Annotated in this window: 46 protein-coding genes and 2 pseudogenes (1 of these 48 only partly in view); 11 read left to right on the top strand and 37 right to left on the bottom strand. The window is 43.6% G+C overall.

Annotated features, from left to right (window positions below):
• Positions 1-38 precede the first annotated feature (38 nt).
• Positions 39-866: an AmmeMemoRadiSam system protein B gene (gene amrB, locus ACYVRH_RS16565; RefSeq protein ID WP_461257948.1), complete on the top strand. Its 828-nt coding sequence runs from the start codon at positions 39-41 to the stop codon at positions 864-866.
• A 246-nt stretch (positions 867-1,112) separates the two neighbouring features.
• A complete protein-coding gene (locus tag ACYVRH_RS16560; protein WP_461257947.1) occupies positions 1,113-1,571 on the top strand; it encodes a helix-turn-helix domain-containing protein in 459 nt (152 codons plus the stop codon).
• 159 nt (positions 1,572-1,730) lie between these two features.
• Here ACYVRH_RS16560 and ACYVRH_RS16555 read toward each other — a convergent pair whose 3' ends face one another.
• The gene (locus ACYVRH_RS16555) at positions 1,731-2,045 is read right to left on the bottom strand and encodes a hypothetical protein (RefSeq protein WP_461257946.1); all 315 of its coding nucleotides are present in this window, start codon (positions 2,043-2,045) and stop codon (positions 1,731-1,733) included.
• Positions 2,046-2,335: 290 nt separating this feature from the next.
• Here ACYVRH_RS16555 and ACYVRH_RS16550 point away from each other — a divergent pair, with 290 nt between their 5' ends.
• Positions 2,336-4,411 (top strand): tetratricopeptide repeat protein, encoded by a 2,076-nt coding sequence (locus ACYVRH_RS16550; RefSeq protein ID WP_461257945.1) that lies wholly within the window; start codon positions 2,336-2,338, stop codon positions 4,409-4,411.
• A gap of 145 nt (positions 4,412-4,556) precedes the next feature.
• Here the strand turns inward: ACYVRH_RS16550 and ACYVRH_RS16545 are convergent, their stop codons facing one another.
• On the bottom strand, positions 4,557-5,855 hold the full coding sequence (locus tag ACYVRH_RS16545) for a hypothetical protein (protein ID WP_461257944.1): 1,299 nt from the start codon (positions 5,853-5,855) through the stop codon (positions 4,557-4,559).
• 144 nt (positions 5,856-5,999) lie between these two features.
• On the opposite strand from ACYVRH_RS16545, the gene ACYVRH_RS16540 reads away from it, so the two are divergent.
• Positions 6,000-7,514, top strand: a complete 1,515-nt coding sequence (locus tag ACYVRH_RS16540; protein WP_461257943.1) for a tetratricopeptide repeat protein — start codon at positions 6,000-6,002, stop codon at positions 7,512-7,514.
• A 167-nt stretch (positions 7,515-7,681) separates the two neighbouring features.
• Here ACYVRH_RS16540 and ACYVRH_RS16535 read toward each other — a convergent pair whose 3' ends face one another.
• The 8 genes and pseudogenes from ACYVRH_RS16535 to ACYVRH_RS16500 form a co-directional block, all read right to left on the bottom strand.
• Positions 7,682-9,865, bottom strand: a complete 2,184-nt coding sequence (locus ACYVRH_RS16535; protein ID WP_461257942.1) for a dipeptide/oligopeptide/nickel ABC transporter permease/ATP-binding protein — start codon at positions 9,863-9,865, stop codon at positions 7,682-7,684.
• Between the two features lie 3 nt (positions 9,866-9,868).
• On the bottom strand, positions 9,869-10,954 hold the full coding sequence (locus tag ACYVRH_RS16530; RefSeq protein ID WP_461257941.1) for an ABC transporter permease: 1,086 nt from the start codon (positions 10,952-10,954) through the stop codon (positions 9,869-9,871).
• Between the two features lie 70 nt (positions 10,955-11,024).
• The gene (locus tag ACYVRH_RS16525) at positions 11,025-13,592 is read right to left on the bottom strand and encodes a methyl-accepting chemotaxis protein (RefSeq protein WP_461257940.1); all 2,568 of its coding nucleotides are present in this window, start codon (positions 13,590-13,592) and stop codon (positions 11,025-11,027) included.
• Between the two features lie 132 nt (positions 13,593-13,724).
• Positions 13,725-16,286: a methyl-accepting chemotaxis protein gene (locus ACYVRH_RS16520; protein ID WP_461257939.1), complete on the bottom strand. Its 2,562-nt coding sequence runs from the start codon at positions 16,284-16,286 to the stop codon at positions 13,725-13,727.
• A gap of 169 nt (positions 16,287-16,455) precedes the next feature.
• Complete coding sequence (locus ACYVRH_RS16515) at positions 16,456-18,654, bottom strand: methyl-accepting chemotaxis protein (protein ID WP_461257938.1); 2,199 nt, start codon at positions 18,652-18,654, stop codon at positions 16,456-16,458.
• Between the two features lie 28 nt (positions 18,655-18,682).
• A pseudogene (locus ACYVRH_RS16510) lies at positions 18,683-19,909 on the bottom strand (methyl-accepting chemotaxis protein); the annotation flags it as partial.
• A gap of 202 nt (positions 19,910-20,111) precedes the next feature.
• On the bottom strand, positions 20,112-20,786 hold the full coding sequence (locus tag ACYVRH_RS16505) for a PDC sensor domain-containing protein (protein ID WP_461257937.1): 675 nt from the start codon (positions 20,784-20,786) through the stop codon (positions 20,112-20,114).
• A gap of 199 nt (positions 20,787-20,985) precedes the next feature.
• The gene (locus ACYVRH_RS16500) at positions 20,986-22,467 is read right to left on the bottom strand and encodes a diguanylate cyclase (RefSeq protein ID WP_461257936.1); all 1,482 of its coding nucleotides are present in this window, start codon (positions 22,465-22,467) and stop codon (positions 20,986-20,988) included.
• Positions 22,468-22,471: 4 nt separating this feature from the next.
• On the opposite strand from ACYVRH_RS16500, the gene ACYVRH_RS16495 reads away from it, so the two are divergent.
• Positions 22,472-22,597 carry a hypothetical protein gene (locus ACYVRH_RS16495; RefSeq protein ID WP_461257935.1) on the top strand — a complete coding sequence of 42 codons (126 nt, stop codon included), beginning with the start codon at positions 22,472-22,474 and terminating at the stop codon, positions 22,595-22,597.
• Positions 22,598-23,081: 484 nt separating this feature from the next.
• Here ACYVRH_RS16495 and ACYVRH_RS16490 read toward each other — a convergent pair whose 3' ends face one another.
• The 11 genes from ACYVRH_RS16490 to ACYVRH_RS16440 all read right to left on the bottom strand — a co-directional run bounded on the left by ACYVRH_RS16490 (position 23,082) and on the right by ACYVRH_RS16440 (position 37,060).
• On the bottom strand, positions 23,082-23,306 hold the full coding sequence (locus tag ACYVRH_RS16490; protein ID WP_461257934.1) for a DUF6722 family protein: 225 nt from the start codon (positions 23,304-23,306) through the stop codon (positions 23,082-23,084).
• Between the two features lie 160 nt (positions 23,307-23,466).
• A complete protein-coding gene (locus ACYVRH_RS16485; RefSeq protein WP_461257933.1) occupies positions 23,467-24,975 on the bottom strand; it encodes a leucine-rich repeat domain-containing protein in 1,509 nt (502 codons plus the stop codon).
• Between the two features lie 12 nt (positions 24,976-24,987).
• Entirely contained in the window at positions 24,988-25,452 is a 465-nt protein-coding gene (locus ACYVRH_RS16480; protein WP_461257932.1) for a hypothetical protein, read from the bottom strand.
• 221 nt (positions 25,453-25,673) lie between these two features.
• A complete protein-coding gene (locus ACYVRH_RS16475) occupies positions 25,674-28,106 on the bottom strand; it encodes a YDG domain-containing protein (RefSeq protein ID WP_461257931.1) in 2,433 nt (810 codons plus the stop codon).
• A gap of 35 nt (positions 28,107-28,141) precedes the next feature.
• Positions 28,142-29,095, bottom strand: coding sequence for a hypothetical protein (locus ACYVRH_RS16470; RefSeq protein WP_461257930.1), 954 nt, complete (start codon positions 29,093-29,095; stop codon positions 28,142-28,144).
• Positions 29,092-30,729, bottom strand: coding sequence for a hypothetical protein (locus tag ACYVRH_RS16465; RefSeq protein ID WP_461257929.1), 1,638 nt, complete (start codon positions 30,727-30,729; stop codon positions 29,092-29,094). The genes ACYVRH_RS16470 and ACYVRH_RS16465 overlap by 4 nt, the downstream gene beginning before the upstream one ends.
• A gap of 2 nt (positions 30,730-30,731) precedes the next feature.
• Positions 30,732-32,705 carry an adenylate/guanylate cyclase domain-containing protein gene (locus ACYVRH_RS16460; RefSeq protein ID WP_461257928.1) on the bottom strand — a complete coding sequence of 658 codons (1,974 nt, stop codon included), beginning with the start codon at positions 32,703-32,705 and terminating at the stop codon, positions 30,732-30,734.
• Between the two features lie 111 nt (positions 32,706-32,816).
• Positions 32,817-34,028, bottom strand: coding sequence for a Crp/Fnr family transcriptional regulator (locus ACYVRH_RS16455; RefSeq protein WP_461257927.1), 1,212 nt, complete (start codon positions 34,026-34,028; stop codon positions 32,817-32,819).
• A gap of 62 nt (positions 34,029-34,090) precedes the next feature.
• Positions 34,091-34,885: a response regulator gene (locus ACYVRH_RS16450; protein ID WP_461257926.1), complete on the bottom strand. Its 795-nt coding sequence runs from the start codon at positions 34,883-34,885 to the stop codon at positions 34,091-34,093.
• Between the two features lie 43 nt (positions 34,886-34,928).
• Positions 34,929-35,336: a LytR/AlgR family response regulator transcription factor gene (locus ACYVRH_RS16445; protein WP_461257925.1), complete on the bottom strand. Its 408-nt coding sequence runs from the start codon at positions 35,334-35,336 to the stop codon at positions 34,929-34,931.
• Positions 35,333-37,060, bottom strand: coding sequence for a sensor histidine kinase (locus ACYVRH_RS16440; RefSeq protein ID WP_461257924.1), 1,728 nt, complete (start codon positions 37,058-37,060; stop codon positions 35,333-35,335). Before ACYVRH_RS16440 ends, ACYVRH_RS16445 begins: the two co-directional genes overlap by 4 nt.
• A 112-nt stretch (positions 37,061-37,172) precedes the next feature.
• On the opposite strand from ACYVRH_RS16440, the gene ACYVRH_RS16435 reads away from it, so the two are divergent.
• The gene (locus tag ACYVRH_RS16435; RefSeq protein WP_461257923.1) at positions 37,173-37,451 is read left to right on the top strand and encodes a helix-turn-helix domain-containing protein; all 279 of its coding nucleotides are present in this window, start codon (positions 37,173-37,175) and stop codon (positions 37,449-37,451) included.
• 13 nt (positions 37,452-37,464) lie between these two features.
• On the opposite strand, the gene ACYVRH_RS16430 is transcribed toward ACYVRH_RS16435, so the two are convergent.
• The 12 genes from ACYVRH_RS16430 to ACYVRH_RS16375 all read right to left on the bottom strand — a co-directional run bounded on the left by ACYVRH_RS16430 (position 37,465) and on the right by ACYVRH_RS16375 (position 49,108).
• Complete coding sequence (locus tag ACYVRH_RS16430; RefSeq protein ID WP_461257922.1) at positions 37,465-39,696, bottom strand: methyl-accepting chemotaxis protein; 2,232 nt, start codon at positions 39,694-39,696, stop codon at positions 37,465-37,467.
• Between the two features lie 208 nt (positions 39,697-39,904).
• Entirely contained in the window at positions 39,905-40,660 is a 756-nt protein-coding gene (udp, locus tag ACYVRH_RS16425; RefSeq protein ID WP_461257921.1) for a uridine phosphorylase, read from the bottom strand.
• Positions 40,660-41,613 carry an ABC transporter permease gene (locus ACYVRH_RS16420; RefSeq protein WP_461257920.1) on the bottom strand — a complete coding sequence of 318 codons (954 nt, stop codon included), beginning with the start codon at positions 41,611-41,613 and terminating at the stop codon, positions 40,660-40,662. Before ACYVRH_RS16420 ends, udp begins: the two co-directional genes overlap by 1 nt.
• Entirely contained in the window at positions 41,610-42,743 is a 1,134-nt protein-coding gene (locus tag ACYVRH_RS16415) for an ABC transporter permease (protein ID WP_461257919.1), read from the bottom strand. Before ACYVRH_RS16415 ends, ACYVRH_RS16420 begins: the two co-directional genes overlap by 4 nt.
• The gene (locus ACYVRH_RS16410) at positions 42,740-44,236 is read right to left on the bottom strand and encodes an ABC transporter ATP-binding protein (protein ID WP_461257918.1); all 1,497 of its coding nucleotides are present in this window, start codon (positions 44,234-44,236) and stop codon (positions 42,740-42,742) included. Before ACYVRH_RS16410 ends, ACYVRH_RS16415 begins: the two co-directional genes overlap by 4 nt.
• Before the next feature lie 26 nt (positions 44,237-44,262).
• The gene (locus tag ACYVRH_RS16405; RefSeq protein ID WP_461257917.1) at positions 44,263-45,348 is read right to left on the bottom strand and encodes a BMP family lipoprotein; all 1,086 of its coding nucleotides are present in this window, start codon (positions 45,346-45,348) and stop codon (positions 44,263-44,265) included.
• Positions 45,349-45,420: 72 nt separating this feature from the next.
• Positions 45,421-45,837, bottom strand: a complete 417-nt coding sequence (locus tag ACYVRH_RS16400; protein WP_461257916.1) for a bacteriohemerythrin — start codon at positions 45,835-45,837, stop codon at positions 45,421-45,423.
• Positions 45,838-45,892: 55 nt separating this feature from the next.
• On the bottom strand, positions 45,893-46,714 hold the full coding sequence (gene pssA, locus ACYVRH_RS16395; protein ID WP_461257915.1) for a CDP-diacylglycerol--serine O-phosphatidyltransferase: 822 nt from the start codon (positions 46,712-46,714) through the stop codon (positions 45,893-45,895).
• Position 46,715: 1 nt separating this feature from the next.
• Positions 46,716-47,351, bottom strand: coding sequence for a phosphatidylserine decarboxylase (locus tag ACYVRH_RS16390; protein WP_461257914.1), 636 nt, complete (start codon positions 47,349-47,351; stop codon positions 46,716-46,718).
• Positions 47,338-47,991 (bottom strand): COG4648 family protein, encoded by a 654-nt coding sequence (locus ACYVRH_RS16385; protein WP_461257913.1) that lies wholly within the window; start codon positions 47,989-47,991, stop codon positions 47,338-47,340. Before ACYVRH_RS16385 ends, ACYVRH_RS16390 begins: the two co-directional genes overlap by 14 nt.
• An 82-nt stretch (positions 47,992-48,073) precedes the next feature.
• Positions 48,074-48,577, bottom strand: coding sequence for a hypothetical protein (locus ACYVRH_RS16380; RefSeq protein ID WP_461257912.1), 504 nt, complete (start codon positions 48,575-48,577; stop codon positions 48,074-48,076).
• Between the two features lie 24 nt (positions 48,578-48,601).
• On the bottom strand, positions 48,602-49,108 hold the full coding sequence (locus tag ACYVRH_RS16375; protein WP_461257911.1) for a DUF2147 domain-containing protein: 507 nt from the start codon (positions 49,106-49,108) through the stop codon (positions 48,602-48,604).
• Between the two features lie 67 nt (positions 49,109-49,175).
• Between ACYVRH_RS16375 and ACYVRH_RS16370 the strand changes: the two genes are divergently transcribed.
• Complete coding sequence (locus ACYVRH_RS16370; RefSeq protein WP_461257910.1) at positions 49,176-50,216, top strand: aldose epimerase family protein; 1,041 nt, start codon at positions 49,176-49,178, stop codon at positions 50,214-50,216.
• Here the strand turns inward: ACYVRH_RS16370 and ACYVRH_RS16365 are convergent.
• From ACYVRH_RS16365 to ACYVRH_RS16350, 4 genes are all read right to left on the bottom strand, one after another.
• Positions 50,213-51,079, bottom strand: a complete 867-nt coding sequence (locus ACYVRH_RS16365) for a hypothetical protein (RefSeq protein ID WP_461257909.1) — start codon at positions 51,077-51,079, stop codon at positions 50,213-50,215. The genes ACYVRH_RS16370 and ACYVRH_RS16365 overlap by 4 nt on opposite strands.
• 102 nt (positions 51,080-51,181) lie before the next feature.
• Positions 51,182-52,180 carry a DHH family phosphoesterase gene (locus tag ACYVRH_RS16360; protein WP_461257993.1) on the bottom strand — a complete coding sequence of 333 codons (999 nt, stop codon included), beginning with the start codon at positions 52,178-52,180 and terminating at the stop codon, positions 51,182-51,184.
• The gene (locus ACYVRH_RS16355) at positions 52,180-52,644 is read right to left on the bottom strand and encodes a hypothetical protein (protein WP_461257908.1); all 465 of its coding nucleotides are present in this window, start codon (positions 52,642-52,644) and stop codon (positions 52,180-52,182) included. The genes ACYVRH_RS16360 and ACYVRH_RS16355 overlap by 1 nt, the downstream gene beginning before the upstream one ends.
• Before the next feature lie 23 nt (positions 52,645-52,667).
• Complete coding sequence (locus ACYVRH_RS16350; RefSeq protein ID WP_461257907.1) at positions 52,668-54,272, bottom strand: mannitol dehydrogenase family protein; 1,605 nt, start codon at positions 54,270-54,272, stop codon at positions 52,668-52,670.
• A gap of 272 nt (positions 54,273-54,544) precedes the next feature.
• Here ACYVRH_RS16350 and ACYVRH_RS16345 point away from each other — a divergent pair.
• The 4 genes and pseudogenes from ACYVRH_RS16345 to ACYVRH_RS16330 all read left to right on the top strand — a co-directional run.
• Positions 54,545-55,288: pseudogene (locus ACYVRH_RS16345) on the top strand (RsmE family RNA methyltransferase).
• Positions 55,285-56,085 (top strand): hypothetical protein, encoded by an 801-nt coding sequence (locus ACYVRH_RS16340; protein ID WP_461257906.1) that lies wholly within the window; start codon positions 55,285-55,287, stop codon positions 56,083-56,085. The pseudogene ACYVRH_RS16345 and the gene ACYVRH_RS16340 overlap by 4 nt, the downstream one beginning before the upstream one ends.
• The gene (locus ACYVRH_RS16335; RefSeq protein WP_461257905.1) at positions 56,082-57,251 is read left to right on the top strand and encodes a cysteine desulfurase family protein; all 1,170 of its coding nucleotides are present in this window, start codon (positions 56,082-56,084) and stop codon (positions 57,249-57,251) included. Before ACYVRH_RS16340 ends, ACYVRH_RS16335 begins: the two co-directional genes overlap by 4 nt.
• Positions 57,252-57,264: 13 nt before the next feature.
• Positions 57,265-57,671 carry the 5' portion of an iron-sulfur cluster assembly scaffold protein gene (locus tag ACYVRH_RS16330; RefSeq protein ID WP_461257904.1) on the top strand. 187 nt of this gene lie beyond the right edge of the window, so 407 of the gene's 594 nt are visible here — the first part of the coding sequence; its start codon is at positions 57,265-57,267; its stop codon lies beyond the right edge, outside the window.

The following is a 57,671-nucleotide window of genomic DNA, read 5'->3' as shown; positions in this document are numbered from 1 at the left end:
TTTATTATTTCTCTGATATAATTATCGGAAGTTTTTATATGCAAATAAGAGATTATTCATTGCCTGCGGGGTGGTATCCCCGTGACGGAGAGGCGGTTTCCGCGTTTTTATCAGAGTTTGATAATGTAAAACGCTCCTGCCGCGCCGCAATTATGCCCCATGCCGGCTGGTATTACAGCGGCAGGACAGCGGCTCTTGGGGCGGCAAGCCTTCAACGTGACGCGGAAACCGTCGTTATTTTTGGCGGTCATTTGGGCGCGGAAAGCCCGCCTCTTTTCGCCATGGAAGACGCGGCAAGAACCCCCTTTGGCTCCATGCCCATAGATGCAGTTTTACGCTCCGCTTTGTTGAAAGAAATCGGCGGCGCGAAAGACGGTTACCGCGATAACACCGTAGAAGTTCTTTTGCCAATGGCGCACTATTTTTTCCCAAAGGCGAATTTACTGTGGTTGCGTCTTCCCGCCTCGATAGGTTCTTTTGAAAGCGGAAAAACCCTGTCGCGGATTGCGGCGAAATTAAACCGTAAAATTGCGGTTTTTGGTTCCACGGATTTAACCCACTACGGACGAAATTACGGCTTTTCGCCGCACGGCTACGGAGAAGCGGCCCTGCGCTGGGTTCGCGAGGTAAACGACGCAGTTTTTATTAAAGCGGTTGAATCAGGTAACAGCGAAGAAGTCCTGAGCCGCGCTGAGGAGGATTATTCCTCATGTTCCGCCGGCGCTGTGTTAGGTGCAATGGGGTTTGCCGAAGAAGAAGGATTGCAAAAAGCGCGGCTTTTGGCTTATGCCACAAGCGCCGATGCCGATAAGAGCGTAGTTCCCGATTCATTTGTTGGATATGCGGCGTTTGCGTTTGATGTTTAGTTCGCTACACGAACAGTGTATTTTACCCTTGCCGAATGCACGGCAGATATATATACTATTAATCAATGAATAAATTATGCAACAAACCATGACTTTAGATGAAAAACTTGCCATAGGATGCCGAGCCGCAGAATTGTGGAAAGCTGGAGATAAAGAAGGTGCTAATCGTGTCGCGTCCTTGTGTAAAGTTGACACTAGTATTATGTCACTATTTACATAGTGTATAAAACAGAATAAGATTTCCGCATGGAAACCAAGAGGGGGAAATACGCCGATGACATGATAGCGGAACGAACCGGATTGAGCCGGCGGGGGCTGGAACAATTGAGGCAGCGGTTTGTCGAAGAAGGGTTTGAAGTAACGCTTGCGGGGAAGCCAAGAGGCCACAGGCCAAAGAAACTTGGAGGGGAAGACGAAGCGCGCTTAATAGCGTTAACGTGTAGCGAGAAACCTGAAGGAAGAACGCGCTGGACATTACGCCTGTTACGCGACACATGGAGCGCTTTGGCGCATACCGACGTTAAAACGGTGTCGCACGAAACAATCCGAAGGACATTAAAAAAACGAAATCAAGCCGTGGCAAAACCGGGAATGGTGCATCCCGCCGAACCGGGGAAATCCGCCCGTTACGACACTGAATATAAGCGTAACGGGACATGCGAGATATTCATGTTTTCAGCCCCGCTTGAAAAATGGCGGAGGTAACCGGACACCGGACAAGGCTGGACTGTGCCCATCAAATAAAAAAACTGGTAACGGTTGATTTCCCCGATGCCGAGAAAATCGTTTTGGTGGTAGACAACTTTGACATTCATTCCATAGGCTCGCTTTATAAGGCGTTTCCTCCTGAGGAGGCGAGAAAGCTCAGAGACGGACTGGAGATTTACCACAGAAAATGCGAGGATTAAACTTAAACGCCTTTATCCACTGTTTAATTAGTGACATAATACTAGTGTCAACTTTACACCATGACGCGACACTTTGCTCCATATTTCGGTATTGCATTCTGTTCTTCATGAACGAATCCAACACTATTTTATCATTCACAAAATTAATAAATATTTCCTGTAGAAAGCTGTAATAATCAGCCCTGCCGCTTTCATTAAATTTTGCAATGAGCCAGTCTTCAAATTCTTCTATTTGAGCTTGCTCCAGTATCTTGCTTTCCCGTTCATTCATTCAATTTACGACCTGTTTCTGTCGCCAAGCTACTTCTTTTCAGAAGCCATTTTTCGGCGTTTGGCAATTTCATTATACTCATTTTTTACCAAATTTTCAATGTGGTCTGCAGGATGACAGAGAGATTATTTACAATTAATAAAAAGGAAAAATATAAGCATTGACAAATACGATAATCCCGAAGAAGATATATAAAAATATATGTAATTTTATGTGGTAACGCACCATTGCATGATACCATCGGCGTTTCCTATGAACGTAAATATTTTATATAATTAAGGAGAATGAGAATGATAAAAAATTACATTTGGCTTATGGCAACTGCCCTGCTGGCACTTACAGCAGAAACGGCGTTATGGGGGCAAAACGCAAATGACTATTTTAACAGCGGTATTGCCGCCTTAAAGAAATTTGAATATGATAAAGCCATTGACGATTTTACTCAGGCGATACGGCTTAATCCGAATAACGCTGATGCGCATTACAACCGAGGTTTGGCATACAACAGAACCCAAGGTAATTTTGACAAAGCGATTGACGATTTTACGCAGGCGATACGGCTTAACCAGAATAAATTTAGTTACTATTACGACCGAGGTCAAGTATATTATTATAAAGGCGACTATGACAAAGCCATTGACGATTTAACTCAGGCGATACGGCTTAACCCGGATTATATAGGAATTTATATTTTTCGCGGTGGTATGTATTTAGAAAAAAAGGACTATGATCGCGCCATCGCCGATTTCACTCAAGAAATACGGCTTTATCCGGAAAGTAATATTTCGTATACCTACCGAGGTAACGCATACAGAGATAAAGGCGACTATGATAAAGCCATTGCCGATTATACACAGGCGATAAAGATTTACCCGAAAAGTGCTACAGCGTACAACTTCCGAGGTATCGCATACAAATATAAAGGCAACTATGACAAAGCCATTAACGATATAACTCAGGCGATACGGCTTAACCCAGATTACGCTTATGCGTATTACGAACGAGGTTTAGTATACAGAGATAAAGGCAACTATGACAAAGCCATTGACGATATAACTCAGGCGATACGGCTTAACCCAGATTACGCTGACGCGTATTACGAGCGGGGTTTAGCTTACTTTATTAAAGGCGACATTTTCTATAAAGTAGCCATTGACGATTTTACTCAAGTAATACGGCTTAACCCGGATAATGCTGACGCGTATTTCTACCGGGGTTTAGCTTATGTCGGCAATAGAAACTTTATCAAAGGCATTGATGATTTAACTCAGGCGATACGGCTTAACCCGAATAATGCTGACGCGTATTACAAGCGAGGTTTAGCATACGTTGGCAGTAGAAACTCTGACAAATCCATTGACGATTTTACACAGGCGATACGGCTTAATCCAAATAACGCTGACGCGTATTACAACCGGGGTTTGGCATACAGTAATAATGGCAATTATGATAATGCCATTAGCGATTATACTCAGGCGATACGGCTCGCCCCAAAAAACGCTGACGCGTATTTAAACAGGGGTGAAGCATACATTGATAAAGAGGATTATGATAATGCTATAATCGACTTATCTCAGGCGATAAATCTTAACAAAAAAAACGAAGACGCGTATTTCTACCGGGGCTTTGCATACAGCTGTAAAGGCGACTATAACAAAGCCATTAACGATTTAACTCAAGCGATACGACTTGAACCCAATTACGCTTATGCATATTACGAACGAGGTTTAGCTTACGCTAGTAATAGAAACTATGACAAAGCCATTAACGATTTTACTCAGGCGATACGGATTGACCCCAATTACGTTGGTGCGTATTACTACCGAGGTTTAGCATACTGTGATAAAAACGACTATAACAAAGCCATTGCCGATTTAACTCAGGCGACACAGCTTAACCCAAATTACGCTGACGCGTATTTTAAACGTGGTTACGCTTATGGTAAAAAAAGCGAATATGACAAAGCCATTGCAGATTATACTCAGGCGATACAGCTGGAACCGGATTACGCTTTTATGTATAACAATAGAGCTTGGAATTATTATCTAAAAGGTGATTGGGAAAACGCAATTAAGGACGCTGACATCGCAATACAATTAGAGCCGGATAAAGCTTATATTTATGACACTCGAAGTCGGGCATATTATCTAAAAGGGGATGTGGAAAAGGCGCTTGCGGACGCTAATGAGGCAATACGGCTTGATTCGAATGCCGCTTATGCCTATGATGCCCGCGGCATTGTGTATTTATTGAAGAAGGACTATAACAGCGCCATCGCCAACTTTGAAACCGCATTGCGTCTTGACCCAAAAAACACTGAAATTAAGAAGAACCTTGAAAAAGCACGGAAAGAAAGGGGAAGATAAAAGCGCAAACATACCTGAAAATCGCCGCTGAAAATATGCAAAAACTTTCCAGCGTTATCCTAAAGCCGTAAATATTTTAGTTTATTGCGGCAGAGAGCGGGCGTTGTTTTTCGGCTTGCTGCGCGGTAAACCTAAAAGATGTCAATCACCCCCCAATCTCCAACGCATATACAATAATTGAATTGCTTCCCTCGTTAATCGCCCAATAAACTTTACCATTATGCGGATTGAAACGCAAAGTATCGTTAATATTCAGGCGAATACCCTTTAGTTCCTGCGGCTCTGAAATTGCCTTGCCTTTTTCATCTATGAGGAGCATATAGGTAGATAGATATTCCGTCTTGACGCTTTCGATAATATTCGCGGCTTGAGTGGAAAACTTAAAAACTTCCCATAATAGCAGATAACGATCGGTATCAACTTGGACAATTTTGGGGTGACCGGCGTGTCCGTCGTTCCTTGTGTATTTTGTCAAATAAATTGGAGCGGAGCAGGAAGACATATTTTCATCAAAAGTAAGCACAAAAAGATTTCGTGGATTATTTATTTCTCTTCCGTATGTTCCGGCAAAGATATAACCGTCGGAAGTTTTTGCCAAGCCGCCCATTTCCGCGTATGTCGCATTTGCCCCTATCGCACCCGGAAAACCGAACGCGTGAACCCGTTTAGTGGCGCTTTTATTTAAAAATTTAGCAAAAGTAAAACTTCTTGGATACGCGTCTCCGTGATCGGCAAAAACAAAACCGTTATCAATGGGAAGGATAAACTCATTAAAAGAATGGCTGACATAGGGCATTTCTAGATAGCCTCCGTTTCTTTCGGCATTTGTCGCGGCTCCCTTATCAATTCTTTCAAACGTATCTTTATCCAGCACAAAACCGTAAGACGCCTGATGACCGCTAAACATTAGACGGGAAAAATAAACCGCAAGCATGGAACTGGATAATTCAAGACGGCAGGTTCCTGACCTAAACGGATTCTTTATTCCGTCAAAACTATTTGGAGCTTGCGCCTTAAGTTTATAAGTTTTGATTTTTTCACCGTCTTTATCATATTTAACCATTGCCATATTTTCCATATTTTGATTGACTGCCTGGATTCCGTAGAAAAAATAATAGTTGCCGTCACCGTCTTTGGTAAAAGCGCCTAACGAGCCAAGTTCATTTTGAAATGACAATGTTTTTTGTTCTTTCAGATTGATGTCATACTCATATATGTAGGTGTTTTTCGCGTCTGAAGAACAGACCGTTACGGAACCGTTGTTATTAACAAAAGTTAAAACAGAGGGAAGATATGCATTATAACGAATATACAAATTTCCGATATTATCGACGGAATCGCTGATGTTATAATTAACTTCCATACGCGCTTGTGTCAGTTGTTGCGCGGCAAGATTGATAACAAATAAACCCGCCATAAGAACAAACAAAATAATACGTTTCATTTTAACACCCCTTTTAAGACAGTTAATAGTATAAAGATTTTTTCTTTCATAATCAAGCCAAAAGGTGTCAGTCACCCTCCATAGGGTGACAGTCACCCTATATTGCAATCCGCTCCATAACCCTGTATAATAAAAAAATCAGAGATGAAGCCTATAAATCAATTTATAATAACTGCGCTTTTTTTATTTACAGCCCTCGCCATATCCGCGCAACAATATGACGATGTAAATAATTTTAAGACGCAGATTTTGGAAAGCGGCGAGGGAATATCTATCATTGGTTACACGGGAGCGGAAAAGACGGTAATTATTCCGCCTGTGTTACGTGATTTGCCGGTTAGCGAAATTGGCAGGGAGGCGTTTTTTAACAAAAAAGGCCTTACCCGTATTATTATTCCTAAAAGCGTTTTTATAATTGGATATTGGGCGTTCAGATGGAACAATATCGACAGCGTAGAAATTCCCGATGGCGTTGGTTATATCGGGGAAAGGGCATTTGCAAAAAATAAACTTACCGAATTGACCATACCGAACAGCGTTGCCGGCATCGGATATTTAGCGTTTGAAGAAAATGATATAACGCGGATAACCATAGGAGAAGGCGTCGCGCTGGATAGTTCATTTGGTTACAGAGGTTTTGGCGACAGCTCTTTTGATGATTTTTACGAAAAGAATAAATGCATGGCGGGAACTTATCAGCTTTTTGGCAACAAGTGGCAGTTTACAGGTATTTCGGCGGACGAACGGGCAAAGGCCATTGCCGCTATGGAGGAACGTCCGCTTCCGCCAATCTCGTTTGTATGGAACGGCCGAGGCGTATACCGTGATTCAAAAGGCCGTCACAATGAAGCTATTGCGGACTATACCGAAGCGATCCGCTTAAATCCTAAATGGAATCTCCCCTGGTACAACAGAGGTTATTCCCGTTTGCAAACAGGCGATTATGACGGCTCTATTGCCGATTCCACCGAAGCTATCAATATACGAACATATTTTTCCAATGCTTTTGTAAATCGAGGCATGGCCTATAAGCTCAAAGGCGATCTTGACGCGGCACTTGCCGATTACAACGAGGCAATTCGTATTAATGGACGGGACTCTATCGTGTACAATAACCGAGGTAATGTGTACCTTGCCCAAAATGAGTATGAAAAGGCGTTAGCTGATTATCAAAAAGCTCTTCAGTTAAGACCGGATTATGTAGATGCCCACAATAACCTTGGCGTGCTGTACATGGATATGGAGGAATATGACAAAGCGCTTACGGAACTTAACGAAGCGATACGTCTTAACAGTAATTATGACAAGGCATGGTGCAACAAGGGAAATGTTTATTATCAGCTTGAAAATTACGAGGCGGCTCTGGAAAATCTCACCGAAGCGCTCCGTCTTAATCCTAAGGACGCTTATACCTTGCTCAAGCGCGGCGATACTTATCTGGAACTGAAAGACACTGACAGCGCCATTGCCGATTATACCGATGTGATCCGTCTTGATCCGCTGAATAGCTCCGCGTACAATAACCGCGCCGTGGCGCATAAAAGAAAAGGCGACAATAAACAGGCCATTGCCGATTTGGTCCGCGCTCTGGAAATTGACCCCGATAACGAACTATATAAACGCAACCGCGATAAATTGTTAGCTAAAGATGAAGAATAAAAAATAATTTACCACGAACCACACGAACAGGAAGCGAATGAAGATAACGAACAAAAACTACTTATACCTTCGTTCCTGTCTAACGCGCTTATCTGTGGTAAACTCTAATCCCTCTTCGTTCGCTCTGGTTCGTGTGGTTCGTGGTAGAATTCTTGGTAAATCTTTCGTTATCCAATACAGCAGCGCAACTCATGCCCATCCTTGACTTGCAGAGCAGGAATTTCCCGTGTACATTCAGCCCCTGCCTTTTCACAGCGAGGCGCGAAGGGGCATCCGGGCTGCGGATTAGCAGGATCGCTCACTTTTCCCGGAATGGTTAAAAGACGCTCTTTGGAATAATGACTCCCGAAGCGCGGAGAGGCGGCAAGGAGAACGGCAGTGTAGGGGTGGAGCGGGTTATTTGTAATTTCAGCCGCGCCTGCGGATTCCATTATAAGGCCGCCGTACATCACCATTATGCGATCTGATATTTCCGCTACTAAATCAATGTCATGGCTGATAAAGATGATTGAAATATTGCGCTTTCGCCGCAGGGCTTTTAAAAGTTCCACTATCTGTTTTTGAATTGTCAAATCAAGCGCCGTGGTCGGCTCATCTGCGATTAAAAGTTCGCAGCCCTGCGCAAGGGCAAGGGCGATTCCTATGCGCTGGAGCTGTCCGCCGGAAAATTGATGCGGAAAATTAGATAGGCGCTCAGTGCCGTTATCAAGCCCCGTTTCTTCAAGAAGAGACGCGGCGCGTTTTGCGGATTCTTCTTTGGTAATGTCAGGCTCAGTGTTTCTGAACGTTTCAAAAAATACGCCGCCTATGTTTTGGAGCGGATCATAAGAGCGTCCCGGCTCCTGAAAAATCATGCCTATTTTTTTCCCTCTGTATTCACGTAACGCCTCTGTTTCAAGATTTATTAATTCCTTGCCCTCATAGCAAATAGACCCGTAAATATCCGCGTTTTTAGGATGAAGTCCGGGAATCGCCAAAGTGCTTACGCTTTTTCCAGAGCCGCTTTCCCCTACAATGCCTAATGTTTCACCTTTTTGCAGGGTAAATGAAACTCCGCGTACCGCTTGAATGCCGACATAGTCTCTGCCGCGTTGGACGTTGAAAGTTACAGTGAGATCGCGGACTGCCAGAAGTGGAGTGAGCAGTGAGGAGTGAGGAGTGAGGAGTGAAGAGTGGGGTAGCGGCGTTGTCGCTTTGGGGAGTGGGGTAATAGCGTTGCTGTCTTGGGGAGCGGGGAGACGGGAACGGGGATTGAAAAATCGGGAAATTTTTTGAAGCAATTTTATTAATCGCCATTTTTCATTTTTGGTTCCGCCTATATGATACGGATCAAAGAAGTCCCTGAGAGCGTCTCCTATGAAATTAAAGCCTAAAGTTACGCCTAACAAAAACCATACGGGAGTTAAAAGCCATGGGAACGCTCTTAAATTCGCTATTGTTGACAAATCGCGCTTAATAAGGGAACCCCAGCTTACGGCGGGGTCGGTAATGCCCAATCCAAGATAGGAAAGAACCGTCTCCGTCATGATAAAACCCGGAATGCTAAGGGCTACGCTGACAATAAGAAGGCTCGCTATTTGCGGAATTATGTGCCTGAAAATAATTGTCACGGAGGGAATCATTTCCAATTTAGCGTTAAGGACAAATTCTTCGCGCTTTATCGCGTGTACCATGCCCCTTATCGTGCGGGCGGAGCCTGGCCAACCTACAAGGGAGAGTATTACCGTTATCATCATGTAAGACTGGCCTGGATCCATGTTAGATGCCATAAGGGAGCGCAGAAAAAGTATCAGGTACAGGGACGGGATAAGCATTAAAAATTCTGATGTTCTCATGATGGACCAATCAGTAAAACCGCCGAAGAAACCCGCAAGGCCTCCTGCAAGCCCGGCAAGGGCAAGTGAGATAAATGTCGCTACAAAACCGATAGTAAGGGAGACGCGCGAACCGTAGACAATGCGTGAAAAAAGATCCCTTCCAAGATTATCCGCGCCCATGAGGAAAACCGGATAATCGCCCTGTGCGGTTGTAAAAAGATGGCGGTTTGCGGGAATGAATCCCCACAGCATATACGGCTCCCCTTTACCGAATAATTTAATTTGGGAATAAAGATCGCGGATGCGCACATACTTCCATGTCACGGTATTTGTCGTCCGCATTTCCTGCGCCTGAAATTTTCCCTTGTAAAAACGGGCATTGGGCGGGTGGTAACTTTTATCCGCAAAAGAGGTGTTAGGCGAATATGGGGCAAAAAATTCCGCAAAGAGCATCACAAAGTAAAGAGCGGCAAGGCAGATAAATGAAATTATGGCAACTGGCCTAATTTTTATATAGTTAAAAAACTTTTTCACGTTTTACTCTTTCCCGTACCTGATACGGGGGTCTACAAGAGCCAGCATTATGTCAGCTAACACCATGCCTGTCAGCACAAGGAAAGAAATAAACATTATGTTTGCCAGCACAAGATTAATGTCCTGTTGAAGAACGGCTTCGTACATGAGCCTTCCCACGCCGGGGTAGGCAAAAATTATTTCCAGTATCAGTGAGCCGGAAAACAGGCCGGCTAAAAGATTGGCGCTTCCCGTGATATAGGGGTTAAGCGTGTTGCGGAAAGCGTGGGCGAAATAAACGCGCCATTCGGCTATGCCGCGTGAGCGCAATGACATGATGTAAGGTTGTCCAAGCTGGTCAAGCATGGTGGCGCGGATCATTCTTAAGGAACCGCCAATCCCGCCTAAGAACGAAGCAAAAAGCGGCAGGAATATGTGATGCATATAAGAGAAAACAAACTTGCCGGGAGCCTGTGAAAAAGGAAAGGGCGGGTATGCCGTTACGGGAAAAAGTCCCGATACGGAGGCGAAGAGCTGTAATAGTATAAGAAGCAGTAATCCGGGGAAGGCATGAAGCACAAGGGCGAAAAATGTTACTGCGTAATCGGCTTTTGTCCCCGCCTTAGTGGAAAAATAAACGCCTAACGCGAATGAAAAAATTGTGATAAAAACAAGCGATATAATATTTAAGATTAATGAATTTACTATTCTTGTGGAAAGCAGAAAAGAAACAGGCGCGCGTGAAATCAAACTTACTCCGAGGTTATGCTCAACAATAACGCGTTTAAGCCAGAGAAAATACTGTTGATAAAACGGCTTATCAAGCCCTAGTTCCGCTCTTCGGGCGGCAAGCTGATCATCGGTCATCGTTTGCCAGTTTTGCCCGGCTTTCCCCTGATTCTCGTTGAACATTTGCTGCATCATTATCTGATCTACAATGTCTCCGGGCGCGAGCGCCATAAGCCCAAAGACCGCAAGTCCTAGAAGGAAAAGCATAACAGACATGGTTATAAGCCTGTTTACAATGTAGGATAGGAGCGGAAAACGCTGTTTAAATAAACGCAGTGGTTTTAGTAAAATGCCGAGAATGTAATTAAATTTTTTCAGCATATTTCCTCTAAGGAAACATTTTAGACTTTAGGATAATATTAGTCAAGTTTTCATTATCCGCCGGATTAACTTAATTATTGACTATCTTTCGTATCCTGTTTTTCAGGTCTTCGTTATCGTAGGGCTTTTTGATATAATCAACCGCCCCCATTTCATGCGCGTGTGCTATGTCTTTCGGATCGTTTGAAGACGTAAAAAACGCTATCGGGGTGTCGTGCAAGCCGCCTATCGCTTTTATCCTGCCATAAGTATTCCATCCGTCCATATCCGGCATTATCAAGTCCAATAATATTAATTTTGGAACCAGCCCCTGATATAATAAAGCAAGCGCTTCTTTGCCCGATTTGGCGGCAGACACGTCATAATCATCCCGCAGTACAGTTTCCACCATTTCAAGATGGATGCCGTCGTCATCTACTATAAGTAGTTTTTGTTTCTCATTGCCTATGGAATCATTAAATTTTTGCGTTTCATGTTTTAATGATTCAAAGTTACGGTTGTTTTCCAAAGTCATATCATTAACATGGCTCACCGAAACATTTATCTGATTAATGCCTTTTAATATTTCATTCATGCCATTTACCGTTTTTTTACTGGTGTTTATGAATCCGTCCGTCTCCTTAACAAGAGTCTCTCCCGACTCCTCCATGTGATCAGAACCTTTTTTAACCGAGGCTGTTATTTCTCTAAGGTGGCCTATGGATTCCAGTATTTGCTTCCCGCCTATTTCCTGTTCTTCCATCGCATGAAGAATATTTTGTTCATGCTGTGAAACTGTTTTTACGCTTGTGTCTATGGCGCCAAAACGCGCCAAAACGTCATTGGAGGATTTGGTAATGTTGTCTATGGACGCTTTTATTTTTTTCAACATTGCCGCCGTGGTTTTTGACTGCTGGCTTGACGACTCGGCAAGTTTGCGGATTTCATCGGCGACTACGGCAAAGCCTCTCCCCGCTTCTCCGGCGTGTGCGGCTTCAATAGCCGCGTTCATCGAGAGCAGGTTTGTCTGGGCGGCGATATTGTTCATTACCGAGTTTATTTCCAATAGCCCCTCGGAATCATGGGATATTTCCTGTATCTCCTGCGCGACTAATTGGAGTCCGGTTTTCCCGTTTTCTGACGCTTCTGTCAGAACAGTGACATTTTTGCTGTTTTCAAATAATGTCTGGGTTACCGAATGAATGTTAGCTGTCATTTCTTCAATGGCGGAAGACGATACATTTACGCTTTCTGTTTGTTCTTCAATAATTTTTTTAAGGCTGTCAATGTTTACTTTAATATCCCCAACCGCCTTACCGGCTTCTTCCGCGCCTGTTTCCTGCTTGACCATGAGGGTTTTCATACTGTCAAGATTCGATGAAATCTGTTGAACGGCTGAAGAAGTATTGCCCATGTTAACTGAAAGTTCAAAACTGGTATGGTTAAGCCCGTTGATTTTGTATTTTATTGTTCTTACAAGTTCTCTGATTTTTCCTATCGTAAAGTTAAAGTCACGGGCAAGGTCGCCTATTTCATCTTTTGTTTCAACATTGACGTTTCGCGTCAGATCGCCTTCCGCTACAATTTTAAGCGTGTCGGCTACTTTAATAATTGGCTTGGTTGTTCTGCCCAGAACAAAATAAATAATTACTGCCGCCGCCGCAATGGCTATAAGAGCAAGAATAATGGTAAAGCTGGTAATACCCCTGACTTCTTTTAGAATATACGAATCCATGAATCCTATTATTATCATCCAGTTCACGTTTGAATCGCCGATAGTGAATGGCTGCATTACAAAATTGCAATTCTCTTTGAAATGCGTATCGTAAAAACTTAGATCAAAAGGCTTTCCGTCCAGTACTGCCTGATAAGCCTCTTGTTGGTGAGTGCCGTATTCAACATCAACTTCTTTTAAATTTTTGCCAATCCTCTCCGGAAGGAAATGTCCCATAATAGTCCCATTATTTGAATACATTACCATTACGGCGAGTTCTTTGTTATTTGCAAGAATATTCTCTATCGTAGTCTGTATTACATCAATAGCCAGAAGACAGCCCAATCCTCCCACTATCTCGTTGGTACGGGAATTAATGATGGGAACCATCATTTTAAACGCGAATGTGTCCTTCCCTTTTACTTTCCAAGGTTCAGGATTATCCACCCGGTCTTTGCGCGCATTGGGGCCGTTTAAATAATTCATGGTGTGTTCTATGTCAACGCTGGCTCTGCCAACAATCTGGCCGGTTTCCTGGCTGAATGTCATTGCGTACTGCCCCGTTGGGTTGGAGCCTGTCCGGCCTATAAAACGGCTGTCCATTCCGTCAATGGCGTTTGGTTTCCAGATCGTATACATTGTAATCATATTGGGTTCCGCTTCCAGGGCGGAATGAAGCATATCGTCATATCGGTCGCGCCGCTGCTCCGCCGGAATAGATTCATAATCGTTCATTACATTTGCCAAAGTATGTAACGCCCGTATATAGGCGTCTTCCCTGCCCTTCCAGTATTGGGCTTGCTCTCTGGCCATATACCTAAGGCCGCGTTTGTTGGCCTCCAGACTTATGCTGGACGCTTCCTGCAATAATACTACTGCAACTGCCGTTACAGCGACTGTCATAATAATGATTACTATGAGGCTCAATTTGAATTTAATCTTCATATTATTTCTCCTTCACAGTAATTATTTTACACCTGTAGGTATTATTTTGTCAAAAAAAAGTTGCTATTTATATTTCTTTGCGATTTTTTCATTAATATCGTATAATTTGACGGGGCAATCCGACAGTTTTGCTCATTTTTTGATGATTTTTCTTACCCTGTTTCTCAGATCGTCCTTATCATAGGGTTTTTTGATATAATCAACCGCCCCCATTTCATACGCCTGTTTTATGTCTTTCGGATCGTTTGAAACAGTAAAAAAAGCTATCGGAGTCTCATGCAAACCACTTATTGCTTTTATCCTGTTGAAAGTGCCCCATCCGTCCATATCCGGCATTATCAAGTCCAATAAAATTAATTGGGGAACAAGTCCCTGATAGAACAAACCAAGCGCTTCTTTGCCCGATGTGACGGTTGATACGTCATACTCATCCTGCAATACCGTTTTCACCATTTCAAGATGAATGCTGTCGTCATCCACCATTAGGATTTTTTTCTTCTCGTTGCCGGTGCTGTCATTAAATTTTTCCGTTTCTTGTTTTAATGATTCAAAGTTACGGTTGTTTTCCAAACTCATTTCGTTTACATGGCTCACAGAAACATTTATCTGATTAATGCCTTTCAGTATATCGTTCATGCCTTCCACGGTTTCTTTAGTGGTTTTTATGAATCCATCGGTTTCCTTAACAAGCGTCTGTCCCGATTCCGCCATGTTATCAGACCCTTTTTTAACCGAAGATGTTAAATCCCTCAGCCGGCTTATGGACTCCAGTATTTGTTTTCCGCCAACTTCCTGTTCTTCCATCGCATGAAGGATATTTTGCTCATGGTCGGAAACTGTTTTTACGCTTGAGTCTATAGCGCCAAAACGCGCCAACACCTCATTGGAGGATTTAGTAATGTTGTCTATGGACGCTTTTATTTTTTTCAGCATTGCAGCCGTGGTTTTTGACTGCTTACTTGATGATTCGGCGAGTTTGCGGATTTCATCGGCTACAACGGCAAAGCCCCTTCCTGATTCTCCCGCGTGTGCCGCCTCAATTGCCGCGTTCATCGAAAGCAGGTTTGTCTGGGCTGCGATATTGTTCATAACCGCATTAATTTCCAGCAACCCCTCGGAATCATGAGCTATTTCCAGTATCTCCTGCGCGACTAATTGGAGTCCTGTTTTCCCGTTTTCAGACGCTTCGGTTAACGTGCCGACATTTTTGCTGTTTTCAACCAGCGTTTTGGTTACCGAATTAATATTAGCCGTCATTTCCTCAATGGCAGATGACGACATATTTACGCTTTCAGTCTGTTTTTCTATCATCTTATTGAGGCTGTCAATATTTTCCTTAATATTCCCTACCGCCTTACCCGCTTCGGTTGCGCCGCTTTCCTGCTTGACCATAAGATTTTTCATGCTGTCAAGGTTCGAGCTAATCTGCTCCACCGCCGTCGAGGTTTTGCCCATATTGGCGGAAAGTTCAAAACTGGTATGGTTAAGCCCGTTGATTTTATATTTTATTGTCCATACGAGGTTTCTGATTTTTTCCATAGTCCTGTTGAAGTAGTTGGAAAGATCGCCGATTTCATCGTCAGACTTGACCGCTATTCGTTTGGTCAAATCGCCTTCGCCTTCGGATATGTCCTTTAAGGTTCCCGCTACATTAACGATTGGTTTACTGATGGACCGGGACAGGAATATGGCCGCTAAGCTTAAAATGAGTAATACTATGACGCTTATCGCTATGATTATGCTCAGCATTTGGTAAACCGGAGCCATTATCGTATTGTACATAATGGCTACCGCATAACTCCAGGGGGTTTTCGTTGTCCCGACAGTAATGGGAATGATAAATATTTTCATGTTCGTTTTCATTGCCGCAATGTAATTGGAAAAGGAAAATTGTTTGCCGGCTTTAACGGCGTTTACAAAATCATTTAGATACTTACCTGCCATGTCCGCTTCGGTATCCCTCATGTCTTTTCCGATACGGCTGGGGTCGAAACAGGCGGTAACCGTACCATTGTTGCTGAATACCGCAGTTACTGAATCGGGAAAAGGTTTTTGGGTTTGCGATATTTTCTGAATATCATCAAGGGGAAGATCAAGACCCACAACTCCTATGACTTTATTGTCCATGTGTATCGGAATGCAAATAGACGTCATCAATACCATTTTTCCGCCTACGTCATACAGATAGGGATCTAAAAGCGTTGGAACGCCTGAATTTCTTGGTAAAAGGTACGCTGGGTCTTCTAAATCTTCCAGAGCGATTAATTCGATTTTTCCGTTATCCCAGTAATAATAAGGAGAAAAACGTCCGCTGGGACCGGTTCCTTTTGTTCCTATATACTGCGTGTCTCCGCCTTCCAAAACATCCGGTTCCCATACGCACCACACAGCGGTAATTCCGGGGCTTTTCTGCGCCAGGCCTTCAAGTATTATATTAAATATATTACGGCGGTTAGAAGGGGTTATATTTTGATACTGTTCCATTATATCAGCTATGGTATCCAGTTTATCCATATATGATTCAAGAAAACTAGCAACATCGGCGGCAGAGTCATTGGCCATGCTGAGGGCGAATTGTTCTGAAAGATTGACGATGCTTGTTCGGGAACGGATAAGCAATGTAATGCTGACCGAAGCTATGGCGAATAAACCAAGAGCTACCATAATCGCCGTAAGTTTAATGTTTATTTTCATTTTGATTCTCCTAAATTACTAATATAATGTAATAATAATTGTCAGTCTATAAGTAGGATTTGTCAACAAAATTGTTATAAGAAAATCATGGAAAGATATTTACAAAAAGCGCGAATTTGTAAAAAAGAGATAACTCAATGGCTCGCATTAGTATATTATGACGGTTATTCTATTTATTCAGAATCTTGCCTATCCTTTTTTTCAGATCATCGTTATTGTATGGCTTTTTGATATAATCGACCGCCCCCATTTCATGCGCGTGTGCTATGTCTTTCGGATCGTTTGAAGACGTAAAAAACGCTATCGGGGTGTCGTGCAAGCCGCTTATCGCTTTTATCCTTTTGTAAGTATTCCAACCGTCCATGTCCGGCATTATCAAGTCCAACAATATTAATTGGGGTACAAGTCCTTGATAGAATAAGCCTAACGCTTCATTACCGGATTTAGCGGTAGTAACGTCATAATCATTCTGTAAAACCGTTTCTACCATTTCGAGGTGAATAACATCGTCATCTACTGTGAGGATTTTTAGTTTCTCGTTGCCGATTGAATCAACAAATTTTTCAGTTTCATTTTTTAACGATTCAAAGTTTTTGTTGTTTTCCTGACTCATGTCGTTTACATGGCTCACAGATACGTTTATCTGGTTTACGCCTTTCAGTATTTCGTTCATGCCTTCTACCGTTTCTTTGCTTGTTTTTATAAATCCGTCCGTTTCCTTGACTAAAGTCTCGCCTGATTTTGTCATGTCGTCAGACCCTTTTTTAACCGAGTGGGTTATGTCCCTTAAACGGCTTATGGATTCCAGTATTTGCTTGCCGCCTGTTTCCTGTTCTTCCATTGCATTGAGGATATTTTTCTCATGTTCTGAAACTGTTTTTACGCTTGAGTCTATTGCCCCGAAACGCGCTAACACGTCATTGGAAGATTTGGTGATGTTGTCTATGGACGCTTTTATTTTTTTGAGCATTGTAGCAGTGGTTTTTGATTGTTTGCTGGACGACTCGGCGAGTTTGCGGATTTCATCGGCGACTACGGCAAAGCCCTTTCCCGCTTCTCCGGCATGAGCCGCTTCAATCGCGGCGTTCATCGAAAGCAGGTTTGTTTGGGCGGCAATATTGTTCATCACTGAATTTATTTCCAGTAACCCCTCGGAATCATGGGCTATTTCCTGTATCTCCTGCGCTACTGTCTGGAGTCCGGTTTTACCGTTTTCGGACGCTTCCGTTAAAGTGGTGACATTTTTGCTGTTTTCAATCAGCGTTTGGGTTACCGAATGAATGTTAGCTGTCATTTCCTCAATGGCGGAAGACGACATATTTACGCTGTCGTTTTGTTCTTCAATAATTTTTTTAAGGCTGTCAATGTTTTCTTTAATTGCTTCTACAGCATTGCCGGCTTCTTCCGCTCCGTTTTCCTGTTTGACCATTAGCGTCTTCATGCTGTCAAGATTTGATGTAATCTGCTGAACGGCTGTAGAGGTTTTGCCCATATTAACAGAAAGTTCAAAACTGGTATGGTTAAGCCCGTTGATTTTGTATTTTATTGTCCCTATAAGGTTTCGTATTTTTTCCATTGTAAGATTAAAATAACCGGCCAGTTCCCCAATCTCGTCATCCCTGCCCGCTTCAATTCTTCCGGTCAAATCGCCTTCGCCCATTGAAATTTCTCTCAGGATAGAATTGATTTTGCCGAGAGGCGAAAAAATCTGCCGCAGTAAATACAAGACCAGCGCAAGGCCGAACAGTACGGAAATTCCCCCGATGATAATCTGCCGCCACACATTCGCAACGATGGTGTCATGAAGGTATTCACCGTCATAATCACAAGCGGCTATTCCCACAGTCTTCCCATTGGAATTTTTGATGGGAATGTAGAACGAAACCAGCCAACCCCATCCTTCCTGATTTACCAAATTGCCATGTTCCGTTTTTCCCGAAGTCCACGCTCTTCTGAATGCATTGTCATAACTGATGGTATCTTCCTCGTCCCCGATATTGGAGAAATTTTCAATGTCGTCCGGTTCCACGCTTCCGTCAATGACAAACTGCCAAATACTATCTTTTACCGGAGCCATAGTGTATAGATACTTACACCCTGAAAAGTTTTTTAATTCCAGCAATTTAACCCTGGTTTCTTCATAAAAGGGATCGCTTGAGTCCATGGATTTCGCAAGCACCTCAAAGGAATCTCCGTCAATAAGGGATGCCGCTTTATCCACAATGAAAGCTCCCTGTGTAGCAAAGGTCTCTGTAACTGTTTTTGACATTTTGCGTATTTCCAATATGGACATTATTCCAATCAGCGCAATAATAAAAACAGAGAAAAGAACTGCAAACCGGAATCTGAGAGATTTGAATAATTTCATTTTAAACTCCTCCTGCCGTATGCTTAAATTATTCCACTTTGAACCGCGATACTTCCCGCATTAAATCATTTATGGCTTCGCGGTTTTTGGTACTTACCCCATTGACGTGGTTTACCGCTAGATTTATATGATCCGCGCCAGTTGCCATCTCGTTCATGCCGCCGGTTATTTCCTGAGTTGCTTTTTCAAGATTACTGCTTTCCTGTATCACTTCCTTCGCGCCTTCAAGCATTTGATTGGACGCGCTTTTAACCTGCAAAGTTATTTCGTTTACTTCGCTGACACCTTCAAGTACCTGCTTGCTCCCCGTTGTCTGTTCCTCCATTGATTTGCGGATACTTTCTTCTTGATCCGCGACTGTTTTTACGCTTGTGTCAATCGCAGCGAATTTACCAAGCACGTTTTCCGTAGAATGCATTATTTTGTCAATTGAGCTTTTTATTTTTTTCAACACTGTGCCAATTGTTTTGGACTGTTCGCCGGAGCTTTCAGCCAGTTTGCGGATTTCATCGGCTACTACGGCGAAGCCCTTGCCCGCTTCCCCCGCGTGCGCCGCTTCTATAGCAGCGTTCATCGAAAGTAAATTTGTCTGGCTTGCGATGTTTTTCATCACAGCGTTAATCTCCAACAAGCCTTCGGATTCGTGGGATATTTCTTGAATGTCCCCCGCCATTTCCTGCAAGCCGGAGCGTCCCACTTCGGAGGCTTCCCTTAATGTCTTCACATTACTTGCGTTATTAATCAGCGTGTTGGTAACCGAACTGATATTTGCCATCATCTGCTCAATGGCGGACGAAGCTTGCGACATATGTATAGTCTGGTTTTCAACATGGTCATTGAGTTTATGAATGTTTACGGTAAGTTGTTCCATAGTCGCATGGGTTTCGCTGACGCTGGCGCTCTGGTTGATAATTCTGCCTTTGATACTCTGGATATTGGCGTTAATTTCGTTCACTGCGGCGGCGGTCTCGTTCATGTCGCTGGCAAGGTCGTTACCTATACCGGATAATGTCTCAGTTTCTCCTTTGACATTTACAATAAGGTTTTTTATTTTTTCCAATGTTTTGTTGAAGTAACGGGCAAGGTCGCCTACTTCGTCATTGGATTGTACCGGAATGGTCTGGGTTAAATCCCCTTCGCCTTCGGCAATGTCTTTTAGATTATTCGCCACACTGGCGACAGGTTTGGCAATTGACGTTCCGATAAAAAACGCTATGACAATTCCTACAATAATACTTATGATGCCTACTATAAGGATGGAATTCCTCTCTCCTATAAGCTGGTTGTCAATATCTTTCCTTTCAATTGAGCTGTACAATATCCAATTGTCGAATGTGGGAATTTCATTATAAGTACCTACTAATTTTTTTCCGTTATATGTATAATCTGTTTCTCCTTTTCTTTCCTTTTTTGATTTGGCAAGCATTGCCGCCAAAGTAGCAAACGCCGGATTGCTTTTAGCTTCTTCTTCCGGCATAAAACGTTTGATAACCATGTCTTTGTTTGGGTGGGCGATGGTAACCGCCTGCGCCTGAGAAACATCCATCATGTAACAATAGCCGCTTGGTAAGGAGTTTTTTTAAATTTGCAAGCATAATATCCGTCAAGTAATCTACGCCGTCCTTTTCCGCCATTAACACTCCGATGACGGGAGCGCCGCTTGCATTGCTTTGGAAAATTGGTACTGCCATTACAATTACCGGTTTGCCGGTTGCGCGGCTTACGACTATATCAATGTTGTTTTGTCCCGCCATTGCTTTTTTGAAATAAGACCTATCAACTACATTGTTGGTGGTGGTATTTACTATGCTCGTATACTTGCCGTCCGTTAAAACTAACGCCATTTGTTGGGCTTTAATGTGGGGAACTTCGGAGATTAGATCATTGTAGACAATCTCCCAATCCATAGTACGGATTCTGGGTCTGTTTGCAATTTCATAGAGTATGCTGAGTTCCCAGTTTAGAAGGGTACTCATAAGTTTTGCATTTGCCATGTTCTCAGCCTCTACCGCCCCTATAACGGAGTCTGTCAATGCTTTGGTACTGAGCCGCAGAGCTAACAGCCCAAGGCTGGCAGATGTTACAAACACGACAACGCCGATAAGCAGGGGAATCCTGACGCTTAATTTCATTCTTTTTCTCCTTTGCTATAAATAGCTTGTTCTATTATTTTTTTCTTTATAAGTTTCACTTGTTTTATGTTATACATGAACAAGGAAAAATCATGTCTGATTCTTATATACCGACTTCTAATAAAAGTTTTTAGTTTGATAAAAATTGTCATAATAAAAATAATTTTATAAAACAAGGCGCGACAAATATGCGACAAATTCAAGGGGTTTTCAAAAATGCGTACCTGTTACGCCCATTTTTTTTGGATTCATATAACGCTTCATCGGCGGCTTTGATATAATCGCCCCCATGTTGCAAAAGATTAATGATTCCAGTTGTACCGCCAATGGAGACAGTAACATAATCTGCTATATCGCTTGCTTTGTGGGGTATTTTGATCTCACGCATTTTTTCTAACATTTTATCCGCAATCAAGTGTGCTCCTTTGTCATCGGTATTCGGCAGGACAACGGTAAATTCTTCGCCGCCGTATCTTGCGATAAAATCATCGTCTCTGGTTATGCATTGGGAAAGGGCGGACGCTACCGCTGTAAGGCAGCTATCTCCCGCGTCATGTCCGTAAGCGTCATTGTATTTTTTAAAATAATCTATGTCTATCATTAATACGCTTAGGCTGCCTCTGGTACGGGAATGGAGTTTAATTATTTTTTTTAAGTTGCCGTCAAGATACCGCCTGTTGTAAATTCCGGTAAGCTGATCGATTATGGTCAAGTGGAAGAATTCACGGAAGGTTCCAACTTCGTCTTTATGATGTTCGCCTTCCTGGGGTTTCAAATCCCAGTCGGCAAAAGTTTGATTTATTGTTCTTACCACCTGGTTTAGCGGTTCAAGTATTACGAAAATAAATATATTGAAAAATACAAAAACGGCAAAAATGACCGTCATCATTATACTAAAAAGAACGGTCATGCCGGTATGGAGAAAGGCGGTATTTGTAAAAGGAAGCACGGCGGTTATATGCCAGTCTAAAACCGGAATAAAACCGATTGCGGCTATTTCCTTATTGTCTTTTATCCATGTGTATTTTATTTCCTCATCTTTTAATCTTTTTGTCATGGAAATAAGTTTCTCGCCAATTTGACCAAGAGCTTCAGTTATTTTTGCCTTGTTAGCGGCTAGACTGATGTTGTTTGCCCCTGTTATTTCCCCGGCTGAGTTGAAAAAATACAGTTCCGCATCCCCATTGTAATCTTTATATATGCCATTAATAAAATCGGTCAGATTCACTCCCGCCCCTACAATGCCGAGGGGTTTATGCCGATTGTCGTAAACCGCCGTGTTAATCCAGATGTTGGTTACGTTTAAGTCGGGGTTAAAATTGATATTGAAATTGTATTTTTCCGACTGATTCATGGTCATTGAATACCAGTAATTACTTGGATTTTCCGTATCAACGGTATATGCGTAGCCGTCATTGAAAAAGAATTTTTTATCTTTATCATTTACCCAAAATATCGCGCTGTGTTCTAGGGACTTTTGGTATCCGGCTATTTCAGCTAATGCCATTTGCTTCATTCTTTCGTCGTCGGGGTTAAGGAAGTGCCACTGTATCAAGGGGGAATCAGCCATTCTTAAAATAATGGCAATTTCACTGTTTATGGACGCTTCCAGTTTTAGCCGTTCAATTTCAATAATTTGCGTTAATTCTTGTCCGGCGTTATCATACTGGATTTTGTTCATTAAAATGATAAATGTTAAACTTCCGGGAATGAAGATGAGCAGAAACAAAATAGAAGAAAAAGCGATAAATCTGCGCCGCATGGAAGTCTGGCGTTTTTTGGAAACTGGTATTGAAAAAATGTTGTTATAGTCCATTGTACTAAAAATTATACAAAACGAAGTGCGACAAATGTGCGACAAAAAAATAGTACCGCCAATTTCTTGGCGGCACTAGGGGAAATCCGTGACGGAAAAGGAGTGAACCGACACGGTGTTTTTTTTAGTGTAAAAATTATACAAAACAAGGTGCGACAAATGTGCGACAGATAGAGGGTTTTTAAAAAAATGTGAAACAAAAACACGCCTGATCACGATTCCGGTGTCAAGCGCGGGGTACTAATTCCGAACAACCCTATTTTCTTTTAACTAGCGGTTGACATCATTACTTTTTCACGTACCATGTCGCCTATTACTTGTTTTGGAGCGCCCACGCTTCTTCGTCAGTCGGTTTTTTTGCCATTAGGCGGCTTTAGGCTCGTTGTGCTTTTCCCATTGGTTTTCACGCCACAAACAGACACAACCTAAAACAACGAGTGGAACGGTACAAACTGCCATAAATACTACTAACCACATAATTAACTCCTGCTCTTTTTTCGTGAAGAAAATATCAATCCGGTGACTGCTAAAATCACAAAAACAACACAGCCCGCCGCTATTAAAATATACTGCGGCAATTCGCCTTTTAATATTCCCCCCAAAATGAAACTGGCAAACGTCAATTTTGACAAATCCAGTAATAACTTGCCAAGATTTTCTCTAAATTCCGGGTTTGGCTGTATTGGTTTTTTTTCTTTTCCCATGCCTATAATATACCTCTTTTCTACCTGAAAGTCAAGCCGACAAAAAAAAGTGCCGCCAATTTCTTGACGGCACTAGGGGAAACCCGCAAGGAGGAACGGGGCGTTACTCTAATTAGCGGGTAGTGAATAGAAACTCTAATCACTACCATTTGTTTCTTTGTTACGGCTGTTTCGTCCACGTCGAACTACTGCTTACCGGTGCGGTTGTTTTATACGTTCCAGCCGTTCCGTTAGTTGAGTCCGTTGCGTAAAACTTGTCACGCAAGTCGCCATCAAACGCATTATCAGTAAACCTATCCGAAGGGATCGTGCCTTTAAAGGTTACGCTGGTAAGGCTGGTACAACCGTAAAAAGCATTATGCTCAATGCTGGTAACGCTGTCGGGTATATCTATGCTGGTAAGGTCGCAACCGGCAAAAGCGCCATCTCCAATGCTGGCAACCTTACTGGTTGGCGTAAAGGTTACGCTTTCAAGGTTGTTGCAAGATCCAAAAGCCCAATTTCCAATGCTGGTAACGCCGTTTCCTATGCTTACGCTTTCAAGTTTTTCGCAATACCTAAAAGCTTCATCCCCAATGCTTTTAACGCTGTCGGGTATGAATACGCTGGCAAGGTTGGCGCTTCCTTGAAAAGAAAACTCCTCAATTACGGTAACGCTGTCCGGCACGTTAAAAGAAACGCCTGTTTTCTCAGCCGGATAATGTATTAGGGTAGTTTTATTTTTGTTATACAGTACGCCCTGTTCAGAACTGTAGTTTTGATTATTGGGATCAACGTTTATTGCGCTAAGGTCGTAACAGCCCAGAAATGCGAGCTTGCTGATAACCTTTACCGTGTCGGGGATGCTTATGCTGGTAATATCAAGCCACTGAAATGATTCTTTGGCAAAGTTACTCTCATTATCATAATCAACGCCGATTTCCGTTATTGCCCTGCCGTTGTGGGTTGCCGGTATTATCACATCGCCTGAGGTTATACTGCCTGCCCAGATGCGGTAGGTTCCGGCATTGGGGCCGCTGTAGAGAAATTCAAAGGCAAAGCCCGGCGTGCCATAGTCGGTGGCGGCGATAACATAGACCGCCGCGCTGGTTTTATGATTATACCCTTCCGCTCTTACGGTAACTGTGTAGCTTCCCGGTTCGGTAGGCGTGTACTTGCTGGAGTTTGTGCCTACAGGGATTCCGTCTTTTTCCCACCGATAATTGACGGTTTCACCCCCGCTGTACGTTGCAGTCAGTTCTGTGTCGACGGTAACGCCGCTGTTGTGGCTGATAGTGATTGTTCCCGAAAGATTGGGAAGGGATGGATCGCTTACATCAACCACCGCGCTGGTTTTTGGGTTGTACCCTTCCGCGCTTACCGTTACGGTGTAAGTTCCCGCTGTGGTCGGCGTGTATTTTTTGGAATTTGCGCCGACATCGATTCCGTCTTTTTTCCATTGGTAGCTGACAGGTTCGTTTCCGCTGTACGTTGCGGTCAGTTCCGTGTTGATGGTAACGCCGCTTGCGGGGCTAACAGTGATTGTTCCGCTCAGGTTGACGTTGATTGTGTCGGAATTTGTCTTGGTAACGGCGGCTGTATCTTTCTGTAGAAAGTAGTTTTCGCAGGCGGTTGTAATGAGTGCAACTCCCAGAACTGCTAACATCAGGTTTCTTTTAATGGTTTTCATAAATGCTCCTTTTTATTTGAATTTATATCCGGTCATTACCCCAATGCCAAAGATAAAGGGGTAGCCGATACGTCCGTAAGGTTCGAGATAAAACGAGGAACCTAAAGGCAGTCGGTAACCGCCTCGCAGTCCTCCCAAAAAGTACGGGCTTAATTCGCCGTCTTCCAGCATAAGGAAAGCTCCCAAATCGGCCTGGAGAAAAAACCCCGTATGCCCTTTCCCCATAAAATACCAGCGGATCATGTCGGCAACTTCAAAGACGACCGCATTGGTAAAGTTATAGCTGGCGCAAAAATTCAAGCCCAGGGCGAGGGACCGGGGAAGGGTGTAGTCAAAACCGAAAGCCGCGCCGCCGCCGAAGTCTTTCCTTGAATTCATGTTCCACTCAAGCCCGATGCCCAGAGCGGCTTTATTCTCTTGCGCGTAAAGGTTCATGCCGGCAAGAACCAGCACGGCAAGAAGGATAATTTTTTTCATATATAACGCCTCCTTAATTAATTTGAATAAAAATTATACAAAACAAGGCGCGACAAATGTGCGACAGATAGAGAAGTTTTTAACAGATTTTTATTTATTTTTTAGTGCGACAAAAGCGCGATAAAAATAGTGCCGCCGACAAATTGACGGCACTAGGGAAACCCCGCAAGGAGGAACGGGGCGGACATAGTTGGTAACGCAGAACGGCGATAATTTTCTGTCTAACTTTGTATCCTTATGGTGATTGCCTTGGAATAGGGCACGCCGTCTTTGAACACAAGCACGACAATAGCGTAAGTCTTGTCGACTTGCCTGCCACTAGCGTAAAAGGTGTATTCAGTTTTAGTCTCTCCGGTTTGTGCAACCCCGTTGACAGACCATCGATAGCTTTCGTAAGTTTTTTCTGTGGTAAGAGTAACGGTATCGTTTGTTCCTATCGTAATGAGGTCGCCGACAATTGGTGTCCCGTCCACCCTTATGATGGTGACGTGCGCCTCCGCCTCAATTTTGAGCGGCTCGCTGATGTTGCCTGCCGCATCCTCGACAACTACGTAAATGTCTTTCGCTCCCGCCGTCAGCGTTACGGCCTTGTTGCTGTTCGCGCCGTAATCGACCGCGCCGAGGGATGTACCCGCTTTGACTTGTGCGCTTGTGGGCGCGGCTACGCCTACGTTCTGCACAAGGTAATACGCCGTGCCAGCTTCATTGGTGGTAAAGCTTACCATTGCCAGTGTGTCGCTTTGCCGAATTATGTTATCTAATGTAAGTGTGGGAGCAGTGATGTCATGGACTGTAAAGCTGATGCCAAAACTCGCCGTAATGCCGTTGCCGCCGGAAATGGTAACGGTTGCGGTATAAGTCTCCAGGTCAAGCCCGGTTGCCGGCGAGACAGTAAATGTATCAGACCCGCCTGTGGCAATCGTTGTTATTGATGTTTTTAAAAGGGTGAAACTGCCGGAATTTGCCCCCGACAGCGCAATATCCAGAGCGCCTGTTGCCTGATTGCCGGTGTTGGTAACAGTTACCGTCAGCGGGCTTTGCGCACCGTAGCCATACTCCACAGCGGTAAAAATGTATGTCCCAGACGTAGAAAGGCTGATGCCGTAGGTGGGAGATTCGACGGTTGTAATCCCCGCGCTGACGTTTGGCACGCCTTCGTTGTAGTTCTCGTTTGAAGCTGAACGCGCATAGACAAAGTATGTAGTGTTTGCTGTCAATCCGCTAAAGGTTGTGCCGCTCTGCCATGCAGATAGGCCTGTTCCGTTACTCGCTGTGCTGATGGCGTATTCTATGCTTTGCCCTGTTGCCGTTTGCAGGCTTGCCGCGTTAACGGTAATAGTGTCGCTTGTGGGTGTACCGTTTACGGTCGGCGCGGTTACGGATGCGCCTGAGGCTTTGGTAATATTCGCCGTAACAGTTGCGGGCTGTGCCGAAAGGCTGTAATTACCCATGTCCGCGCCTGTCAGCGAATAACCGCTGAAGGTAACGAATTTATTAGTACCTACCGCCATGCTTTCAAATGAGGCGGTTCCGGCAATGACAGTTACATCATCACCGCTGATCAATCCGCTGATTACCGTTGTTCCTGTAACTGTTGCCGTTGTCGTGCCGTCATATTGCTTGTCGCTTGCCGACAGCCCTGTTATAGTTACGGGCTTGGGAGCAACTGTCAGCGTGTAGGTTGTTTGCGCGTGGGCGTAAACTAAGTCAGCCGCTTTCTCAGCGGAAATGACGGCGGAACCGTGTCTATGAATCGTTACCTGTCCCGAATTATCCACCGTGGCGACTGTTGGAGTATCGCTGTGATAGGTGATTGCTCCGCTTCCTTTGTGCGCGTTAGTAACAGCGTTTGTGAACGCCGGGTCGCCGTAAGTTTTGGTTATATGCCCTTCGTTATGCTCGCTGAAAGCAATGTGGTCAATTACCAGATCGGTATGTTCAAATATTGCGGTAATGGTGATAACGTCGTCAGCGGAGTCTGCGGCGTTTATGACATAGGTTCTAGTTCCGGTTCCGGCTTCTGTCACCGAGGCGATTGTTGCGGAAACGCCGCCGAAGTCCAGTTGGTTATAATGCTTCGTATTTGCGACCGTGTAGGTAAGCGTAACTGTAACGCCTTCAATGCCTTTATCGGGAGACGCTGTTAGGGCATCGTCTGATTCATCGCCTGATTTATGAATTTCAATAGTAAATTTTTTGTCTTTGTCCGTAATCGGAGCGCCGGAGCCGATAACAATGATAAAATCCTGGGTATAATCCTTTCCTTCCGCTTTGCCGTTTGGTATTCTTGCCGTTATTACAACTGTTCCGTCCGCATCGGCTTTTAAGATATTTCCGCTTATAACAGTCCCTGTAGTTCCCGCGTTTTTAACAGACCAAATAATATCTTTATTGCTCGCAAAGACGGGCCTTATTGTTGCGGTAAGGGCAAGAGGAGTTCCCGCCGTACCGGTTTCCGGCACGCCTTCAATGAACACTGTCGGTATATAAAACGGATCTGGGCCGCAGCCTGTTATTGCCAAAAAGCAAATAACAAATAGCAGGGAGCAAAGAGCAAAGTTAAGATTGTTGTATCTTGCTTTGCTGTTTGCTATTTGTTCATTGCTATTTGTTTTGTTATCTGCTGCCTGCTCTTTACTATTTGGTATACTCATTTTTCCTCCATTGCTCATTGCTCATTCCTCATTAGTTAAAATTGCCAGCCCGCGCCGATCCATGGGCGCAGACAGCCTGAATTGCCGGGTTTGTTAAATAAATGGTGAAAACCAATACCGGCTTCTAAATATAATTGTTTATACGCAAACCAAAGGAAGGACGCTTCAAGATTTATTTGGGGTATTAACCCTCCCAATGAAAACGAATAATCTTCAATGTTTATTTCGCTTACTTGAAAGAGAATGGCGGCTCCCGCTTTAAGCGTAACAGCCATCCTGTGGGGCAGAGGTTTTTGCGCGACAATGTTAAAACCTGTTACTCCTGTTTTTATGCCGACCGTATCAATACTTTTGGCGTTGTTAAGGGCGTACCATGACGTTGACAGTTCAATGCCGGGATTAAACCATCGCAGTTTATTGTAGAGAACGCCAAAACGGACAGACGCGCCGGCGGTATAAAATTCATTTCCGAAAATTTCCTGTATTCTTCCGTAGATGGGGATTAACGGAGTCCATGAGGCGCTTACATATAAATTAAACAGTTTATTGGTTTCATTGACACTTGGTACTGTCTGTTCATCTTCATAAGGCTGAAGGATGTAACTTCCGTCATCCGCTTTCTGCACTTCAACCCTGGCGATAGGGGCGGGTTTTATTTCAATGTTTATCCAGTCCGACGCGTCTCCGGGGTGTTCCAGGTAATCATATGGGATTATCCTGTAACGGTATTTTCCCAAAGGCAGGGAAACTTGAACGCTTGGCTTTTCGGTAAATTCCCGTATATACGTTTTGTAATTGCCGTCTTCGTTTTTTTCTATGACAATTTCATATTTAATGGTGTATTTGTCCCCTATCCATTCAATCGTTTGCACATAACGCTGTTCAATGACATAGCGTCCACCGCCGCTACTAGATGATTGCGCCCACAGGGGACGGCTAAATAAAAACGACGCCGTTAAAAAAACAAAAAGTGTAATTCTGTTCGTCATGGCGTAACCTCTGGCCCGTTAATTATCTTTATGGGTCCCGCGCGTGGAATGTCCACGACAAAGCGGTTTTCCACCGGGTTTCCATGCTGTTCAATTTCATTGTTACGCCCCGCTTTTACCGCCTCTACGCGCCAGAGGAAAATTCCTCGTCCGAGAGTTTTAATATCAATTGACCATGAAGTGCGGTTCTCAGGGCCTATTTGCGTGATCAGCCACCGTCCGTTGTTGGTTTCCTGATAAAGCGTAAAAATATAAGCGTTTGCCCCGTTTACCGCCGACCAATTAAAATTGACGTTAACTTTTTCAAGTTCTTCTATGCCGATACGGTATCCGTCTGCCGGTTGGCGGTTCGCGGGCGCGGGAAGAAGCGGAACGGGCGTAACTTGCGGTTGGCGGGGTGTTTGCGCGGGTTCTTCAGCAGAGGTGAAAGACGGGGTTTGAGGTTCTTCGCCTTTAACTATGCGGAAAGTTGACGGGCGCGGATTAACGGCGTCGCCTTCATTGGCTTGAGAAAAAACGGGCGTTACGCGCCAGTACCAAATTCCTTCCGTAAGGCTTGAATCGGAAAAAGATGCAGACGTTATCTGCTTTTTGATAATGGGGTTTCTGAATTCAGGCGTAACGTCCACTTCCAAAATGCAATACGAAACATCTTCAATTTGCGACCACTGGAAATACAGTTTTGGCGGTTCGGTTTCATAAAAAAACTGATTGTTTTTCGAGGGGCTTAACAGTTCAATTCCTTCGGCGTCCGTTATGGTGAAATGTCCCGAATCAAGAATTGCGCCGTTGTAAGTCAGCCGCCAGTTCCAAAGACCTGCGGAAAGAGCCGTCTGCGCCGAATCGTTAAGCTCGTTTAGGGTACGGACGGAACGGCTGAAAGATTGATCTCCTGCTATTTCAAGGCGCAGCGTATCATCAGGCTGAAGGTTGATTCTGTTCCATGAAAAAGCAATATTAAGCGGCACATCGGCGCTTTTACGGTAAAGGGCGTTAGGTTTAGGCTGAATGACAAACACTGCGGGTTCAGAGCGGATTGAACCTTCGCTGTCCATTGAAATTGCCTCTCCCGCGCCAAGTTCGCGGTCATGCCCATCTTCCGTAATTACCGCCGAACCTTTGCTGACTTGCAGAGCCACACCGTTTTCCCCGGCGGCTGCGTTAAGAGCGGTACCCGGCCCGGCTTTCATCTGTTTACCCATGATATTCAAAACAACGCTGCCGCCTTCGGGATCGGTAACAAGCCCTATGCTGCCTGATGAAAGATCAATTTGAAATTCGTCTGTTTCTTTGTCGTAGCGAAGGCGGAGAAGCGTGTTTTGATTTATCGTAACATCATTGCCGCCTACATGAAGGTCAATTTCGGAATTATCCCCCACGCGGATCATGTCATTGGAATATACGGGCGTTTCTCTAATCAGCCTGTCCCATATTACCCTGTCCGACATACGGCGCTGGACGATGTTTCTTTTTATGGAAACGGTCCCTATGGGAGTTTTGTTCTGCCCGTTGAGGGTTTGAAACAAATCCTCCCAAAACAGGTTGACGCTGTAAGCCGCCCCCGAAAGGCAGAGCAGGATAACAAGAAAATCCACAAGCCGGAATTTGCCTTTTGATTTCTTTTCGCCGCTCATTTTTATTTACCGCCGATTTTGTATTTGAGCTCTTCGGCGTTGACATTCGCTTTTGAAATATCAGGCGGCTTAATACCCAACAGTTTCCGCACTTCCGCCAAAGTCTTGGGGCCTGATTGAACAGAAACATGATTTACAACGGCAAAAAGACGCACCGGTTTTTCTTTTCCCTTTACCGTAACAGGGGGCATTTCCTCGACAATAAGATGTTCCTTTACCATGTTGTACGTATTTTCAGTAATCAGAATGTCCGTACCCAGGGGCTTGTTCAGCGCTTCCACGCGGGATGCCAGATTAACCGGATCGCCTATTACGGTGTACTCCATGCGAAGCTCGGAGCCGATCTGCCCGGCGGTAACTATTCCGGTGTTGATGCCGCAGCCGATGCTGATGGGCGGGTTTCCCAAGTTATCTTTTTTCCGGTCTTTGTTTATTTTATACAGTGCCACCCTCATCATAAGCGCCGCCTTGACGCAGTTAAGGGCGTCTTCCTGCGGGCTTCCCGCGGTACTTGCCGTTCCCCAATGGGCCATTACCGCGTCGCCGATAAATTTATCAATAATGCCGTTGGTCTTTTCAACACATTCGACCATGCGGGTTAAATATTCGTTAAGCCAAAAAACAATGCGGTCGGAAGCTTCGCTGCCGAATGCTTTTACAAAGTTTTCCGATTTTTCGGTAAAGCCGCGAATATCCGAAAAAAAGATAGTCGCGTGTTTGGACAGGCCGCCCGGTTTAATTTCTCCGCGCATGGCCTGTACCGCGATGTCGCGGTTTGTAAACTTGCCGAAAATGCTTAACGCGGAACACATCTTTCCAAAACTGGACGTTAACACGCCGATTTCATCACGGCTTGTGGGATGAAGTTTAATGTCAAAGACGCCGCCTTCTATCGTATGCGCCGCCTCCGCCAGAGTTTTAAGCGGCACAGAAATGCTTTTGGCAAAAAACCAGATGCACATTATAGAGAGACATAATATCGCGGCGGTCAGGTAGAGGTTGCGCCGCGTGGTCGCGTTTATGCCTTCAAAAACCTTGTCGTATTCAATTGTGGTGACTACGACGCTCCCTGCGGTATTCAGCCGAGTATAGGCAAGGTAGTAGCGTACTTTTTTGATTTCTTTCTGTTTGCTGTTTTTATTGATTTTTTCCCACAAGTAGGAAAAGAGGGAAGACGACGAATAATTTTGCGTTAGCTGAACGTCAATTTCGGCTAACATCTGCTTGCTCCTGTCTGGGCTGTTAAATATCTGTTTGATAATATCCTGTTCCGACAGATTCACGGCAATTTTTACTCTTTCCATGTCGGCGTCCGCTACAATATCGCCGTCCGCGTTTATAAGGTATGACGTATTTACACCCATGCCGAAACTTTCGTTCAGGTTTTCGGTCGAGAACAGAACGCAGCCGCTTCCTCCCTGTATGGGGAAAAATATCGCCGCAAGATACGCTGAACTTTGCGCTTTGTTAAACAGGGGCGAGGCGTTGACGAGTATTGTCCGCCCCATCCCGGCGTTTTTCAGCATTTTTACGCTATTGCCGCAAAAAGCGTCCACAAGCGTTGTATCAATTCCCCGCGTAAGGAAAAAACGCTCGTTGACGAGCACCCTGTCTGACCACTCGGAGGGTAGGGTTGTCGTATAAAAAAGAGCCGCAATTTGCGGGTTCTGCGTGAAGAAATAATTTGCTTCTTCCTGTATTGCGTCTCCGTTTTTCACAAACTCCGCCGTGCGGGAAAACGCCAAGGAAAGCAGGCGCATTTTTTCAAGGGTCTGTTCAGTTTCGGCGGCGGCGCGACGGTTCACCTCGAAGTTGTTTTCCTCGGCGGATACTTTCAAATCTCCATGAACCAGCCATGAAACCAACGCAGTTATAGATCCAAGTGAAACCAATACGATTATGGAAATAATGGTTATCAGCTTAGTGCCGATGGAAAAACGCACTTTTAATCTTTGTTTTTTTTCCCCTTCACCCATACTAAAAAATCCGCCTTTATGGAATATTTTACAAAACAAGGCGCGACAAAAGCGCGACAAATAAGGAAAAAAGAGAAAAAAAATTAAAATTTTCATTATCAGGGTTGGAAATTAAATTTTTCTGTTCTCGGCTATTTTTTGCGCTCTGCGGTAGAATGCGGACTCTTTTAGTATGTCCGAGATTTTGTTAATCTGGATTTTTTCGTCCTTAAAGATCAATTTTCCGTCACCTATGACTCTGCGGGTAAGATATTTGTTCTCGGATTCTGGCATACCCGCCATACCCATTAATTCCTTAATACCGAAACTACATTGATACGGTTCTCCACTGTTAATGTCAACACGGTTTTTTTCAAGCTGGATAAGCAGAGCGTCATAAATGCGCCCTAACGGATTTTCTATGAAGGTGTTATCAAGCTGGCGGTAGAGAAACCAAATGCGTTCGGACATTAAAGTCGCCATGCGGACTACCATATCGGGCTGATCTTTTATGAGATTTGAAAAATTTTTTCGGTTAACCGCCAATAATGTGCAGTCTTCGTAAACTTCGGCGGTGGCGGCGCGGGGCTTGTCTTCCAACAGCGCCATTTCGCCGAAAATATCGCCTTTGCCAAGAACCGCAAGGATAATTTCTTTATTGTCAACAATCTTTGTTATTTTTACCGAACCGTCCTGAATGATATACATGGTATGCCCGGTTTCGCCTTCGGCAAAAAGCAGGTGTTCTTTTGGATATTTCTGTATCATTTTGTCAGGCGAGTATTCCAGCCTTGTCTCAGTAACGGAATTTTCCATTTCAGCTACATTTGCCTTAATATCGTCTATATCAAACGCATCGGGGCAGAGGGCAAGGTATTGGCGGTATGCGTATAACGCCGATTTTAGTTTGCCTGAGTTTTTGTAATATTCGCCTATTTGAACTATGTGCGAAGGATCGGCGGAAGCGGTGTTTTTTAACGTCCGTTGCGAAAGGGCGATGTCCAATTCCCGCAGTCTTTGGGAAAAAGCCTTTATGCTGTTGACGGCTATGGTATTGACTTTACGGATAAGGCTTCCGTATTGTTTCCGTTCTACCGCCAGCAAGGTAACGTCCGTCACGGCTGCCGCCGATTCAATATAGCCGTGCGCCGCCATTGTGGAAATAAGTCCGAACATTTCCCCGTGTCCTAACACGCTTCCTGTTTCATCGGTTAACGCTTCGCGGATAATCCGCACTTTGCCTTGTTTGATAATGTAAAATTTGTCGGCGTTTTGTTTTCCTTCCACAAAGATATACGCGTCTTTTTTAAGTTTAACGGTAACGGGATGAAATTCATCGGACATAATAACCCCTTGTTGTATCCTACAAAACAAGGCGCGACAAATATGCGACAAAGCGCGATAAATTATTTTCTTTTGCTTTCCAGATAAGCGGCGTCAATTTCAGCCCAACTGTACTGCGCCATGAATTCGCCCGCGTAGGAATTAGCCGCTTTTGCGTTGCCGTTAAGCATTTCATAAAAATCGCATGACAGTTTGTCAGGGGAGACGGCTAAATTTTTCCATTTTCTGATTATTATGTCTTCGACATTCAAAGATTTTAGCGTCTTGATTAAATCGGCTACCAAGTGCCGGAAGTGGCTTTGCGTAGCGGGTGAGTCGTCTTTGTCTTCCCAAATTACGGCGATTATTTCGTTATTACTGCATAACGCCCCTTTTCTGCTTACAAGATAGGCAAATAATTCCTTTGTTTTGGAACGGGTAAACAAAACCGGGTTTTCGTCTACAAAAACTTCAAAATTACCGAAGGTTTGCACACGCACCCTTTTATCGGGTTCCGTCTTGACAGGAAAACGAAGGTTTTCCAGAGCTTCTTTAACCGCTTTTTTGGTAACGGGCTTCATTACATAATCGCTTGCCTTGACCGTATAGGAATCCAGCGCGTACTTTGAATATCCGGTTACATATACGATGTTGGTCTTGCCGTTAATTTCTTTGATTTTTTGAGCGAGTTCAATGCCGGTCATTCCCCACATTTCTATGTCCAAAAACGCAATGTCGCATACGTTCTCTTTCGCAAAGTCAAGCAGTTCGGACGGTTTGGAAAAACTGTGAACCTCATCGGTTGGACACGCTTCTTTAATTGACGAAACAAGTTCCTCCAGAGCTAAAACATTATCGTCTATGGCGAGTATGTTCATTTTGTTTGTGCCCCCTTATGTATTCAATTTTTTTATTTCATAACTACTGGAAAAATTTTTTTATAAATTCCATTAATAGTTCTTTATTTAATTTAACAGGATAACGAAGGTTTTCTAAAGCCTCTTTAACCGCTTCTTTAGTAACGGGCTTCATTACATAATCGCTTGCCTTGACCGCATAGGAATCCTTGGCGTATTCTGAAAAGCCAGTAACAAATATTATATTAGTATTACTGTTTATTTCTTTTAACTTGTACGCAAGTTCAATGCCGTTTATACCCCACATTTCAATGTCTAAAAACGCAATGTCGCATATGTTTTCTTTTGCAAAGTCAAGCAGTTCTGACGGCTTGGAAAAACTGTGAATATCATCGTCAGGACACGCTTCTTTAATTGATGAAACAAGTTCCTCCAGAGCCATAACATTGTCATCTATGGCGAGTATGTTCATTTTGCCTGTACCTCTTTTTGATTGCCGTTTTTAGGAATAATTATTGTAGCGGTTGTCCCTTCGCCGGGTTTGCTTTCTATTTCAAGCGAACCACCGCATTGCGCGGAAAGCCTTAAACGGACATTGTTTAATCCGATGTGCTGTTGCCCGTCATCAATTGTTTTTTCGGAATCAAAACCCGCGCCGTCATCGGTAATAATAACAAGATAACCGCTGTCTGTCTCCTTTGTTGAAATGGTAACAGTGCCGCCGCCTTCTTTTTTTCCTATGCCGTGCTTTACGGCGTTTTCAGCTATAGGTTGCAGGGTAAGGGCGGGAAGTTTAAAGTTTTCCGCTTGTATGTCGTATATAACATTTAACGCCTCGCCGTACATGGCTTTTTCCAAATTCATAAAACCTATTGTGTGGTTTAGTTCGTTTACAAAAGGTATTGGCTCCGTGCGCTCCAATAAATTCATGTTTGCCCTTAAATAATTGGAAAAATTTATGGTCGCTTTTTTTGCTTCGGCGGGGTCTTTGTCGCACAGCCTTGATATGACGGCGAGGGCGTTGTATAAAAAATGCGGCTGTATCTGGGAAAGCATGATCGAGATACGGCTTTCATTAAGTTTCTTTTCCGTTTGCAATTTGTCTTCCAAAATCGTTTTTATGTCCGTTGCCATCGAGTTCACGGCATTCTTGATTTTGTCAAACTCATCGTTGTAACTGCCCTCTATCCTTGCGTCCAAGTTTCCTTCAGCGATTTTCCTAATTCCTGTTACCAGATAATTAACAGGACGGAGAAGTCCGCCAACAACCAGATAAATTAAGGCGGTTATGACAACGACCGTTATAAGCAGAAGCATTACCGAATCAAGCAGAAGGCGGTTGCGTTCCTGATGATAATCACGCTCCGGCACAAGGGCTACAACGGTAGTGCCGTTTTCGTTTTTGTAACCAGCGTAATACAGATTGTCGTCTATATTCAGCCACGAGAACCCGTTACCAGAGCTTACCGTTTTATACCAATCTTTGTCCGATACGTCTGACCTGTCTCCTTTTGGGTGCGCTGTTATAAATCCGTTAGATAACACCATGCCAAAGCCGTTTTGTCCTATTTTAGTTTCTTTTATAGTCTTGTTAATATTTATTTCTTTCTGTAACCTGCCGATTACGTCCGCATTAAAACCAATCTGGATAAAGCCGCCGTTTTTCCTTGCGATTCCGGTATAATGATTGATGTCGCCAACATCGTCTTTGAACACGGACGCTCTAGGTTCTTCGCTTAATACGGTTATGGTTCCGTTTGCCAGTTTCATATACTCGTTGGTAGTTTCGTTTAACTTATAATCAAAGCCTATGTATTTAGGGACGCTGCTGGCGATAATAATGCCGTTTGAATTGGCAACGCTTAATTCTATAATATCAAGAGGCTGCGCTATCCGCAGTAATCTTTCTGACGACATAAGACCGGGCGTATTGTCCAGTATATCCACGACGGTCTTCGCTATAGCAATATGTTTTTCGTTGAGCGTTTGTTTGGTGGCGTCAAGTATGATATTCAAATGCCTGATTTGCGCCAAAATGCTGTCGTCAAAAATTTCCATATTGGCGTTGGTTTTTGTTTTCACGGAAGAGTCCAATAGTCTGTAATTGATAAATGAGACGATCAGAACGGAAACGATAAATATAGCCAATATTGGGATTAGCACTTTGATTTTGAAACTTACTTTTTTTTCACGCATATTTTTCTCGCTTTGAAATGTTTGTCATTTTGATATTCTACCAAATAAAATGCGACAAATGTGCGACAAATAGGGAAAATTCCTGTATGGACGGAACTTTCATCATAGAGCAATGCTGAAAGCGGCGGTTACTGCGGGAAAAGCAGGTATTTCATCTCCGTTTTTAGGGGCGATTGAGAGAGGAGAAAAATGGCCAAGCCCTGAAACTTTAGCCGGAATAGCGGCAGGATTAAAAGTTAATCCATACGATTTATTAAAACCTGAACATAACATTTCCAGAGACATTAATAAACTTACCGAAAAAATGTTAAAGAATATAAAGAAAACGGTTAATCAAACAGTAAGGGCAATTAATGTATCTTTACAGGAAAATTCGGAGACGGAAAAATAACTTGATGGTTATTCTAATTATTAAGTATTTTCCCTATCCTTTTTTTCAGATCATCGTTATTGTATGGCTTTTTGATATAATCAACCGCTCCCATTTCATGCGCGTGTTTTATGTCTTTAGGATCGTTTGATGACGTGAAAAAGGCTATAGAGGTATCGTGCAAGCCGCTTATCGCTTTTATCCTGCCATAAGTATCCCATCCGTCCATATCAGGCATTATTAAATCCAGTAATATTAATTTGGGAACCAGACCCTGATAAAATAGGCCAAGCGCTTCTTTGCCCGATTTAGCGGTTGATATTTCATAATCATCCCGCAGTACGGATTCCACCATTTCAAGATGAATAACGTCGTCATCAACAACAAGGATTTTTTGTTTCTCGTTAGCTACGGTATTATTAAATTTTTGCGTTTCCAGTTTTAGTGATTCAAAGTTACGGTTGTTTTCCAAGCTCATGTCATTTACATGGTTCACCGAAACATTTATCTGATTAATACCCTTCAGTATCTCGTTCATGCCTATTACCGTTTCTTTGCTTATTTTTATAAATTGATCGGTTTCCTGAACAAGCATCTCCCCCGATTCCGCCATGTTATCAGACCCATTTTTGACCGAGGACGTTAAATCTCGCAGCCGGCTTATGGATTCCAATATTTGTTTTCCGCCCGTTTCCTGTTCTTCCATCGCGTTTAGGATATTTTGTTCATGCTCGGAAACTGTTTTTACGCTTGAGTCTATAGCCCCGAAACGCGACAACACGTCATTGGAGGATTTGCTAATGTTGTCTATGGACGCTTTTATTTTTTTCAACATTGATGCTGTGGTTTTTGATTGTTTGCTGGACGACTCCGCGAGCTTGCGGATTTCATCGGCGACTACGGCAAAGCCCCTCCCCGCTTCTCCGGCATGTGCGGCTTCAATCGCGGCGTTCATCGAAAGCAGGTTTGTCTGGGCTGCGATATTGTTCATTACCGAGTTTATTTCCAGCAGTCCCTCGGAATCATGGGCTATTTCCAGTATCTCCTGCGCGACTAATTGGAGTCCGGTCTTGCCGTTTTCTGACGCTTCGGTTAAAACGCCGACGTTTTTACTGTTTTCTACCAGCGTCTGAGTTACTGAATGAATGTTAGCTGTCATTTCCTCAATGGCGGAAGACGATATGTTTACGCTGTCCCTCTGTTGTTCTATCATCTTGTTAAGACTGTCAATATTTTCTTTAATATTCCCAACCGCCTTGCCCGCTTCTTCCGCGCCGTTTTCCTGTTTGACCATGAGATTCTTCATATTGTCAAGGTTCAATGAAATCTGCTCCACTGCGGCAGACGTTTTACCCATACTGATGGAAAGTTCAAAACTGGTATGGTTAAGCCCGTTGATTTTGTATTTTATCGTCCCGATTCCGCCGCCCAGATGTTCGCAAAAAGAGTTCACCATACCGGCGATAGTGCCAAGTTCGTCTACGGAACAAATAGAAATTCTCTTTGTAAGGTCTTTCTGCTCTGATGAAAGATTTTCAAGCTGCGCGATTACTGAATTGTAGGTCGCTCCCGTGTTTTTCTTAAGGTTAAACGCCAGACAAAAAATACAGATAAAAAAGATAATCAGCGGCAGCAATAAAAATGACACGGCAGTTCCTTTAAGCACATTCAAGTTCCCGCCAAAGTGATGAATACCGAGCATGGTAACGGAACAGGTGAAAAGGAGCGTTACAAGAACTGCCGCCATGGGGATAATCCATGACTTGGCTTCCTGACGCTTTTCCCGGCAATCGAGGGGGTATTTGGTAAAATTATGCGCAAGCAATGTACGGGAAACAAGACCGTCACCCGTCACGTAAATAAATGTTCCTACCAACATTCCAAAGGAAAGGGCTGTCATAAACAGTTGCCCTTTTATGGAAGGATCAAGGCGCAGATAATTGCCCAAGAAAACAATCCCAAGAAAAACGGCATGGGTAACCACGTTAAGGGCGATTCTTTTAATTGGCACTGCTCCTATTTTTTTAAGCCAAAGCAGATACTGTTCTCCGTCCAGCTTTGTAAAATAAGTATAATCAAAATATTTAGCTCCCTGCCCTAAAATAGCGCAATAAAGAACCAGAAAAATGAATGCGGGAATACCAAGCCGGAAGCGAAGCTGGGAAAAAGAACTGCCAAAGAACAGCAGTATCAAAAAATCAGCAGTCATCATGGCGATGCCCGTCCCTAAAACAAGGGTCAGAAAATTATATTTTTGGTTTTTCATTTGTCATTCCTATTGCTATTATATATATCGCAAGTTATGTGATAAAACTTATCATTTTTAAATATTTTTAAAAAGTCAATTAGTTTTTTCTTGAAATTTAAAATGTCAAAGATAATTACTTTTTTTAGATATTATTACAACAATAAAAACAATTAATGCTTTTTTTTAAATAATATCAAAAAAGAAAAATAATATGCGCCAGAATAAATTATTTTCCTTCCATTCCAATCAAAAGCCGCACCGCTTCCACCGCTGTTTTAATTGCCGCTTCAGTATCATGGCAATGAGGATTGCTCATTCCCGCTTTCTCCCGCTCCTGATTCCACACCACATTAAGAACGCATCCCGCGCGAGCGCCGAGTATTTGGCTTACTATATAAAGGGTTGAGCTTTCCATTTCGGAGGCAAGGCATCCTGCTTTTATCCACGCTTCCCATTTGTCTTTTAGCTCATAGCCAGAAGGCATACGGTCGGGGCTGTGCTGTCCGTAAAAAGAATCTTTGCACTGCACGATTCCCGTATGCCATTTTTGATTTAAATTTTTTGCCGCCTGAACAAGCGCGTTTGTAACGTCAAGGTTAGCGACGGCGGGAAATTCAATCGGGACATACTCCTTTGTAGTTCCCTCCATGCGTATGGCTCCGGTCGCGATAACAATGTCGCCGCCAAGAACGGGAAGAGCCATGCCGCCGCAGGTTCCGATGCGGATAAAGTTACGCACTCCTGTTTTAAAAAGCTCTTCTACGGCAATGGCGGTGGAAGGGCCGCCCATTCCGGTTGAAATCGCCATTACCGTTTTTCCCGATACTTCACCTAACCATGTAGTGTATTCGCGGTTTTGATGAAAAAAGCGCGGGTTATCAAAATGCGAAGCTATTTTTTCAACTCGCCCCGGGTCGCCGGGAAGAATTGCGTATAATGCGCCGTGGCTGTCGTCAAAATCAACATGATATTGTTTTTCCATTATCGGCGCCCTTTGTCATAAGGTATGCCTTCCGCCTTCGGAGCCTGCGAAGATTTTGAACTGAACGCGAGAACGACCAGCGTGGTTACGTAGGGGATTATTTTGTAGACGACGCTTGGAATGGAAATCGCGCTCAGGAAAGGTATGCCCGAAGACGCGGAAGATATCGCTTTCATCAGTCCGAAGAAAAAGGCGGCGGATAAAATGTGCCCGGGTTTCCACTGGCCAAAAATTAAAACCGCCAGCGCTAAAAATCCGTAACCTGAAACTTCAGCGTTAAACTGCGTGGATGTCGGGATAATAAAGACAAGCCCCCCAAGGCCGGCAAGCGCCCCTGAGATCATAACGCCAGCGTAACGCATATTGTACACGTTTATTCCGGCGGAATCGGAGGCTTGCGGATGTTCGCCGCAGGAGCGCAGGCGAAGCCCGAAGCGCGTTTTGTAAAGAATTGCGGCTGAAATAGCGAGGATAAGGAAACCGATAAACGTGGTGATATACGCGTTTTTAAAAAATAAATCTCCGATAAACGGAATGTCACCTAGCAGCGGGACTTTTTCGATACGGAACTGGTTTACAAATGGAATTTGCTGAACGGTGCGAATCATGCGCGCTATGTAAATTGCCACAGCGGGAGCCAGCATGTTAATCGCCGTGCCGCTTATTATTTGATCGGCTTTCATGTTAATACTGGCGTAAGCGTGAAGGAGCGAAACCACAACGCCGGTTACCATGGAGACCAGCACCGCCAACAGCAAAATGGGCTGTCCGGGAATGAAATGCTGCAATGTGCTGATGAACAAAACTCCGGCAAACGCGCCAAAGATCATGATGCCTTCAAGAGCGATGTTGATTACGCCGGAGCGCTCGCTGAACATTCCTCCAAGGGCGACTATCAAAAGCGGAATGGAAAAAAACATGGTTTGCTGGACAAGAAAATACAATATGCTCATGTTTCGCCCCCCAATCGTTTTTTTAGGGAGTTAAAAAAGTTTTTAACAAGGAGCGCGAAGGCGCTGAAATAAATTATTACGCTGATAATTATTTCGATTACCTGCGGCGCAAAATTGTACAACTGCATATTAAAGCCGCCTTCGTTAAGGTACGCTATTAACATACCGGAAAAAATTATTCCCAGCGGATTGTTCAATCCTAAAAGCGCGACGGGAATGCCGTTGAAGCCTTCCGGCGCGAGAACGTCAACAACGGTGATGCCCTTGCCAGAACCCGCAAGATACAACAATGCGCCGCCAAGCCCCGCAAGAGCGCCCGCAATCGTCATGCTGAGCATTATGCTTCTCTTTTCGTTGATTCCCGCGTAACGGGCTGCTTCGCGGTTAAAACCGCAAGCTTTAAGCTCGTAGCCGAAGGCAGTTTTTTCAAGAATAATATAGATCAATACAGCGAATAAAATAGCGATAAAAAATCCCGAGTTCGCGCTTGAAACGTTATAACCGTCTTTGAATATATGATTCATTCCGATTTTTGGAATATTGGCAGTCTCCAGAACGCGCATACTCTGATTTCTAAGAGAATCAAACATTGTTTTTGTTACGAGAAAATTTACCAAATAAGTGCCGGTGTAATTCATCATTATGCAGGCAATTACTTCGTTCACATTGAAAACGGCTTTAAAAAAACCGGGGATGGCGCCCCAAAGGGCGCCGGCAAGAACTGCTGCGATTAAAGCGGCAATCCAATGCAGATGGCCGGGAAGGAAATCGCACTTAACGCCGACAAGAACAGCCGCATAAGCGCCTGTGATAAACTGCCCCGAGGCTCCAATGTTAAAAAGCCCCGTCTTGCTTGAAAAGCCGACTGAAAGACCCGTCATAATTATTGGGGTTGCGAAGTATAAGACTTGCCCGAATTCGCGCATATTTGAAAATCCGCTTGAAAGGATCGCGCCAAACCCTTGAGCCGCTTGAGAAGCGTTGCTAATTAAAAGAATTATAAATCCGGCAAGCAGGCCGACTAAAATCGCGGCGACGGAAGAAAGCGTATTTATTACGGGAGGAGTAAGTCCGCTGTTTAAAAGATTTATTCCTTTTTGAAGATTTATTTTTTGAAGATTTATCTTCATGCCGCCCCCTGCTTTGCGGCTCCCGCCATATAAAGCCCCAGTTCTTTGTAACTTACTTCTTTTGGTTTAACATCTGCAACGATTTTTCCCTCAAATATAACTAGGATTCTGTCGCTGACATCCATCACTTCATCAAGTTCAAGCGACACTAAAAGCACTCCCTTTCCCTTGTCGCGTTCCGCTACAAGCTGTTTGTGGATATACTCGATAGCGCCGACATCAAGCCCTCTTGTCGGCTGAACGGCGATAAGCAGGCGCGAATCGCGCGATATTTCCCTTGCGACAATCGCCTTCTGCTGGTTGCCGCCCGACATGCTTCGCGTTATAGAGTGCGCCCCCTGACCGGAACGAATGTCAAATTTTTCAATTAATTCGTCGGCGTATTTATAAATTTCATTAAATTTAAGAAAACCGTTTTTCTGAAAACGGCTTGTAAAATAACTCTGTAAAACCAGATTAAAAGCGAGGTTGTAATCCAGCACAAGGCCGTGCTTATGCCTGTCTTCGGGAATATGCGCCATGCCCCTTGAGCGAATATCGTTATGTGTAATTTCCCTTCCCTCAAGAAATACGCGCCCGGTCGCTTCAGTCATTCCGGCAAGGGCATGGATCAGCTCTTGCTGTCCGTTCCCGTCAATTCCCGCGATGCATAAAATTTCCCCGGAACGGACTTCAAAACTCGCGTTATTTACAAGCGCTTTTTCGTGAACCTTGCTCTTAACCGTAAGATTTTCCACTTTAAGAATCACGTCTCCGGCCTGCCGCTCCGTCTTTTCCACGGACAGGTTTACCTTTCTGCCGACCATCATTTCAGATAACTCTTCTTTTGAGACTGAGGCTACGTCAACCGTCCCTATATATGTCCCTTTGCGAAGAACGGTACATCGGTCGGCAACGGCTTTTATTTCTTCAAGTTTATGGGTAATAAATAAAATTGATTTGTTTTCCGCGATAAGGTTTTTCATTATGTGCATTAATTCTTCAATTTCCTGCGGAGTGAGCACCGCAGTCGGCTCGTCAAAGATCAGGATTTCATTTTCGCGGTAGAGCATTTTTAGTATTTCTACCCTCTGCTGCATTCCCACGGTAATGTCGGAAATAAGGGCGTCGGGATTGATTTCAAGTTTGTAACGTTTGGACAATTCAACTATCTGGGCGCGGGCGTCGTCCAATTTTAACATTCCGTATTTGACCGTCTCCGCGCCTAGAATAATATTTTCCAGAACCGTAAAATTATGAACGAGTTTAAAATGCTGGTGAACCATTCCGATTCCCAGTTTTCTCGCGTCATTCGGCCCGTTAATATGGACAACTTCGCCGTTTTTTTTAATTTCGCCCTTTTCAGCCTGATACAGGCCGAAAAGGACGCTCATAAGGGTTGACTTGCCAGCCCCATTTTCACCTAACAAGGCGTGAATCTCGCCTTTTTTTAGTCGCAGAGTAATATTGTCATTGGCTACGATGCCGGGAAATACCTTGGTAATCCCGGCCATCTCAACAATGTAGTCCGCCACGTTTTTTACTTTACTTCCGTAATCCTGGATATGGTAACTGGAACTACTTTGGGGCTTCCGTTGCTGTCAAGATTATCCACTCTGGGAATTTCGCCGGATGCCAGCTTTGCGAAAATGCTGTCGTAATCAGCTTGTTTGAATGTCTGGAATTTGGAAGACTTCATAGGAAGTCCGACGCCCTGGTTATCAGCGGCGAAAACTAAAGTCTGGCCGCCTGGGAATTTTCCGTTGTAATAATCGGCAATACAATCGTAAACCGAAACCTGAAGTCCCTTCATCGCCGAAGTAATAACTGTGGAAGATTCGCCCGACTGATCCACGTCAACGCCGATTACTTTCTTGCCGGCCTGTTCAGCCGCCGCCATTACAGAGTTGCCAACCGCCCCTCCACATGCGAAGATTATGTCCAATCCGCTGTTGTACCACGACGCGGCAAGCGTTTGGGCTTCGGGTGTGGCGGCAAAACCGCCCGTATAATGGTAGTTAATTGTAATTGCGCCGGAAGCGAGTTTTAATTCTTGAGCCGCATATTCCGCGCCCTGAACAAAACCGTAACCGTAACGGACAACGGCGGGAACCGCCATTCCGCCTACAAAACCGAGTTTTCTGTTGCCGTCTTTGACAACCGCGTATCCCGCGAGAAAGCCAGCCTGATCTTCGGCGTAATTAACGCCTACGGTATTTTTGCCTGTTTTAAATTGAGAATAATCTTCGTTGTGCGGCACGCCGTCTACCAAAATGAAATTCACATTTGGATAGCGATCCTGCGCATGGAAGACCGGGGTTTCAAAAAGGAAGCCCGGAGTTACTACTATTTTCGCTCCGCCGCGGACCGCCAGATCAATCGCCGTAAGGTAAGCGTCGTTGCTCTGTTCGGCAGGCTGGTAGTATTTGTGGGAAATGTTCTTTTCTTTGGCATATTGAACCAATCCTTCCCATGAACCCTGATTGAATGATTTATCATCGATAGTGCCAAGGTCGGTAACAAGAGCGAGATCAAACGTCTCCGCGCTCTTTTTTTGTTCCTGCTTTTTCGAGCAGCCCGAAAGTAATACTAAAATAGCAAATAAAACTAAAAATGTTTTTTTCATAAAAAACTCCCCTTAATTATTTTTATTTATATTATAGAAATCGTAAAAAAATGTCAATAGGGAATTTTACGGTTAAGCCCCTGTGGCGCCCTTGGATTTTAGGTAGGCGGCCATTTTAATATCACTGCCTTTTATATGGAGAATCAGCCAGTCGCCTACGGTTTTGACGGCGGTGTCTATTAATTCTTTTTGGGGGCCTTTTTCAATAAGGGTATTGGTCAGTTCTTTGACTGTCGCCTTGAAATCATCATGGCTTTTTTTATGGGTTGCATAATCGGGATACCCGTATTCTTTTTGTAATTTTTCTTCCATCAAAAAATGCATAATGGTATATTGGCTGAGGAAGTCGAGTGTTTTATAAATTTCATCCTTGCCGCGTCCCTGCTGTGATTCTTCAATAATTTTATTAAGAGTTGCAAACAACTGCTTGTGCTGTTCGTCTATTTTTTCATGCCCTGTTTCAAGGCTTTTATCCCATTTATAATCCATAACAACACATTACTATAGAAAGAAAATTCTGTCAAGCCGTTTTAGATTGCCGGAATCACATTTCATTTTTTTCTTCTTCGTTATTTTCCTCTTCGTTAATTTTTTCTTTGTTTCTTTTTTTTATGATGATCCCCGGCACATAAAACACAAGGCCGGATACGGCATAAACAGAAAATATTATAAAAAATGTATTTTGAGGATATACGACGATAACGATGATCAATACAATCATCAAAGCTAGTAGTTCTATGGTTCTGACTTTGGATAACTTTAATCTTTTAAATGACATATAGGGGATATTGGATACCATGAGGAATGAAAGAACAGTAATTACAATCGGCATAGCCTTAAAAAATGTCGGCATGAGCGTCATCAAAACCGGAATTGTCTTGAAGTTAAGCGGAAAATCTCCGGGACCTAAAAGTTCATAGCTCAACACAAATGAAATTATAACGCCCGCAGACGCGGGAGTGGGGAGCCCCACAAAATGTTTCTGTATTTCCCCGCTCTGCGCAAGCACATTGAATCGCGCAAGGCGCAGGGCGCAACACAGAACATAAAGAATGGCAATGGCAATTCCTATCTTTCCCATTGTTTTTAACACCAGCATATACATCAATATGCCGGGGGCAATTCCAAACGAAACAAGATCGCTAAGCGAATCCAATTCCATGCCAAAATCACTTGTTGTATTTGTCATTCGCGCGATTCTTCCGTCGAGGATATCGCAAGCCAACGCTCCTACTAAAAGCCATGCGGCTCTAATAAAATGCCCGTCGATAGAAGAAAAAATTGACAGGATGCCGAAAGCCATATTTCCGCACGTAAAAAGAGAAGGGATAATAAATATTCCGTTTTTTAATGTCACTTTTTTCATTTTATTTTTTCCCCATTACCGTAATGCCCGCTTTTGTCTTGTCTCCTATTTTAACGTCTATCACCGCCGTTTTTGGCAGATGCAGATCAACCTGGGAACTGAATTTAATCATTCCTATTTTATCCCCAATTCTCAGAGTGTCGCCGTTCTTCACCCACGAAACGCATCGCCTCGCCACAAGTCCCGCGATTTGGCGCACCACATACGCGCCGTCTTCGCTCTTGATAGTGATAATATTCTGCTCATTTTGGGACTGCGCCAGCGGGTTCCACGCCGCGTAAAATTTTCCGTCCTTGTGCGTCACGTCAACGACAGTCCCGCTTACAGGCGAGCGCTGCAAGTGGACGCTAAAAATAGAAAGAAACACCCGTATAATTTTTTGCTCTCCCTCTTCAGTCACTTCCATAACCGTTCCGTTACAAGGGGAGAGAATTAACCCCTCTCCCCGCGTGATCTCAATTTTGGGGTCTCTGAAAAAATAAATGCAAAATAACGCAAAGACGATAAGAACGCCCCCCAGCGCGAAACAAACAAAAGTTACGGGCATTAATCCCACTACGATGGAAACAATCAAAAGAGCCGCGCCTGCCGCAAAAGGAGGGAAAATAAAAGGGTAACCTTCTTTAAGAATTGACATCTTTACCTTCCTCCGTATACGCTGTGGGGTGTTCCCGGAGATACTTTTTTTCGATGGTTTTTAAAACGATGAATTCGCCGACAAATATCAACCCCATAATAAAATATGTTACGCCGCCGTTGTAAATACCCCAAACAAGTTCCGAACTTAAATATACCGTTATTACCGCAATAATGGCGTCAACAAAGAAAAACACGCACCATACAACGCTTGCCTTGAAACAGAAACCGTCAAATATTTCTTTTGGGATTTTAGTTTTTATTGACTTGTCGAAAATATCGACAAAATAGTACGCAAGCGGCGGGGGGAAGATAAATGAAGTAATCATTATGGTTAAGTACGCGATAGAAGCCAGAGCGGGATACAGCTTTATAAAAATCGGTGAATCGTCCATGCACAGACTGACAATTCCGATAGTGCAAAGAATCAACGGACTGACAAAAAGAGCCACAGTGTGTTTGCCCTTATAATGCCTGCTGTTGACGATGGTATAGGCGATAGCGAATATTATTATACCGATTGAAAGATACCGTATCGGCATTTTAAAAACGACCAGAGCGCAAAAAACTAAAACGGGGTACATTATCGCTATTAAACCGAATAGGTATTTTGCCCCATGTTTAAATTTTAAATCTTTCATTTATTCTAACATTATTTTATATCATATTATTTTAAGTTTTACAATTAGGGGCAATTGAACTGTTACTATGAGCTTCCAATAATTATTCATGTTTATTAAATGTTATTGCCTCACCATTAATATTTAACATTAGAGTTTTAGCATCTATAGAATATGGAACTGTGTCATTTAATGAAATAATAGGTTTAATAATATCATTAATATTACTATTCGAAACGCCTGCTTTTCTTAAGCTTAATCTGACTGCACTTCTAAATTCATTAATTGTATATAATTTAGAATCAAGTTTTATGCCAATGCCAAAAGCATTAAATACTGTATTCATATAATCACCATGCAAATGAGTAATAGTAAATATAATATTACCATTATTTATGGTGTAAGTACCTTTATTTGCCAGTAATCCATTTATTGATGTTTCATAATTTGCATCATTGAATATATATTCTATTGAAGATGAAGTTTTTTGTATATCTGCAACCCATCTTCCATTTAAACGATTATCTGTCTGGGCAAAAAGAGACCCAACAACTGTCATTCCGAATACCAGTACCAGCATTCCCAACCGAAATTTCTTGCTTACCATAGCGTTTTCCTCCTTCGCACTGTATCACTTAGGCCACAAATTTCCCGCAGTTGCAGCGTCGGATTTGCGCCAGAATTGGCTGCGTCCTATGCCAAGTCCTATTTCGCCGCGCATTTCAAGGGTGTCGTTTTGATACTTCTTGCCGTCGGCTTTATGGAACGTGATCTTACAGTTGTATATATTTCCGCTTTCAGGATCAATTATTTTGCCGCCGCTCCATTCGCCTGTATCTTTTTTGGTAAGCCCGAAAATCCACGGAGGGCCGGCAACTTCCATTTTATTTACTTTTCCGGGAAGGGGGAAGTCTTTATAGCTTTCTTTAACTTTGTCCGCTATTGTGCCTTTTGGGTCTTCTGATAACGATAAAATTTTTCCGTAAAGAACGCCATTTTGTTGATAAATTTGCCAGCCGGCTGTGACTTTATTGGTCTTTTCATCAATGCTAAGCCAGTATCCTTCAACAGGATCACTTTGGGCAAAGCATACCGAGGCAATTGATAAACCTATCACAAGGGCGATAATTTTTTTCATAAATCATTCTCCTTAATAGCCATATTATACCCTGTACGTAATACGCTTGCAAGTGTATAATTAATATATGAAAATTGATAAAAAGACTTTTGGCATCCTTTCCAATGGTAAAAAGGTTAAATTATGGACTCTTAGCGCGGGCGATTTAAAATTATCATTGACCAATTTCGGCGCGGCATGGACAAGTTTGCTTGTACCTTCGCATGAGGGCGCTAAAGACGATGTTTTGCTGGGATATTCAAACCTTGACGGTTATTTGCATAATGAACCATATATCGGAGTTACTGTCGGGCGTTTTGCCAACCGTATTAAAGACGCGGCTTTTTCTTTAAACGGAAAAACTTACGCTCTTCAGGCAAATGACGGCAAAAATTCCCTCCATTCGGGGCCGCGTGGTTTTGACAGGCTTCTTTGGGACTCAGAAGCCTATGAAGAAAACAATGGAGTATATGTCCGTTTTGAGATTGAGAGTCCCGACGGCGATTGCGGTTTTCCCGGAAACTTAAAAGCCGTAGTCACTTATGGGCTTACGGAATCCAATGAAATAATTTGCGATTATTACGCAAAGATGGATAAACCGTCCCCTGTCAATCTTACTAATCACGCGTATTTTAATTTAGCGGGAGAAGGGAAGGGCAGTATACTTTCCCATAATGTGCTTCTGTATTCATCTTCTTATGTTCAGGTTGACAAAAACTGCATCCCTACAGGCAAGCTTCTTCCTGTTGATGAAACTTATTTTGATTTTAAAACACGGCGAAAAATTTGCTCTGATGTTTCTTTTTTTAAACCATTTAAAGGATATGATCATTGTTTTACCGTAGATGGGGAACATGGCAAACTGCGTCCATGCGCCGAAGTTTATGAACCTGTTTCAGGCCGCACAATGAACGTTTTTACGACTCAGCCGGGAGTTCAATTTTATACGGGAAACCACCTTAAAAGGGTCGAAGGCAAGCAAGGCTCCGTTTATGTGAAACATTCGGGATTCTGTCTGGAAACGCAGCATTACCCCGATTCTCCAAATCAAAACAGTTTTCCATCCTGCATTGCTGGACCCGGAAAAGATTATCATGAAAAAGCGGTGTTTGCTTTTTCGCATACTTAATTCAAATGGGCTTGCTTTGACATTTTTTCCCATTTTGCTTTAAGCCTGTGAAGGCTTGCGTCTACGGTGCCCTTTGTTATGCCGATTACTTCCGCAATTTGTTTGTGGGAGGCTTCTTTGCGGATTCTGGTTATGCGCCTGCGCATTCTTTCCAGTCTTTCCTTGGCTGAATCAAGCTGGCGGCGCAGCTTTTCATACGCCAATGTATTTTCCCTTATCAGGGAAAGTTTCTTTTCGTAAATTATGCACCTGTAGAATTGACAAAAAATTCTTTCTTTTAAAAAATAAATATTATCGTCTTTATCCTGTCTCATTTTTCGTATTTTGTTTAACATCTCTATTAATTCTTTAGAGTCAATGTCAATCAATATGGCGATTTTTTCCGCAAAATCATCTGAGATATAATAATAACATTTTAAAATAAGCGCTAAAAGACGCCTTGTGTTTTTTCTTCCTTTTATTCCTATAATCATTTTTGTAATTACCTCCTCAGCATGGTTAATGGTATAAATGGGAGGTTCCTCATGCGCGTACATATCCGGAACGCGCGCGCTCCACGCTGAATATTCAACAACCGCGTTGGTTGTCGTGCGCACATGATATTCTTTTGCGGAAATAAGCATATACCTGTAAAAAAACGCTTCAAACGACGATCCTATTTCCTGATAAGAACCTATTATATTTTTATATCTGGGATAAAACCATGAAATAAAATCTTCATATTCATCCTGTTTCCAGTGCTTGATACAGGTTTTTTCCTGATTGTTCATAAGATATGAATAGATAATACCTTCAAATTCCCCAATATTAATCTTACCTAAAAGATAATCGGAATAAATTTTATTTAATGAATCTATCTGCATTATTAACCTCATTCCTGATATCGGCGCGGCATAAAGGCGGATGTATTATTCTGCGAAATGAGTTAATTTTTTTTGATGTTTGTCATATTGAAATATTTTGATTTATTCAGCGAAAACTTTTTTAAATGAATCTAACAATATTTGTTTTACAAACGGAAAGTCTCCTTTCATTGTGAGGCCTGAAGCGTTCCTGTGTCCGCCTCCGCCAAGAGATGCGGCAATCTGTGACACGTCAATTTTATCTAATGATCTTAAACTCACAGTACACTTATCGGCACACTCCTGGCGGATAATTACAAGCGCTTCCGTTCCTTCGACCGCTAAAAGCAGTTGATTTAAATTGTCAGAATCCCTTGCCTCAAAACCAAAAGTTTCAAACTCGTTTAATGTTTCATAACTAAGCAAGAGTTTTCCGTTAAAATGGGTTTCTGTCCTTGATAAAATATTGCCTAATAATATTCTGGAAGGAAGAGTTTTTCCGCCGTTTAATTTATAAAATATTTTTTTAGGGTTTGCGCCGTGTGAGACCAATTTTGCCACACATTCAAAAACCTGCGCGTTTTTTTCCGTCAAATGCCTGAAAAAACCCGTATCTGTACACATCCCGAAAAGAAGCAAAGAGGCTTCTTCTTCCGTTAACTCGAGACCAAGGGCGTTTATCAATTTATATATCAATAATGTACATGAAGGCGCGTTTGGATCAACATAAACCGGCTCCTCTATTGTTGTCGGCGGATGGGTTACGGCGGCATGATGATCTATTACCGCGCAGTAAAATTTGTTTAAAATTTCGTTATAGTCTCCTGTTCTTTCTCTTCCTGTACAGTCAATGATTATTACTTTTGTATTTGTTTTATTCGCTTCGGGCGGAATAGCGGCAAATTGATCAATATATTCTTTTATTTCCGTGCGTTTAAAAGGGCCTGCCGAACAAACTATCGCTTCTTTTCCCATGCGCAACAGAGCGCTGCGCAGGGCAAGCTGGCTCCCTACGCAGTCTCCGTCCGGCTCTTTATGACCGACAATAATGAATTTAGAGCAGGTTTTTATGAAATTAACAAGCTCTTCCGGTACCGCAAGAATCTCTAAAGTGGAATCCATCAAAATTGAAGATTAAATGAATCTGCGTCTGAAAAGAATTTGCTTACATCAGCGCCTTGCGGTACATTTCCCCATGTTAGATGGCTTTTAGCGGGATGTACATATAGTCTTACATGGCTGAATTTTCCATCTACGTAGAATACGGTCATTGTCGGCCAATCTGACGCTACTGATAAACGTATTATTTCAGCTCTGCCCGCCGCATTTGCAAGCCAATCGTTTGGGATACCAATTGTTGCGACTGTGGAAGAAGGGCAGAGGTATTGGACTACATAGCCGTCTTTTGTCGGATATACTTTTTCAACTGATACGTTGAAGTAATAAAAATTTTCCTCTCTGTTTCTTGTGTTATTGATGGAATAAAAAGGATCTGCCGCACGCCTATCAGGTCTTTCTTCCTCTTGTTGGGCAAAAACCGGTGAAATTAATGCCATAAAAATTAATACAATAATGATTTTTTTCATTTTTGACCTCCAGAATTAAAATTCTAACATAAATTCACGCTAGAATCAAGTGTTTTTCGCACCGCGCCGGAACCTGTAAGCATTTGGGTAAAAAGCTCCTCTACTTTCGTACCCAACCCCGCTTCGTAAAGATTTACTCCAAAATATGCGGAATTTGATAAAATTGGCTCCAATTTACCGTGAAACGGCCCTGTCTGCCCAAGGCTTATGCCGGAAAGGTTTGCAGAAAGAGTTTTATAATTGGGATCGGGGCTTACCTCAAACGGTTTGCCATGATCGTCAATGCCGAGAAGATAACGCAACCACCCCGCAAATACAAGTGGGATGAGTTTGAGGCTGTCAAGGTTTTTACCGCTCTTAATGTATTCCTTTAGCGTTTCGCCGAAGCGGATTGGCATTTTTAAGGACGTGTCCATTGCGATACGCTGGGGCGCGTCCGGCATAAAGGGATTGGGAAGGCGTACTTTTATTACCTGATCGATAAAATCCCTGGGTTTGATGATTCCCGGATCTGTTACGACGGGCAGTCCTTCACGGTAGCCGATGCCTTCGATTAACTTGACTAAACTGGAGTCCTTCATTTCTTCGCTGATTCGCGTGTATCCCAAGAGGCAGCCAAAAACAGCAAGGCCAGTATGCAGCGGGTTAAGGCAGGTGCAGACTTTCATTTTTTCAACCCTGTCAACCGTTTCCTTGTCCGTAAACAGCACGCCCGCTTTTTCAAGAGCCGGCCTGCCGTTGGGGAAGACGTTTTCTATGACGAGGTATTGGGTTTCTTCGGCGTTCACAAAAGGAGCGACATAGGTGTTTTTTGACGTTACGACCCCCTGCATTTCTTCAAGCCCGCAGGAGACCAGCATATCGCGCACGCTGTCATCGGGGCGCGGGGTAATTTTATCGATCATCGACCATGGGAAGGAGACTTTGCTTTTATCGCGGATATAGCCTAAAAAATCCGCGCCGCAGACGCCGTTTTCCACCCAGCCTTTTGCTATTGTTTCCATTGCAGAAAAGAGAATGTCTCCGTTATGCGAACAATTATCCATGCTGACCATCGCCAGCGGAAGCGCGCCGTTTTTAAAACGCTCATGTAATAGGCAGGCGATGCGCCCTAAGTAGCTCTTTGGGGATGAAGGCCCTTTTTTAAAATCATCCGCCGCGTCGGGAAAAAGCGTTCCATCACGGCCTTTTAAACTGTAGCCCTTTTCCGTGATTGTAAAACTCGCCATTTGCAGCGATGGAGATTTAAAAATCGCTTTAAGCGTTTCAAGTTCATTGTCCATTCTCATAGAAGACGCTACGGACGCGATTACCTGTTTATCGGTACTTCCGTCTGATTTAAGCGTTACAACTATTGTCAGGTTATCGAACGCGGTAAAGCTTTTATCGATTATTTCCCCATCGTAGCCCTCGGCGACTACAATGCCCGTAGACTCGATTCCCTTATCAAGCAGTTGTTGCATCATAGCAGCCGGAAAAGCGCGAAAAATATTTCCCGCCCCAAAGTGCACCCACTTTGGCGCCGTTTTTGTAGCGGCAATCATTTTTTCCCTGTCAAAACTCGGCAGGGCGATGCCGGCTTTTTCCCAAAAACCATTGTTACTTAACGATTCGTTATTTAATTTCATAGTGTAAGTAGGATAACCTCTTTTTTAATTTTTTTCTAGTAGGGTTTAATATCGAAGAGTTCACACTAAGAACACAAAGGTACAAAGATCAAGAGGGGAACCTTCGACCTTCGGTCTCGGTTGAGGTTCACAAAGGAAGATCAGGGGTTTTTGTCCGAGGGGTAGGCGTGAGCTTCACGATAAGATAACGGACAAAAACCTTATATTCCTCTTTGTGAGAAATATTTAGTTTCCATCTTATTTAGAGCATAAATATTTGATATACTAATACCGTGAACATCATACTGTTTGAAGAGCATGAATTGGGACGCAATCTTCCTCGGCGGGATGCGCGTGCGATTCATCTTCTAAAAGTACTGCATAAAAAGGCCGGTGATGAATTTGAAGCCGGTATCCTCGGCGGAAAGAAGGGGACGGGCAGAATCGAGAAAATCAATCTTGACGGCTCGATTTTTGTCACCTTGTATGTTACTGATCCGCCTCCGCCTCGGCTGAAGTTAAGGATGGCGGTCTCTTTCGCGCGACCGATACAGCTTCGACGCATTTTTAGGGATCTTTCAAATATTGGGGTGTCAGCGATTGATCTTGTGGCGACTGATATGGGGGAAAAAAGTTACCGCGACACTAAATTATTGTTAAATGGCGGGGCGCAGGCCGCGCTTGTGGAAGGGGCGGTACAGGCCCGCGATACAAGGATTCCCGATTTTAAAATATAAGATAATATTGAAGCATGGCTGAAAGAGTATCCGTGGGAGAAGACGGACAACCGTATCCCCCAGTTGATAGCGGCTGATAATGTGAGAGCGGAAGGTTCTTTTTTTAACCTTTCCGTAACAAGCAGACCAATAGTGGTTGCCGTTGGCCCGGAAAGGGGCTGGTCGGACAAGGAGCGGGATTTGTTTGAGGAAGCGGGGTTTTTGCGGCTGTCCATTGGGGAGAGGGCACTGCGCACGGAGACAGCTTGCACGGCGGCTGCGGCGCTTGCAATGGAAAAAATAGAGGAGGGCGGTTTATGAATCAGGACAAAGTAAAACAAAAATTACTGGCAATCGAAGACGCGCCGCTAGAGTTCTCTTTGATTTTTTCGGGAAAGAAAAGCAAAAAGGTAAATGGGCTTTACAAACCCGCGTCAAGAGAAATAATAATTCATAATCGCAATTTCCAGCCTGACGACACGGGGCAGAATTTAATGCTCTATACGGCAATTCATGAATACGCCCATCATCTGCACGCCTGTTCACACGGAGGGAAACTTTCGCCTAGAGCGCATAACAGCGAGTTTTGGGCGATATTTCACGGTCTGCTTGAAAAGGCGGAAAAGAAAAAAATCTACAGCGACGTATTTTCAGTCTCACCCGAACTTTTAAAATTGACGGATATGATTCGCGACAAGTATTTAAAAAATAACGGCGAGCTTGTAAAAGAAATGGGAAAACATCTGCTAAAAGCGCATAATCTTTGCACAAGTATCGGCGTGCGTTTTGAGGACTATGTTGACAGAATGTTGCGCATTCCAAGAACAGCAGCCAACATGGCGATTAAAATGTTCGAGTACGATATTGCCCCCGAAGTCGGCGCGGATAACATGCGCTTCCTTGCCGGTATCCGAGACGACGACAAGCGACAAGCTGCGGAGAGCGCCCTTATTAAAGGCAAAAGCCCCGATAGCGTTAAAGTTCAGGTGCGTAATAAAAACAAAGAAGAAGATCCAATTGTAATGCTGGAAAAAGAAAAAACGAGGTTAGAGCGGACAATCGCCACTCTTAACAAACGTCTTGATGAGGTTAAAAAGGAATTAAAAGAAAAAAAATGAGAAAGGTATACATTGATTACAACGCGACAACTCCACTAAGGCCGGAGGTAAAGGCCGCGATTACGGAAGATTTGGAAATATTCGGAAACGCTTCCAGTATGCACGCGTCGGGAAGACTGGCCCACGCGAGAGTGGAGCAGGCTAGAAGCGCGGTGAAAGCTCTTATTGGCGCTAAGGACGGGACAGTCATTTTCACGTCCGGCGGTTCGGAGTCAAACAATACGGTTTTTCAAACAATGCGCCGGTTAATTGACACGTCCGCTTCAAAAGGCCGCGATGAATTTATTACTACGGCAATTGAGCATCCGTGCGTGATGAATTCGGCGCTGGACTTAAAGAATTCAGGGTTTAAGGTTACAATCCTGCCCGTTGACGAATACGGAAAAGTTAAAATTAGCGAACTTGAAAAAGCGCTTAACAATAAAACATTGTTTGTATCCGTAATGACTGCAAATAATGAAATCGGCACCGTGCAGGATATTAAGGAAATTACCGCTCTTGTTCAAAGGATGGGCGCTTTTATGCACATAGACGCGGTGCAGGCTGTAGGGAAAATCCCCGTAAACGCGGAAGAGTTGGGAGTGGATTATCTTACCATGTCGGCGCATAAAATTTACGGTCCAAAGGGAGTGGGCGCGCTATATGTAAAAAAAGGCGCTCCGCTTTTCCCGCTGATACACGGCGGACATCAGGAAGACGGTCTAAGGGCGGGGACTTACAACAATATTGGAATCCTCGGTTTTGGAAAAGCGGCAGAACTTGCCGCGGGTGAAGTTGACGAGTACGGCAAAAAAATCTCAGTACTGCGCGATAAACTGCGCAGGGGGCTTACGGAAAAAATCCCGCATATAAAAATAAACGGCCACCCAAAAGATATACTGCCAAACACGCTGAACATTTCATTCCCCGGCGCGGAGGGGGAGTCGATACTGCTTTCCATGGACATGCAGGGAATTGAAGCGTCCACCGGCTCAGCCTGCGCTTCGGGAAGCCTTGAGCCTTCGCACGTGCTTCTCGCCACGGGAGTCGGAGCGGAACTTGCGCATGGTTCAATTCGTTTCAGCCTGGGGTGGGGTATTACAGAAGAGGATATTGATTATATAATAGAAGTACTTCCGCCGATTATCGCACGTCTACGGGCAATGTCAACCTTGGCGGAAACTTAAAAGGAAGGGAGATATGTCAGACTGGTTATACTCAGATACGGTTAAAGATCATTTTACTAATCCGCGCAACGTGCTTTTGGAAGACGAGGCAGTTTTCGCGCCGGACGCTAAAGGGCAGACCGGAAATATAAAATGCGGCGATCAAATGTTAATGCTCTTAAAAATTAAAGACGACGTTATTACCGACGTGCGCTGGAAAACTTACGGCTGCGCGAGCGCCATCGCCTCTACCAGTATGCTCTCGGAAACTATAAAGGGAATGAAACTGGAAGAGGCTTATAAAATTCGCCCCGAAGACCTTGTAGCCAAACTTGGAGGGCTTCCGAGTTTTAAAATACACTGTTCGGTATTGGGCGATAAAGCCCTTCGCGCCGCGATAGACGATTATCTTTCAAAGACGGGAAGGCCGGGGCTTTATGT

The sequence above is a fragment of the Treponema sp. R80B11-R83G3 genome, from assembly GCF_054786115.1.
This window is presented reverse-complemented; position numbering and strand designations above follow the sequence as displayed.

Coding starts and splice junctions, on each gene's coding strand:
- amrB (WP_461257948.1), top strand. CDS start 39: ATGCAAATAAGAGATTATTCATTGCCTGCGGGGTGGTATCCCCGTGAC.
- ACYVRH_RS16560 (WP_461257947.1), top strand. CDS start 1,113: ATGGAAACCAAGAGGGGGAAATACGCCGATGACATGATAGCGGAACGA.
- ACYVRH_RS16555 (WP_461257946.1), bottom strand. CDS start 2,045: ATGAATGAACGGGAAAGCAAGATACTGGAGCAAGCTCAAATAGAAGAA.
- ACYVRH_RS16550 (WP_461257945.1), top strand. CDS start 2,336: ATGATAAAAAATTACATTTGGCTTATGGCAACTGCCCTGCTGGCACTT.
- ACYVRH_RS16545 (WP_461257944.1), bottom strand. CDS start 5,855: ATGAAACGTATTATTTTGTTTGTTCTTATGGCGGGTTTATTTGTTATC.
- ACYVRH_RS16540 (WP_461257943.1), top strand. CDS start 6,000: ATGAAGCCTATAAATCAATTTATAATAACTGCGCTTTTTTTATTTACA.
- ACYVRH_RS16530 (WP_461257941.1), bottom strand. CDS start 10,954: ATGCTGAAAAAATTTAATTACATTCTCGGCATTTTACTAAAACCACTG.
- ACYVRH_RS16525 (WP_461257940.1), bottom strand. CDS start 13,592: ATGAAGATTAAATTCAAATTGAGCCTCATAGTAATCATTATTATGACA.
- ACYVRH_RS16520 (WP_461257939.1), bottom strand. CDS start 16,286: ATGAAAATAAACATTAAACTTACGGCGATTATGGTAGCTCTTGGTTTA.
- ACYVRH_RS16515 (WP_461257938.1), bottom strand. CDS start 18,654: ATGAAATTATTCAAATCTCTCAGATTCCGGTTTGCAGTTCTTTTCTCT.
- ACYVRH_RS16505 (WP_461257937.1), bottom strand. CDS start 20,786: ATGAAATTAAGCGTCAGGATTCCCCTGCTTATCGGCGTTGTCGTGTTT.
- ACYVRH_RS16500 (WP_461257936.1), bottom strand. CDS start 22,467: ATGAACAAAATCCAGTATGATAACGCCGGACAAGAATTAACGCAAATT.
- ACYVRH_RS16495 (WP_461257935.1), top strand. CDS start 22,472: ATGATAAATGTTAAACTTCCGGGAATGAAGATGAGCAGAAACAAAATA.
- ACYVRH_RS16490 (WP_461257934.1), bottom strand. CDS start 23,306: ATGGGAAAAGAAAAAAAACCAATACAGCCAAACCCGGAATTTAGAGAA.
- ACYVRH_RS16485 (WP_461257933.1), bottom strand. CDS start 24,975: ATGAAAACCATTAAAAGAAACCTGATGTTAGCAGTTCTGGGAGTTGCA.
- ACYVRH_RS16480 (WP_461257932.1), bottom strand. CDS start 25,452: ATGAAAAAAATTATCCTTCTTGCCGTGCTGGTTCTTGCCGGCATGAAC.
- ACYVRH_RS16475 (WP_461257931.1), bottom strand. CDS start 28,106: ATGAGTATACCAAATAGTAAAGAGCAGGCAGCAGATAACAAAACAAAT.
- ACYVRH_RS16470 (WP_461257930.1), bottom strand. CDS start 29,095: ATGACGAACAGAATTACACTTTTTGTTTTTTTAACGGCGTCGTTTTTA.
- ACYVRH_RS16465 (WP_461257929.1), bottom strand. CDS start 30,729: ATGAGCGGCGAAAAGAAATCAAAAGGCAAATTCCGGCTTGTGGATTTT.
- ACYVRH_RS16460 (WP_461257928.1), bottom strand. CDS start 32,705: ATGGGTGAAGGGGAAAAAAAACAAAGATTAAAAGTGCGTTTTTCCATC.
- ACYVRH_RS16455 (WP_461257927.1), bottom strand. CDS start 34,028: ATGTCCGATGAATTTCATCCCGTTACCGTTAAACTTAAAAAAGACGCG.
- ACYVRH_RS16450 (WP_461257926.1), bottom strand. CDS start 34,885: ATGAACATACTCGCCATAGACGATAATGTTTTAGCTCTGGAGGAACTT.
- ACYVRH_RS16445 (WP_461257925.1), bottom strand. CDS start 35,336: ATGAACATACTCGCCATAGATGACAATGTTATGGCTCTGGAGGAACTT.
- ACYVRH_RS16440 (WP_461257924.1), bottom strand. CDS start 37,060: ATGCGTGAAAAAAAAGTAAGTTTCAAAATCAAAGTGCTAATCCCAATA.
- ACYVRH_RS16435 (WP_461257923.1), top strand. CDS start 37,173: ATGCTGAAAGCGGCGGTTACTGCGGGAAAAGCAGGTATTTCATCTCCG.
- ACYVRH_RS16430 (WP_461257922.1), bottom strand. CDS start 39,696: ATGAAAAACCAAAAATATAATTTTCTGACCCTTGTTTTAGGGACGGGC.
- udp (WP_461257921.1), bottom strand. CDS start 40,660: ATGGAAAAACAATATCATGTTGATTTTGACGACAGCCACGGCGCATTA.
- ACYVRH_RS16420 (WP_461257920.1), bottom strand. CDS start 41,613: ATGAGCATATTGTATTTTCTTGTCCAGCAAACCATGTTTTTTTCCATT.
- ACYVRH_RS16415 (WP_461257919.1), bottom strand. CDS start 42,743: ATGAAGATAAATCTTCAAAAAATAAATCTTCAAAAAGGAATAAATCTT.
- ACYVRH_RS16410 (WP_461257918.1), bottom strand. CDS start 44,236: ATGGCCGGGATTACCAAGGTATTTCCCGGCATCGTAGCCAATGACAAT.
- ACYVRH_RS16405 (WP_461257917.1), bottom strand. CDS start 45,348: ATGAAAAAAACATTTTTAGTTTTATTTGCTATTTTAGTATTACTTTCG.
- ACYVRH_RS16400 (WP_461257916.1), bottom strand. CDS start 45,837: ATGGATTATAAATGGGATAAAAGCCTTGAAACAGGGCATGAAAAAATA.
- pssA (WP_461257915.1), bottom strand. CDS start 46,714: ATGAAAAAAGTGACATTAAAAAACGGAATATTTATTATCCCTTCTCTT.
- ACYVRH_RS16390 (WP_461257914.1), bottom strand. CDS start 47,351: ATGTCAATTCTTAAAGAAGGTTACCCTTTTATTTTCCCTCCTTTTGCG.
- ACYVRH_RS16385 (WP_461257913.1), bottom strand. CDS start 47,991: ATGAAAGATTTAAAATTTAAACATGGGGCAAAATACCTATTCGGTTTA.
- ACYVRH_RS16380 (WP_461257912.1), bottom strand. CDS start 48,577: ATGGTAAGCAAGAAATTTCGGTTGGGAATGCTGGTACTGGTATTCGGA.
- ACYVRH_RS16375 (WP_461257911.1), bottom strand. CDS start 49,108: ATGAAAAAAATTATCGCCCTTGTGATAGGTTTATCAATTGCCTCGGTA.
- ACYVRH_RS16370 (WP_461257910.1), top strand. CDS start 49,176: ATGAAAATTGATAAAAAGACTTTTGGCATCCTTTCCAATGGTAAAAAG.
- ACYVRH_RS16365 (WP_461257909.1), bottom strand. CDS start 51,079: ATGCAGATAGATTCATTAAATAAAATTTATTCCGATTATCTTTTAGGT.
- ACYVRH_RS16360 (WP_461257993.1), bottom strand. CDS start 52,180: ATGGATTCCACTTTAGAGATTCTTGCGGTACCGGAAGAGCTTGTTAAT.
- ACYVRH_RS16355 (WP_461257908.1), bottom strand. CDS start 52,644: ATGAAAAAAATCATTATTGTATTAATTTTTATGGCATTAATTTCACCG.
- ACYVRH_RS16350 (WP_461257907.1), bottom strand. CDS start 54,272: ATGAAATTAAATAACGAATCGTTAAGTAACAATGGTTTTTGGGAAAAA.
- ACYVRH_RS16340 (WP_461257906.1), top strand. CDS start 55,285: ATGAATCAGGACAAAGTAAAACAAAAATTACTGGCAATCGAAGACGCG.
- ACYVRH_RS16335 (WP_461257905.1), top strand. CDS start 56,082: ATGAGAAAGGTATACATTGATTACAACGCGACAACTCCACTAAGGCCG.